Origin of the sequence: Psychrobacter sp. ANT_H59, assembly GCF_008369225.1 — a bacterium.
Taxonomy (GTDB): domain Bacteria; phylum Pseudomonadota; class Gammaproteobacteria; order Pseudomonadales; family Moraxellaceae; genus Psychrobacter; species Psychrobacter cryohalolentis.
This window is the reverse complement of record NZ_VOBE01000001.1, coordinates 634,386-692,056: the sequence shown is the minus strand read 5'-3', so window position 1 is coordinate 692,056 and position 57,671 is coordinate 634,386. Positions and strand designations below refer to the sequence as shown.

49 protein-coding genes (1 of these 49 only partly in view) are annotated in these 57,671 nt (G+C 43.6%); 36 read left to right on the top strand and 13 right to left on the bottom strand.

What is annotated here, in order from left to right:
• Positions 1–119: 119 nt before the first annotated feature.
• The 3 genes from FQ083_RS02730 (at position 120) to FQ083_RS02720 (ending at position 5,109) form a co-directional block, all read left to right on the top strand.
• Positions 120–1,343 (top strand): PQQ-dependent sugar dehydrogenase, encoded by a 1,224-nt coding sequence (locus FQ083_RS02730; protein WP_149408738.1) that lies wholly within the window; start codon positions 120–122, stop codon positions 1,341–1,343.
• Positions 1,344–1,510: 167 nt separating this feature from the next.
• On the top strand, positions 1,511–3,154 hold the full coding sequence (locus tag FQ083_RS02725; protein WP_149408737.1) for a BCCT family transporter: 1,644 nt from the start codon (positions 1,511–1,513) through the stop codon (positions 3,152–3,154).
• 299 nt (positions 3,155–3,453) lie between these two features.
• Positions 3,454–5,109: a BCCT family transporter gene (locus tag FQ083_RS02720; RefSeq protein ID WP_149408736.1), complete on the top strand. Its 1,656-nt coding sequence runs from the start codon at positions 3,454–3,456 to the stop codon at positions 5,107–5,109.
• Between the two features lie 294 nt (positions 5,110–5,403).
• Here the strand turns inward: FQ083_RS02720 and FQ083_RS02715 are convergent, their stop codons facing one another.
• The 8 genes from FQ083_RS02715 to dnaQ all read right to left on the bottom strand — a co-directional run bounded on the left by FQ083_RS02715 (position 5,404) and on the right by dnaQ (position 14,534).
• Positions 5,404–5,748: a hypothetical protein gene (locus FQ083_RS02715; RefSeq protein WP_020443128.1), complete on the bottom strand. Its 345-nt coding sequence runs from the start codon at positions 5,746–5,748 to the stop codon at positions 5,404–5,406.
• A gap of 516 nt (positions 5,749–6,264) precedes the next feature.
• On the bottom strand, positions 6,265–6,621 hold the full coding sequence (locus FQ083_RS02710; protein WP_149408735.1) for a DUF3144 domain-containing protein: 357 nt from the start codon (positions 6,619–6,621) through the stop codon (positions 6,265–6,267).
• Positions 6,622–6,717: 96 nt separating this feature from the next.
• Positions 6,718–7,884 (bottom strand): methionine adenosyltransferase, encoded by a 1,167-nt coding sequence (gene metK, locus FQ083_RS02705; protein ID WP_133105351.1) that lies wholly within the window; start codon positions 7,882–7,884, stop codon positions 6,718–6,720.
• A 464-nt stretch (positions 7,885–8,348) separates the two neighbouring features.
• Positions 8,349–9,044 (bottom strand): endonuclease III, encoded by a 696-nt coding sequence (nth, locus tag FQ083_RS02700; RefSeq protein ID WP_149408734.1) that lies wholly within the window; start codon positions 9,042–9,044, stop codon positions 8,349–8,351.
• A gap of 52 nt (positions 9,045–9,096) precedes the next feature.
• A complete protein-coding gene (locus FQ083_RS02695; RefSeq protein ID WP_149408733.1) occupies positions 9,097–9,939 on the bottom strand; it encodes an RnfABCDGE type electron transport complex subunit B in 843 nt (280 codons plus the stop codon).
• 99 nt (positions 9,940–10,038) lie between these two features.
• Positions 10,039–11,034 carry an NAD(+) diphosphatase gene (gene nudC, locus FQ083_RS02690; protein WP_149408732.1) on the bottom strand — a complete coding sequence of 332 codons (996 nt, stop codon included), beginning with the start codon at positions 11,032–11,034 and terminating at the stop codon, positions 10,039–10,041.
• A 68-nt stretch (positions 11,035–11,102) separates the two neighbouring features.
• Positions 11,103–12,785, bottom strand: a complete 1,683-nt coding sequence (locus FQ083_RS02685) for a hypothetical protein (protein WP_262880822.1) — start codon at positions 12,783–12,785, stop codon at positions 11,103–11,105.
• Positions 12,786–12,935: 150 nt separating this feature from the next.
• Complete coding sequence (dnaQ, locus tag FQ083_RS02680; protein ID WP_149408730.1) at positions 12,936–14,534, bottom strand: DNA polymerase III subunit epsilon; 1,599 nt, start codon at positions 14,532–14,534, stop codon at positions 12,936–12,938.
• 278 nt (positions 14,535–14,812) lie between these two features.
• Here dnaQ and FQ083_RS02675 point away from each other — a divergent pair, with 278 nt between their 5' ends.
• Complete coding sequence (locus FQ083_RS02675; protein ID WP_149408729.1) at positions 14,813–15,370, top strand: hypothetical protein; 558 nt, start codon at positions 14,813–14,815, stop codon at positions 15,368–15,370.
• Positions 15,371–15,475: 105 nt separating this feature from the next.
• Complete coding sequence (locus FQ083_RS02670; RefSeq protein WP_149408728.1) at positions 15,476–15,781, top strand: hypothetical protein; 306 nt, start codon at positions 15,476–15,478, stop codon at positions 15,779–15,781.
• A 146-nt stretch (positions 15,782–15,927) separates the two neighbouring features.
• Here FQ083_RS02670 and FQ083_RS02665 read toward each other — a convergent pair whose 3' ends face one another.
• Complete coding sequence (locus FQ083_RS02665; protein WP_149408727.1) at positions 15,928–16,413, bottom strand: YkvA family protein; 486 nt, start codon at positions 16,411–16,413, stop codon at positions 15,928–15,930.
• A 302-nt stretch (positions 16,414–16,715) separates the two neighbouring features.
• On the opposite strand from FQ083_RS02665, the gene FQ083_RS02660 reads away from it, so the two are divergent.
• Complete coding sequence (locus FQ083_RS02660; RefSeq protein ID WP_149408726.1) at positions 16,716–17,933, top strand: LD-carboxypeptidase; 1,218 nt, start codon at positions 16,716–16,718, stop codon at positions 17,931–17,933.
• Positions 17,934–18,154: 221 nt separating this feature from the next.
• Here FQ083_RS02660 and FQ083_RS02655 read toward each other — a convergent pair whose 3' ends face one another.
• Positions 18,155–19,213, bottom strand: coding sequence for a GlxA family transcriptional regulator (locus FQ083_RS02655; protein WP_149408725.1), 1,059 nt, complete (start codon positions 19,211–19,213; stop codon positions 18,155–18,157).
• 199 nt (positions 19,214–19,412) lie between these two features.
• On the opposite strand from FQ083_RS02655, the gene FQ083_RS02650 reads away from it, so the two are divergent.
• The 5 genes from FQ083_RS02650 to FQ083_RS02630 all read left to right on the top strand — a co-directional run bounded on the left by FQ083_RS02650 (position 19,413) and on the right by FQ083_RS02630 (position 25,168).
• A complete protein-coding gene (locus FQ083_RS02650) occupies positions 19,413–21,218 on the top strand; it encodes an acyl-CoA dehydrogenase (RefSeq protein WP_149408724.1) in 1,806 nt (601 codons plus the stop codon).
• Positions 21,219–21,439: 221 nt separating this feature from the next.
• Entirely contained in the window at positions 21,440–22,447 is a 1,008-nt protein-coding gene (locus FQ083_RS02645; protein WP_149408723.1) for an NADP-dependent oxidoreductase, read from the top strand.
• 3 nt (positions 22,448–22,450) lie between these two features.
• The gene (locus FQ083_RS02640; RefSeq protein ID WP_149408722.1) at positions 22,451–23,233 is read left to right on the top strand and encodes an SDR family NAD(P)-dependent oxidoreductase; all 783 of its coding nucleotides are present in this window, start codon (positions 22,451–22,453) and stop codon (positions 23,231–23,233) included.
• A gap of 181 nt (positions 23,234–23,414) precedes the next feature.
• On the top strand, positions 23,415–24,176 hold the full coding sequence (locus FQ083_RS02635) for an SDR family oxidoreductase (RefSeq protein WP_020443142.1): 762 nt from the start codon (positions 23,415–23,417) through the stop codon (positions 24,174–24,176).
• Positions 24,177–24,334: 158 nt separating this feature from the next.
• A complete protein-coding gene (locus tag FQ083_RS02630; protein ID WP_149408721.1) occupies positions 24,335–25,168 on the top strand; it encodes an HpcH/HpaI aldolase/citrate lyase family protein in 834 nt (277 codons plus the stop codon).
• A gap of 31 nt (positions 25,169–25,199) precedes the next feature.
• Here the strand turns inward: FQ083_RS02630 and uvrA are convergent, their stop codons facing one another.
• On the bottom strand, positions 25,200–27,761 hold the full coding sequence (gene uvrA, locus FQ083_RS02625) for an excinuclease ABC subunit UvrA (RefSeq protein ID WP_149408720.1): 2,562 nt from the start codon (positions 27,759–27,761) through the stop codon (positions 25,200–25,202).
• Positions 27,762–28,140: 379 nt separating this feature from the next.
• Between uvrA and arfB the strand changes: the two genes are divergently transcribed.
• Positions 28,141–28,554 (top strand): alternative ribosome rescue aminoacyl-tRNA hydrolase ArfB, encoded by a 414-nt coding sequence (arfB, locus tag FQ083_RS02620; protein ID WP_149408798.1) that lies wholly within the window; start codon positions 28,141–28,143, stop codon positions 28,552–28,554.
• Positions 28,555–28,668: 114 nt separating this feature from the next.
• Here the strand turns inward: arfB and FQ083_RS02615 are convergent, their stop codons facing one another.
• Positions 28,669–29,868 carry a sugar transporter gene (locus FQ083_RS02615; RefSeq protein WP_149408719.1) on the bottom strand — a complete coding sequence of 400 codons (1,200 nt, stop codon included), beginning with the start codon at positions 29,866–29,868 and terminating at the stop codon, positions 28,669–28,671.
• A gap of 249 nt (positions 29,869–30,117) precedes the next feature.
• On the opposite strand from FQ083_RS02615, the gene FQ083_RS02610 reads away from it, so the two are divergent.
• The 8 genes from FQ083_RS02610 (at position 30,118) to FQ083_RS02575 (ending at position 40,059) form a co-directional block, all read left to right on the top strand.
• Positions 30,118–30,795: a cupin domain-containing protein gene (locus tag FQ083_RS02610; RefSeq protein ID WP_149408718.1), complete on the top strand. Its 678-nt coding sequence runs from the start codon at positions 30,118–30,120 to the stop codon at positions 30,793–30,795.
• A gap of 28 nt (positions 30,796–30,823) precedes the next feature.
• Positions 30,824–31,930 carry a flavin monoamine oxidase family protein gene (locus tag FQ083_RS02605; protein ID WP_188004051.1) on the top strand — a complete coding sequence of 369 codons (1,107 nt, stop codon included), beginning with the start codon at positions 30,824–30,826 and terminating at the stop codon, positions 31,928–31,930.
• A 320-nt stretch (positions 31,931–32,250) separates the two neighbouring features.
• The gene (locus tag FQ083_RS02600) at positions 32,251–32,595 is read left to right on the top strand and encodes a DMT family transporter (RefSeq protein ID WP_011513213.1); all 345 of its coding nucleotides are present in this window, start codon (positions 32,251–32,253) and stop codon (positions 32,593–32,595) included.
• A 20-nt stretch (positions 32,596–32,615) separates the two neighbouring features.
• Positions 32,616–33,188, top strand: a complete 573-nt coding sequence (locus tag FQ083_RS02595; RefSeq protein WP_149408716.1) for a TetR/AcrR family transcriptional regulator — start codon at positions 32,616–32,618, stop codon at positions 33,186–33,188.
• Positions 33,189–33,363: 175 nt separating this feature from the next.
• Positions 33,364–34,878, top strand: coding sequence for a betaine-aldehyde dehydrogenase (gene betB, locus FQ083_RS02590; protein WP_149408715.1), 1,515 nt, complete (start codon positions 33,364–33,366; stop codon positions 34,876–34,878).
• Positions 34,879–34,995: 117 nt separating this feature from the next.
• Positions 34,996–36,696, top strand: a complete 1,701-nt coding sequence (gene betA, locus FQ083_RS02585; RefSeq protein WP_149408714.1) for a choline dehydrogenase — start codon at positions 34,996–34,998, stop codon at positions 36,694–36,696.
• A gap of 283 nt (positions 36,697–36,979) precedes the next feature.
• Positions 36,980–39,025: a choline BCCT transporter BetT gene (gene betT / locus FQ083_RS02580; RefSeq protein ID WP_011513217.1), complete on the top strand. Its 2,046-nt coding sequence runs from the start codon at positions 36,980–36,982 to the stop codon at positions 39,023–39,025.
• Positions 39,026–39,426: 401 nt separating this feature from the next.
• Positions 39,427–40,059, top strand: a complete 633-nt coding sequence (locus tag FQ083_RS02575; RefSeq protein ID WP_149408713.1) for a hypothetical protein — start codon at positions 39,427–39,429, stop codon at positions 40,057–40,059.
• 152 nt (positions 40,060–40,211) lie between these two features.
• Here FQ083_RS02575 and FQ083_RS02570 read toward each other — a convergent pair whose 3' ends face one another.
• Positions 40,212–42,098 (bottom strand): autotransporter domain-containing protein, encoded by a 1,887-nt coding sequence (locus FQ083_RS02570; protein ID WP_149408712.1) that lies wholly within the window; start codon positions 42,096–42,098, stop codon positions 40,212–40,214.
• A gap of 328 nt (positions 42,099–42,426) precedes the next feature.
• Between FQ083_RS02570 and FQ083_RS02565 the strand changes: the two genes are divergently transcribed.
• The 16 genes from FQ083_RS02565 to FQ083_RS02490 all read left to right on the top strand — a co-directional run.
• Entirely contained in the window at positions 42,427–43,071 is a 645-nt protein-coding gene (locus FQ083_RS02565; protein ID WP_188004050.1) for a glutathione S-transferase, read from the top strand.
• 520 nt (positions 43,072–43,591) lie between these two features.
• Positions 43,592–44,500, top strand: coding sequence for an urease accessory protein UreD (locus FQ083_RS02560; protein WP_149408710.1), 909 nt, complete (start codon positions 43,592–43,594; stop codon positions 44,498–44,500).
• A gap of 96 nt (positions 44,501–44,596) precedes the next feature.
• On the top strand, positions 44,597–44,899 hold the full coding sequence (ureA, locus tag FQ083_RS02555) for an urease subunit gamma (protein ID WP_011513222.1): 303 nt from the start codon (positions 44,597–44,599) through the stop codon (positions 44,897–44,899).
• A gap of 28 nt (positions 44,900–44,927) precedes the next feature.
• Positions 44,928–45,263, top strand: a complete 336-nt coding sequence (locus FQ083_RS02550; protein WP_149408709.1) for an urease subunit beta — start codon at positions 44,928–44,930, stop codon at positions 45,261–45,263.
• The gene (gene ureC, locus FQ083_RS02545) at positions 45,260–46,963 is read left to right on the top strand and encodes an urease subunit alpha (protein WP_149408708.1); all 1,704 of its coding nucleotides are present in this window, start codon (positions 45,260–45,262) and stop codon (positions 46,961–46,963) included. Before FQ083_RS02550 ends, ureC begins: the two co-directional genes overlap by 4 nt.
• Before the next feature lie 35 nt (positions 46,964–46,998).
• Entirely contained in the window at positions 46,999–47,541 is a 543-nt protein-coding gene (ureE, locus tag FQ083_RS02540; protein ID WP_149408707.1) for an urease accessory protein UreE, read from the top strand.
• A complete protein-coding gene (locus FQ083_RS02535; protein ID WP_149408706.1) occupies positions 47,531–48,238 on the top strand; it encodes an urease accessory protein UreF in 708 nt (235 codons plus the stop codon). Before ureE ends, FQ083_RS02535 begins: the two co-directional genes overlap by 11 nt.
• A gap of 35 nt (positions 48,239–48,273) precedes the next feature.
• A complete protein-coding gene (gene ureG / locus FQ083_RS02530; RefSeq protein WP_149408705.1) occupies positions 48,274–48,912 on the top strand; it encodes an urease accessory protein UreG in 639 nt (212 codons plus the stop codon).
• A gap of 247 nt (positions 48,913–49,159) precedes the next feature.
• On the top strand, positions 49,160–49,744 hold the full coding sequence (locus FQ083_RS02525) for a HupE/UreJ family protein (protein ID WP_149408704.1): 585 nt from the start codon (positions 49,160–49,162) through the stop codon (positions 49,742–49,744).
• A gap of 174 nt (positions 49,745–49,918) precedes the next feature.
• Positions 49,919–51,184, top strand: coding sequence for a RidA family protein (locus tag FQ083_RS02520; protein ID WP_149408703.1), 1,266 nt, complete (start codon positions 49,919–49,921; stop codon positions 51,182–51,184).
• 284 nt (positions 51,185–51,468) lie between these two features.
• Positions 51,469–52,788 (top strand): short-chain fatty acid transporter, encoded by a 1,320-nt coding sequence (locus tag FQ083_RS02515; RefSeq protein ID WP_149408702.1) that lies wholly within the window; start codon positions 51,469–51,471, stop codon positions 52,786–52,788.
• Between the two features lie 243 nt (positions 52,789–53,031).
• Positions 53,032–53,721, top strand: a complete 690-nt coding sequence (locus FQ083_RS02510) for a hypothetical protein (RefSeq protein ID WP_149408701.1) — start codon at positions 53,032–53,034, stop codon at positions 53,719–53,721.
• An 89-nt stretch (positions 53,722–53,810) separates the two neighbouring features.
• Positions 53,811–55,019, top strand: coding sequence for a chromate efflux transporter (gene chrA, locus FQ083_RS02505; protein ID WP_149408700.1), 1,209 nt, complete (start codon positions 53,811–53,813; stop codon positions 55,017–55,019).
• A gap of 364 nt (positions 55,020–55,383) precedes the next feature.
• Positions 55,384–56,097, top strand: coding sequence for a DUF6977 family protein (locus FQ083_RS02500; protein ID WP_149408699.1), 714 nt, complete (start codon positions 55,384–55,386; stop codon positions 56,095–56,097).
• A 152-nt stretch (positions 56,098–56,249) separates the two neighbouring features.
• A complete protein-coding gene (locus tag FQ083_RS02495) occupies positions 56,250–57,227 on the top strand; it encodes a LysR substrate-binding domain-containing protein (RefSeq protein WP_149408698.1) in 978 nt (325 codons plus the stop codon).
• A gap of 163 nt (positions 57,228–57,390) precedes the next feature.
• Positions 57,391–57,671: the beginning of an aspartate aminotransferase family protein gene (locus FQ083_RS02490; protein ID WP_149408697.1), read on the top strand. Its footprint extends 991 nt past the window's final position; only the first 281 of its 1,272 coding nucleotides appear in the window; it begins with the start codon at positions 57,391–57,393; the stop codon falls past the right edge of the window.

Genomic DNA, 57,671 nt, shown 5'->3' with positions numbered 1-57,671 from the left:
GCGCCATCATTATTTTTACTCTTGCCCTACTTAGATTATGTTATAAATAATCTAAGCTCTAATTATATAAATATAAAATTTATGGAGATAAAAGAATGATAATAATAAATAGGCAGTATATGAGTAAACCATTAACGTTACCGATAATTATCACAGCATTACTGTTTAGTACTTCTGCTTGTTCCAATCAATCTGCCACTGATACCAATGCCGATCTGGCAAAATATCAAGAAGCTGAAACCTCAGTAGCAGATGTTGCAAGTACGGACAAACCTGCCTTTACCACAAAAGACGTTGCCACCTTTGATGAGCCATGGGCAATGACTGCATTACCAAAAGTTGATAATAAACCATTAAGACTACTCGTAACACAAAAGACAGGTGAGTTATTTATAGTCAATGCAGCGACTGGTGCTAAGACAGCCGTCGTGGGCATACCTAAAGTCGCTTATGGCGGGCAAGGCGGTCTTGGCGATATTATTCTTGCACCGGATTTTACCACTTCTAGCTATGTATATATCAGCTACGTAGAGGCAGGCAAAGGGGTTGATAATAATAAATTTGGTGCAAAAGTCATCAAAGCCAAGCTGTCAGGTTTGGATACTGATAAGCCAAGTTTGCGGGAGATTGCTCCAATTTGGCAGCAGATGCCAAAGGTAGACGGGCAAGGGCATTACAGTCATCGCTTAGTATTTTCTCCTGATGGGCAATATTTGTATATTAGCTCAGGCGAACGTCAAGAAAAAACCCCTGCTCAAGACATGACTGTCAATTTGGGCAAAATAATACGGTTAAATACTGACGGCTCGATGCCAATGGACAATCCATTTGTGAGTAATAATGACATCGCTGCTCAATTTTGGAGCATAGGACATCGTAATGTACTCGGGATGGCATTCGATAGTAAAGAGCAGTTGTGGGCGCATGAAATGGGTCCACGAGGTGGTGATGAGTTCAATCTGATTGAAAAAGGTAAGAATTACGGCTGGCCAATCGTATCAAATGGTCGCAATTATTCTGGTGTGGATATTCCTGATCACAGTACGCGTCCTGAGCTTGAAGCACCCAAAATCACATGGACACCAGTCATATCCCCTTCATCAATAAGTATGTATTCGACTGGTAAGCACAATGATTTTCCGGCGTGGCAAGGTAATGCGCTGATCAGTGGTTTATCCTCCAAAGCGCTGATAGTTGTTAATTTCGATGAAAATAATGGTGCGACTGAGCGCTATCGCTATGATATGGGCGAGCGTATTCGTAGTGTACTGGTTGCAGATGGGCAGGTTTGGGCGCTTGAAGATGGTAATGATGGGCGATTACTGAGACTATCGCCTAAGTAGGATCGTGCTAAAGTTGTTTTTATTTGTATAGTTATTTAGTTATTCTAAAAAAAATTATTAATTTATTTAGAAAAAATTAAGGGTTTTATCAAGTTTTAATTTGTAATTGATTGATACTTAAAGCCTATTTTGTTAAGGTGATGTTCCTTAAATTTTGAGACTTGCACATGGAAGAAGTAAAAGTAGGCAGATTAGGCCCTTTTCCACGGGTGAGTAAACCTGTGTTTATTACCTCAACACTGTTGATTGTTGGATTCATTATTTTCGGTGCACTTTTCACTGAAACAGCAGGGGCTCTCTTTAGTTTTTTACAAAATTTTATTACCGATAAATTCGGCTGGCTGTTTATTCTCTTAGTTAATGCGGCGCTTGCACTTTGTATTTACTTAGCAATGAGTCGCTATGGTGACATTCGGCTAGGCAATCAGACGGAGCGACCACAGTACAATCTGTTTTCGTGGATTGGCATGTTGTTTTCCGCAGGTATTGGTATTGGCCTAGTTTATTGGGGCACAGCGGAGCCGTTGTATCATTTCATGGCACCACCAATGAGCGATGCCGAAACGGTTGCAGCAGCAAAGCAAGCGATGAACATCTCATTTATGCATTGGGGTCTACACGCTTGGGCGATCTATACGATTGTGGCGCTATCTTTAGCGTATTTTCATTTCCGCCGCGGTCTGCCCTTATCGATTCGATCAACTCTATACCCTATACTCGGTAAACGAATCTATGGTCGATGGGGACATACTGTCGATATCTTGGCCGTATTTGGTACGATGTTTGGCGTGGTCACCTCACTAGGGCTAGGAGTGCTGCAGATCAACTCCGGACTCGAAAAGCTATTTGGTACACCTAATAGTCTCACTGTACAGTTTGGTTTGATTGCTTTCATCACAGGGCTTGCAGCCATTTCCGTTATGATGGGTTTAGATAAAGGTATTAAGCGACTTAGTGACATTAACATTGGATTCACGATCGTCTTATTGGCGTTTATGGTCATTTTAGGACCGACACTCTTTATCTTTGATAGCTTTATTGAAAACATCGGAAACTATCTGACCGTGATTGTGCCTCTAGGTACATGGGGCGAGTCTTATAGTGGGACAGATTGGCAGAGTAGTTGGACGATATTTTATTGGGCATGGTGGGTCAGTTGGGCACCATTCGTTGGTATCTTTATTGCCCGTATCTCTCGTGGTCGTACCATTCGTGAATTTACGCTTGGGGTATTACTGATCCCAATGCTTATTTTGTTCTTCTGGTTTACGACCTTTGGCGGCGTTGCTGTTCATATGGAACTTGCCTCTGCTGTGTCAGGTATTAGCCCAGGATTGGTTGAAGCGGTACAAGCAGATACCGGTAGTGCGATCTTTAAATTGGTTGAATACTATCCATTGGCAAAACCGATTACGCTACTGATCGTCGTTATGATTATGCTTTGGTTTGTGACGTCATCAGACTCGGCCAGTTTTGTTATCGATATGCTGACAGCTGGTGGTGATACCAATCCACCAAAAATTCAGCGTTTGTTTTGGGCAACTACAGAAGGCGTTATCGCTGCTATACTACTAGCGGCTGGTGGGCTGTCTGCTTTGCAGGCCGCTGCTATCGTAGCAGGACTACCGTTTGCCTTAGTGATTTTTGTCATGATGTACGCGTTGTTACGTGGTCTTAGCCGCGATCGTCTGATTCTATATCGAGCTCAGCAGAATTTTATTACTGATGAATCGGCAGATCACAACTCGGCTAATGAGTTCGTCGACGAGCATTTGTTGAAAGGCCCACCTAAAATTGTAAAGGGTGATTAATCAACGCGATGCTGATTAATAGTCATGAATTAGGGCTTAGATAAGCAACCTGTGATTAAGCGAAGAAAGATCAAGAGTGTGCTGACAGTCGTTTCAATCAATGATTGACAGCTCACTATATCTGTTTTTTATTTATTAAAAAACGATAAAATACTTGTAATATCAAATCCTAAGATGCATGGTTATCTTAGGATTTTTTTATTTGTTGACCAATAGCAAGGTTATAAAGTGTCTGATTCGATTTGATAGTTGTGTAATATCTTGTTAAGGTGAGCCCCTTCAAAAACTGAGACGACTAAATGGATCATGTAAAAGTTGGCCGCTTAGGCCCTTTTCCACGGGTAAGTAAACCTGTGTTCTTAACTTCAGCGCTATTGATTTTGGCATTTATTATATTTGGTACTTTTTTTAATGAGCAAGCTGAACTGGTATTTGGTCATGCCAAAGCATTCGTGTCTTTGCGCTTTGGCTGGTTCTTCATTGTGGTGGTCAATTTAACGCTGGTGATGAGTATTTACATGATATTCAGTCGCTATGGCGATATCAGACTTGGTCATCAGAACGAAAAACCCGAGTATAATATAGTCTCTTGGATTGGTATGCTGTTTTCAGCTGGCATCGGTATTGGACTGCTCTATTGGGGCACCGCTGAACCCTTGTATCATTTTATGGCGCCGCCATTGGGAGAGCCCGAAACGATCGCCGCCGCCAAGCAAGCGATGAATATCTCGTTCCTGCATTATGGCTTACATGTGTGGGCGCTCTACGGCATGGTTGCTTTGTCATTGGCTTATTTTCACTACCGAGTGGGCTTACCACTAGCAATCCGCTCGACACTTTATCCTATATTGGGTAAGAAAATCTATGGCGGTTGGGGTCATACGGTCGATACGCTAGCAGTGTTTGGGACGATGTTTGGGGTAGTGACAACGTTAGGTCTTGGGGTGTTACAGATTAACTCAGGTCTTGAGACGTTATTTGGTATTCCCAATAATATTACAGTGCAAATTATGTTGATTGCCTTTATCACTATGCTGGCAGGACTGTCTCTATTTATGGGACTCGATAAAGGGATTAAGCGCTTAAGCGATACCAATATATTATTTACTGTGATATTACTCAGTTTTGTGATTATTTTAGGACCGACTCAGTTTATCTTTAATAGTTTTGTAGAAAATATCGGTAATTACTTACATGAGATTGTACCACTAGGTCTTTGGACAGAATCTTATAACGGTGAAGAAAATTGGCAAGCCTCATGGACGATTTTCTATTGGGCATGGTGGATAAGTTGGTCGCCTTTTGTTGGGGTGTTCGTGGCTCGTATCTCTCGTGGTCGTACGATTCGTGAATTCATATTGGGAGTGTTGTTGATTCCTATTACCATATTGTTCTTATGGTTTACCGCTTTTGGTGGTTCAGCCGTTAATATGGAGCTAATGGCGGCGGCGGACCCCAATGTTATCAGTCCTGGCTTGATCGAGGCCGTCCAAGCAGATACTGGCAGTGCCATCTTTAAGTTGATGGAGTCTTATCCGCTAACATCGGCTATGAACTTGCTCATCGTGGTAATGATTGTTCTTTGGTTTGTCACGTCATCGGATTCAGCCAGTTTCGTCATTGATATGTTGACCTCAGGTGGCGATGCTAATCCACCGAAAATTCAGCGCTTATTTTGGGCGGGTACCGAAGGTATCATCGCAGCGGTACTATTGGCAGCAGGTGGCTTGAGTGCACTACAAGCGGCTTCCATTGTGTCAGGTTTTCCTTTTGCGATAGTGATAGTCGTAATGATGTATTCGCTACTACGTGGCTTAAGTCGTGACCGTTTGATATTGTATCGCAATCAGCAATGGTTTATCACCGAGGAATCTGCTGAGCACAATTCAGCCAATGAATTTCGTGATGAAGACTTGCTTACAGGTCCGCCTGATATTGAAAAGCCTGAAGGTTAAGAGTTTTTTAGACAATGTTTAAATAATACTTAAGCTGAAAAATAACTCAAAAAGCCCCAGCTTTATTATAAGTTGGGGCTTTTTCATTTCTACGGATATATCTATAGTCAATCCACTATGAATCAAACATAATGCTACTGGGATAAGTTTTGCGTCGCCTCTGTCTGCGCAGGCACAGCAAGCAAGAAAAATTTATACCAGTAGCGCGTTATAATATTTGTACTTATTTTATTTAGGACTGACTATATTATGATGAAAAGTATTTGATTAGAGTTACCAGAGGTAGGATGTAAACTACACACATTGTCCTTTTACATAACCGACTGCAGAGGTAGTACCACATGCTGAACAGGCGTTGCCCGCAGTACGATAACTGACACCTGATTGGTTTTTTACAGTGACACAGACAGGATCATACTGTGCGGTACACATGGTTTGCTCAGGATTAAAGGGTGGGCATTTATTGAAAGGATTGTTAATTGAGCCTTGATTACTGCTAGCACTGTGGTCTTTGTTGTTTTCAGTGCTATGAATAGGCGGCTCAGAATGGGTGCTGATTGGAAGATTATTACAACCAGATAATGTGATGGCTACTGAGAGCCCTAGTATTGACAGCCACGGTTTAGATAAATGATTCATAATAATGTTTCCTTATAAATAGCGCTCGATAACTTCCTGTTATCAACAGTCAACGACAACTATATCAGAAATAGAATGATACAAATGGATAGTAACTTATTTAGGGGAAGTCATCCACCACATCATATGATAAGTACAAAATAAAATCGAGAAAATTATACATGTATATATAGTCAGGGAAAAGTAATATCGATACATCAAGTACTGCTGATATTAATTTTTCTTGCTTGCTGTGCCTACGCAGACAGAGGCTGCAAAAAATTCATACCAGCAGCACTGTAGCGTTTTTGAGATATTTTAACTATAGCTATACTACTGCTATGAATTTTGCTCAATGCGTGAGAAAAGCTGCAAAAACTTCATAGCAATAGCATTGTTGGCTTTAATGGCTTTCTATCATTTACAAGCAAATAAAAACCCCAAGCTTAATAGTAAGCTTAGGGTTTTTATTTGCTCAAAGATAATTTCTGCCACTAAAGATGCTCAGATAAATATCTTTAACCAAGCATAACCGTTTTATTTAGCAGGCTTATCATCTTGATTAAGCTGAATGTATTTATCAAAGTTCTGCGCATAATCAGTCAAGTTGTCGCTCAGCATTTGGCGATATTGTTTGGTATAAAATTCGACAATATCATCCTTTTCTTTGGCAAAATCATCACCCTTTACAAAGCCGATCGAGGCGACCGATGCGCTATAACGTGCTGCGGCATAAAGCAGTGACGCACCTACTTGACCTGAGTGCGCCTCAGGACCTAATTGACTGTTTGCTACACCAATAATGGCATCAGCACGTTGATAAAACGATTGCATTTCAGGGGTGATTTCAAGACTTGCATCAATCTCATTGTTTTGAGCATTCTCTTGAGACATAAACGACTCCTAATAATGGTAGGTAAATTTAAATGTATCACAGCAGTCTAATAACTGGATAAGATAATAGGTACAAAAAGGGTTTTAGCAAAAATTTTATAAGCCAGCATCCGCTTTTAAAATCTCAGCTTTGTCAGTTTTTTCCCACGTAAAGGCGGTTTCAGAACCTTGGCGACCAAAATGTCCAAAACTAGCGGTTTGCTGATACATCGGCTGCAATAAATTCAGCATACGGGTGATACCATACGGACGTAGGTCAAAATGCGTACGAATCAAGCTAATGATTTCATCGTTGCTAATTTTGTTAGTACCAAAAGTGTTAATCGAAATAGAAGTCGGTTCAGCAACGCCAATGGCATAGCTTACTTGTACTTCACAGCGATCGGCAATACCAGCAGCGACGATGTTTTTAGCCACGTAACGCACCGCATAAGCCGCACTGCGATCGACTTTTGAGGGATCTTTACCACTAAATGCGCCGCCACCGTGACGCGCCATACCGCCATAAGTATCAACAATAATCTTACGACCGGTCAGTCCTGCATCACCAACAGGACCACCGATGACGAATTTGCCAGTCGGGTTGATATGATAACGTGTACCAGCATGTAGTAGCTCTGCTGGGAGTACTTGTTTGATAATTGACTCCATGATCGCTTCTTGTAAATCGGCTTGCGAGATACTTGGATCATGCTGCGTAGATAAGACGACCGCGTCAATAGCAACAGGTTTATTGCCATCATATTTAAGCGTGACTTGTGCTTTGGCATCCGGACGTAACCAAGGTAATTCGCCTGCACGGCGCAGCTCCGACTGACGCTCCATCAAGCGATGAGCATACTCGATAGGGGCGGGCATCAATACTTCAGTCTCATTGCTAGCATAACCAAACATCAAACCTTGGTCACCAGCGCCTTGTTCTTCAGGGTCAGCGCGGTCAACACCTTGGGCAATCTCAGGCGATTGTTTACCAAGCATATTAATAACCGCACATGTCTCGCCATCAAAACCCAAGTCTGAATGATGATAACCAATGCCATTAACCGTATCACGCACGATGCGCTCAACGTCGATATTTGCCGTGGTGGTTATTTCACCTGCCAATACGACAGCGCCAGTTTTGACTAGGGTCTCACATGCCACGCGTGCATGTAAATCTTGCCGTAAGATGGCATCAAGGATAGCGTCTGAGATTTGATCAGCCATTTTGTCAGGATGACCTTCGCTCACAGATTCTGAGGTAAATAAGTTGTATTCGCGCATAATAGGATCGCTTAATTGAATCAATAAAGATAGGAAAAAGCATAACGTCAGGGCGCTGCTTTAATTAGTATTGGCCAAACAATGTATTGCTTGGTGTTTAATTGGTACTACTTAATTCACTTATTCATAAATGCATGTGTTATATAAATTTACATAAGGCACAGATTTCTATAAATCATATGGGGTCAGGCTAAGAGAGCGATAGCTTTACGTTGTACTATATCGAATTATTAACTGACAACGTGCTTGAAGCTGTCGCCAATCATACGTCTATCACCTGATTATCAGCAGGATCAAAAATATGACGTACTTGCCTAAAAATACGCTTATTCTAACTCGAAACGCAATAAAACTCTAGTAAGCTGCACTCGTTCTATTATAAGTAATGCTCAATCATGACATTATTATAATTTAGCATAAGTATATTGATCGATAGGCTTTACGATCATTATCATCTGCTCACGTCACAACTCTAAAAATACTGCTTTATCTTTAAACATACATTCGTCATAAACAGGACAAGCGCCGCATTTTGGGGTACGAGCTTGACAAGTATAGCGCCCATGCAAAATCAAGTAATGATGAGCATCAACGATAAAGTCATCGGGGATACGTTCGACCAGTTTGTGCTCAACGATTAAGACGTTTTTGCCAGTGGCAAGTCCCGTACGATTACCCACTCGAAAGATATGGGTATCGACCGCCATCGTCGGCTGTCCAAAGGCTGTATTTAGAACTACATTCGCCGTCTTGCGCCCGACACCCGCTAGAGACTCTAAGTCTTTTCGGTTATCAGGGACGGTGCTATTAAATTTCTCAATCAAGTCACGGCAAGTTTTGATAACGTTTTTAGCTTTGGCATTAAACAAGCCGATATTCTTAATATAGGATTTCAAACCTTCTTCGCCTAAAGCGAGTATTGCCTCAGGCGTATTCGCCACCGGATAGAGCTGATTGGTGGCAATATTGACGCTGACATCAGTCGCCTGTGCTGATAATATGACTGCGATAAGCAGCTCAAAGTTACTCTTATAATTGAGCTCAGTCACTGGCTTATCAATCGTCGCCGCCAATTTCTCAAAAAATGGACGCACATCACGGTTGGGCATGCGCCTCGATGGCGGAGTATCAGCTGTTTTATGTTTGACGGTTTTACTCATGGTATTTTTACCATTATTTTGTTCATTGGTTATTCAAAGTGGATATTGGCTATTAAAGTTGTGCAAGCTCAGCTTTTAATTCATTCAATTCTGCTTGTTTGCTTTCATTGGGACGTACGCTAAGCTGCTTTTCTAACTTCTTAATTTTACTGCGCAGCTTTGCCGCTGCAATAGTGTTTTTTGCTTGAGCTTCACTGATATTTAACGACTGACTGGCGGCATTATTCAGTTTTGCCTCTACCATGCTGACCACGGGTCTACTATTGCTGCTATCCGCAAGTTGCTTGCTGACACGATTTAAATGGGTATGATAACGCTGTCTCAAATCCTCTTGCTCAAGGGTACGCTCAGGTGTCGACAGCGTACGCTCAACCGTGACCAAATCGATACAGTCAACAGGGCAGGGCGCTATACATAATTCACAGCCCGTGCATAAATCCGTAAAAATAGTATGCATATGCTTGCCAGTACCAACGATGGCATCAACAGGGCAGGCGGGAATACATTTGGTACAGCCAATGCAATCATCTTCACGAATAACGGCGCGCACTTCAACAGGCCGCTGAGAAGTACCATCTAGTGGCCATTTTGAAGGTTCAGCGCTTAGTATTGGCATATCAGCATCGATAATCTGCGCGATAGTATCCGCCACTGGCTGACCACCCGGTACACACTTATTATGTGGCTCACCATCCATCACGATAGCAACTGCATAAGGTAAGCAACCATCAGCATGGTCGCATAGACCGCACTGTGTTTGCGGTAGGCTGCCATCAATGCGCGCAATTTTTTCCTGAACATCAGCAGGCAATGTTTCTATCTTCAGCGAATCGAATAAGATTGGCAAATTGGTTAAACGGATATGATTGCTGTTTTTATTCATGGTGCTTTGCATTTAATGTAAAACCTTTATATCAGTGCTAGATGCTGATATTAAAATAAATAGGATAATAGTAATATGGATGAAGGTTGAATGATGCATTGATATGATAGATTAAAGCAAAATACCTTGCTCATTGGCAATTTGTGCAATCAGCTCATAAGCAATGCTACCCTTAAAGGGAATTTTTGGCAGCTTTGATAGATCAAAAAAATCTGCATGTGATAGCTCATCTTCTTGTATAACGATATCGCCATCTGCATAAGATGCTCGAAAGCCCAGCATCAAATTAGACGGAAACGGCCATGGTTGACTGTTCACATAGCGAATATCGGACAAGCTAAGACCCACTTCTTCTGCCACTTCGCGTACCACAGCATGCTCTAGACTTTCACCTACTTCTACAAAGCCTGCAATCAAACCGTATAGTAACGGTTGGGGCGACTGTAATAAATGAGAGGCTGTTTTTTGCTGACCGTAACGATGATGATGAGCCAATAAAATTTGCATTTCACCCGTTTTCGGGTTGGGTCGAGTAATGGCGGTAATGACGCAGGGCTGTACACGCGGATACTGACGCAATCGACAAACGTCACAAACCATGGCACGCTCACCGCATTTGGCAGCTACAGTGCGTGCCGCGCAGCGACTACAAAACTGTGTATCTGCTTGCCAACGAAGTAGTTGTATGGCTTGGCTAAGCTGAGCAGCGAATGCTATGGGCAGGTGCGTGATAAGCTGTCGATAAGGTATAAAAGTGTTAATACTGTTCTCTACATGGCTAATAACGCTGCTATCCAAGTCACTACTTGTTAATTCATCACTGTCTAAAATACTGGGCAAGGCGATATTATGTGCTATTGCATAATCATAAGTGATAGCGCGGCTTGCTTGTACAGTGACAGCATTAGCGTTATCAGTATCATCTACATCACTCGGCAGCCAGCTATTGGGCGCTAAGCTATCAAATAATGTAACCTGTCCTAATTGATAAGCTTGCTCATTACTGATATTAAAGTGTGCTAGCTCAACCTGTAAAGGCCACCAGCCATTAGGCGTTTGACGACATAAGATCGTTTCATCAGATAGGACAAAGGCGCGGATCATCATATAGGTTTCCAAACGGTCAAAGACAAGCTCATATCAGCTTGTCTTTGTATAAAAATTTAAATAAATGATTAAGCGGCAAGCAATTGGCTTAAGCTATGCTGCCCAACATCCAATGCTTGTTTGCTGACAGGGCGATTGTTCTCGAAACCGTCTAGATGATGGTCAACTGCCATGATAACATCAGCAATATAAGATAAGGTGCCATCATCGATACGATTACCACTATTGATACGTTGCTGTAAATAATTTGCCAATTGACTGAGCATACTGGCAGGCGTTGGCAATTGCAAGAAGCGTACCGCACCGCTTACTTGACGTAGCATTTCAGGGGTATTTTGAATATTAAGAATATCGCGCTCAGGCTCCGCAAGGTAGTCATTGATTGCTTGTTCAGCACTGGCAATTGCCGTACGACTCTCTTCTATCAAGGTATCATAAGCGGTATTCAGCTGATGTAGTGAGATATGAGGATTGTTCAACGGCAGATAAATTGCACCTGGAGTATGCATCTCAGCCATGGCGATGGTCGCGTTTTCTGCATGCATGAGTGCCAATAATAAATGATCAAAATCTTCTGGAGTAGGCGAGCGCCATGTGCTGACGGCTTCTGACGCTTTAATCAGGCTATTGGCGGCATTAGATAGACCAAGAAGATGCAACGCAGAGCTTAAAGTAGTGAGTTCTTCAATAATTTGCGAGGTCTGCATATCGACTGGATTGATTGAGTCACCACGGGCATAGCTGTCGACATTTTCTTTAATCGTATTGATTTGAGTCTGGATAATGATATTCAAAGTATCCGTCAGCTCACGGTTTGGACCAAACAAGAAGCGCTCCATCTGCTGGCGCTGTGGATCTTCTAAACGGTTGGCGGCGTATTGATCGCGCAGCATTTTTGCCGCTTCAGTATCACGTTGTCCGGCAAAACTGACCAAATCAGCAAAACGCGTATCCATGACAGGCAAATAGCTTTGGAATTGCTGCTCAACATAAATAAGCGTGTGCTTTTGAGTGACATTAAGCGGCAGTATGGCTGCGATATCAGTGACCGCAGCGGACGCTGCTTGCCAAAATAGACTGCTGGTATTTTTCGCTATCAAAGCACATGCCGCTGACATAGCATCCAATTTTTGCTGATCATCTTGATTGATGTTGCCATCCCGATTGACCAAAGTAACGCCAAGCCCACTACGATAAGCATAGGTCAGTAGCTCTTGATCAAGGTTGAGCTCATTTAGCGGCTGAAAATTCTTTTCAGGATCGGCGATAATGACGCTACTATTACCAAAAGCAGAAAAATAATCAGCAGCAATAGGCGCTATTTGGCTATGAGCATTTAGCTTATTAATAATAGGTAGTAATAAAGTAGGCTCTACCGACTCAGTCAGCAGCACAAATTCAACATAACGATCAAGCGTCATGATCGCTTCGGACAGATCCATGATTAAGTCAATATCACTATTGTCGCCACTGTCATAAAGCTCCTGTAAACCGTGTACAATCGCATTATTGAGTGCCTCTGCACCCACCAAAGATATCAGCTCAAAAATACAAGAAAGCTGTTTTAATACAATAATAGAGTCTAATAATAATGGCGCTTGGCTATTGTCGTCATTAAATTCGCCCAAATGAATCTCAGTATCTTTGAGTATGACCTTGACCTCATCGTGCAATAAGTGCAGCGATGGCAAATTAAAGTCAGTAACACTAAGCGTTGGCGCGGTCAATTTTATTTGCGTAGAGTGGTTCATAATTATTTTTTCCATAAGATACTGACGAAAATAGCAAATAGTTAGAGAGTAAATTAAAAAATAGCGCTAGATAAGGTTTTACTTTTTATCGTTATAATAATCAAGACTATATTCTCTAATCGCCAATATAAGAAGCGATTTTAATGTCTGTTACATTTTGGCTTTCAGCTCAGGATAATCTTCTGCGAGCGATGCATACCAGCTTTTATTGGCGCCCTCATCAGTACTTGACTCAAGCAATAAAGTTGCTAAATTGGCAAAGCTAGCATGGGCTGTGTGTCCGCCATCCGCTTGCGCGTCATCCTCAATGCCTAGCGTTACTTGTCCGCCAGTCATCGCCAAATAGACTTCTGCTAAAATCTCTGAATCTAGTAATGCCCCGTGAAAGGTACGGTCTTGCTTGCCCACGTCTAAACGACGTACGAGAGCATCAAGAGTATTTTTCTGTCCAGGATACTGCTGCTTTGCCATGACCAGTGAGTCGGTCACTTTTACTCGCTCAGCAAAGTCATGCATGCCAACTTTGGCAAACTCCATATTTAAGAAGTTCATATCAAACGAGGCATTATGAGCGATGACTTCTGCACCATCCATAAAGTCATAGAGCGACTGCGCGACTTGGTCAAAGGTTGGTTTGTCCGTTAAAAACGCTTCAGAAATACCGTGAATTCGAATAACTTCTTCATCCATACCGCGCTGTGGGTTGATATAGACGTGGAGCTTTTCGCCGGTGAACTTACGTCCGATCATCTCTACAATACCGACTTCGATAATGCGATCGCCTTTTAGCGGATCAAGACCGGTGGTCTCAGTATCCATAATGAGCTGACGATCAGATTCATGACGATGGATTGGCTTGGGTAGCAGCGGTATAAAATACGGATTGGCACGGCTGGTATCACCATCGAATTTTGGCGTATCTGCTTCAACATTAGTAACCATGTTGGACGCATGGTTATTGATACTTGTGTCAATCAAAGGCGTCTGGGCGTCTGGCATTTCTATAGCACTCATTGAATTGGTGGCATTGTACGGACTAATATTTTCTTCAGCGAAAGCATGAGTATTTATTACATTGTCATTATAACTTTGATTCTCTAGTAGTTCGGCATCAAGCTCATCATCCATCATATCAAAACCTAATGGATCAAAATTTAGCCAATCATCGCTGCTTGATGGCTTTTTATCAGCTGTTATTTGCTCTTTTTTTTTAATGTTATCTTGAGTCTCTATTATCGAATATTCACTACGTGAGGTCACACCTAGGTTCGCAAGCTCATCCGCTTTTTCATTGCCAGCATGTCCAGCATGACCTTTTACCCAATGCCAATCAACATCGCGTCGCTGACAGAGCTCATCGAGTCGCTGCCATAGGTCTTGATTGGCGACGGGTTTTTTACTGGCCGTTTTCCAGCCTCTTTTTTTCCAACCTTCAATCCACTCAGTGATGCCTTTTTTGACATAACTTGAGTCTGTCCAAATCTCGAGTTTTTGCTCATGCGGGCTATAGGTCAATGCTTGTATCGCACCCATCAATTCCATACGATTATTGGTTGTTTCTTTATCACCGCCATAAAAATCCTGCGTCCGTCCGTCGCTAAATATCAGATGAGCGCCCCAGCCACCAGCACCAGGATTGCCTTTACACGCGCCATCTGTGTAAGCAACCGTAGTGTCTGCTTTGGCAGCCAATGGGTTTATGGCATTACTGGTGTTAAATGGCTGCGCTGCGCTGCGATTTTCTGACATAAAAATTTACTGACCTAATAGAGAATAAATACAGGATATAGCGAAGCGATTTCACTGATATATTGGAGGTTAATTCTAGCTACCTATGTTGGAATTGAGTATAACAAATCCAGCGTTAATAGGGGCAATTGCCATGCACAAAAAACCAAAAACAGATATCCTAATAGTAAGCTTATCGTTTTCTGTTAAAATAGAGCGGTTGTAAGGATATGTCTAGCCAGACATTAACTATAATTTGCTTAACTAAAGCTTTCAATGCTCGAATGCAGGATTACCCTATGATGTCCTTAGCCTCAAAACCTTCTTCTAAAAACCTCAGCCATTTGATGATTACGATGGCTGCGAGCAGTATGCTGCTTTTGAGCGCTTGTAATGATAGTAATACCCAAGCGGATACCAAAAAGGTTGAGAAGGTAGCAGATTTATCTATCTTTGAGGGCTGTTATACCGTCAGTCATGATGAGCCGGCGCAAATAAAAGTCAGCCAACAGGGCGGCGCATGGGTCATGCAGATGAAAGAGCCTGCAAGTGCCAAACGTGTTTGGGATGATGCTGAGCCGTTAGAGGTGATTGAAAATAGCGACATACCACAGTTTTTTTCTATTGATCCTGATAATGTCGATGCGGTGATTGGTCGTCCGGATAGAGTGTTGGTATTAGCTCATGTTAAGCCTGTTTATGCCAATATCGATCCGCTACTTGATAGTGAGTACTTGTCTTATATCTATAAAGGGGCAAACACTATTTATCGAGTCGAATGTGATGACGTTAATACTGATATTTTGGCCAATCCTCATGCCAATATTGTCATTGATAATGTTAAAGAGACTATTTAGTTAGGTATTATCAGTCAATATTACATATCTGTTATTTATGATAAAAAGTGCTTTTTTATCAATACAATTTTGTTATAAACCGTCGTATCATTAGAGTTAGGCAATATGAATTTTTTTAGTTATGTGGTGTTGGGTGGGTTTTCGTATGCGGCTGGTTGGGCGATACGAACCTATGTATTAAACAAAAAACCTGAACCTGAGCAGAATTATAATCTAAAGCATCCAGCTATCTTGGCGTATTTGGGCGGGTTCTTTATTATTATGTTGATTGTCTCATGGCTCATCGGTCGCTACGTGCTTGGGCACGCCAGCATTGATGTGCCATTTATTATCATAAACAGTCTGGTTGCAACCTTTGTCTATTCGTTCGGTCTCAATCCAGAAAAAGCCCGTTATGATGTGCCGGATTAATGGCTTTTTGCACAAGTAAAATTAATAGAGATATTGTTATTCTCATAAAAAGACACGGTCGATGAATACCTCATTGAACGTGTCTTTATAGCAAATACTATAGGAAGTTATGTTGGCTATGTTGCTTAACAAAGACTGCTAGGCAGCTATAACGACTTTTTAGTATCTACCTTATCATCTTCCGCTTTAGACTCTTCGTCTTTATCTGATTTTTCCGTACTTTTATCTTTGAGCTTTTTATTAGTAGGCTTTGAGTCTTTATCTTCAGATGTGCTTTGTTGATCTTTCCAAGTTTTGTACTTCCGCAAATCTTTTTCCATGAGCTTGAGACAAAATTTCAGTACCAAAGCATCATCGATTCGACCGATAAAAGGGATAAAGTCTGGAATAAGATCAATAGGGTTTATAACATAGAGCAGACCAACCACTGCCGCTGAAATAGTTTTATAAGGGATATTACGATAGTTACCTTGGTAGTAGTCTTTTACCAAGCTCATGAGCAATAGTAAATCCTTGGTATAACGCTCAAGACCGCGACCGTTTTCAAGTTGGTCTTTTATTTTGTCTTCTTTACCCAAGATGAGTCTAATGCTATCCATTAGGCTTTTATTGTCTTTCTCTTTGTCAGCCATACTTATATTCCTTATTTTTTGTTAAAGACTATTGAACGCCCTTTACTATAACAAGAGTCGTCACTTCATCCAAATAAGGCTGTGAGTGATTCTGTAGCGTTTTGTTGACTAGCATAACAATGGGTTGAGCTGCCCTAGACAATCTTAAACCAAATTGCCGTCCCAACTTCCGTTATAATGCAATGTTTCAAAGATAAAGGCTTAGCGCATATTAAATGAAATCGCGTGCATTTAAAGCATCAATGCTAAAGAAGTATCCTTGTTAAACAAGCATTAACTGAATAGTACAAAAAGGTAAAATAATGACCAAGATATCTTCTGGACTTAATCGTCGCCAATTTTTATGTCAAGTCGGAATCAGTGCAGGGGCAGGATTATTAGTAACCCAAAGCATGACTCAGGCGCTAGCCGCCAATGCTATTCAGCAAGATAAAAGTACGCAGCTTACCAAAGATGACCTGCCAACGGCGTTAACATCACAAGAAGCAGCGCCCGAAACATTGCAGGCGCAAACGAGTTGTATCACGCCGAATATTGAGACGCGGCTTTTTGCCAGCTCTAATGTCGGTGGTAGTGACGAGCGCAATCAATTGGCGTTAGATCGCATGGCTTGTGCAGGTTTTAAAGTCGATAATCCTACGATTACCACTCGGCAGTATTTGCGCTTTGCAGGTACGGATTCGCAAAGAGCAAGTGATCTGCAAAATATCGCCACGGGTGCGATCAAAGCGCCAAAGCTGCTACTTGGTGTACGCGGTGGCTATGGTGCTGTGCGTCTATTGCCGATGGTGGATTGGTCAACGCTGGGACGCATTATGAAGGAGCGTGGCACGATACTCGCAGGCTTTAGTGATGTAACCGCTATTCAGTGCGCACTATTGGCAAAAGGAGGCATGAGCTCGCTTGCCGCCCCGATGCTTTACAGTGAGTTTGGCAAAACCAAACCCGACCAAGTCAGCTGTCGACAATTTGCGGAAGCATTAACCAATCCTAATCTGGCTGTCAACATACCAGATGCCTCTTTAACCAGTCCAAATTTACCGAGCATCTTGGCAAGCTCTGAGCCGAAAACGATAACGGGCACTATTTGGGGTGGCAATCTGAGCGTGGTGTCAGCGCTGGCAGGCAGTGAGTATGTGCCACGAATTGCTGGCGGTATCGTATTTTTAGAAGATGTCGGCGAGCAAGCCTATCGTATTGAGCGCATGCTGTATGATTTGTATTTGGCAGGTGTGTTTAAAGATCAGCAAGCCATCGTGTTTGGCGCGTTATCAGGTGCAGGTGAGGACAGCTATGACAAGCGTTATGATGTCGCCACCGTGATTCGTCAATTGCATAAGCTGACAGGATTGACGATTTATAGCGGCATGCGCTTTGGTCATATTGGTCAGAAACACAGTTTTCCACTGGGGGCGACGTGCCAGCTTAGCGCCAATACAGTCGGTGGCTATCAATTGGCATTTAGCGATTATCCCACTATTAAGTCGGACGCCATTCATGTCGAAGGCTTGTGGCAATAAAATTTAGGTCTATAGTCGAATCCAAATAAATCAGTTACATGGCTATCAAGTTGCTCAATGAAAAGTTGTTTTTCTTGCGTGCTGTGCCTACGCCGATAGATGCTGCGCAAAACAACTTTTCGTCTCGCTGTATCGTTTTTATATCGAATTAACTACATAAAATTTTTGCTGTGATAAATTTGCTTCAGCAACGTATTACTTTGAAAAAATACACTATAAAGTTAAATCGCCAGTCTCGAAAATTTCTCCTGATATTCTTTCGGGGTCAGTTCAGTAGCGCGTTTAAAAAGCCTAGTGAATGAGGAAATATCATCGTAACCAACTTGCTCCGCTAACGATTTTATCGTCACATCGCCCAATTCCAGTAAGCGCTTTGCCTGCTCAATTCTGACTGCTTGAATATACTCAATCGGGCGCATCGCAACGCAGGATTGAAAGCGTCTATTTAACGTGCGTGGGGTGATATTTACCATAGCTGCCAAGCCGCTAACTTGAATAGATTGCTTGAAGTTTTCCTCGATAAACTCTTGTACTTGTTTAACCAGTTGATCTGAATGTGGTTTATGCAACGTCACATTGGTATAGCTGTTTTGATTGCCTCTTTTACTATCAATAATCTGGGTTTTTGCCACTTGGGTAGAAATCTCACGCCCACAATAACGCTCTATCAATAGCAATCCCAAGTCATAAAAGGCGCTACCACCTGCCGCACAAAATATATTGCCTGATTGGTGTGCTGAATCACTTTTTGGCTGGCTTTTTGATTGGTTCTTTGATGGATTCTTTGATTGAGTGACAAATTGATTCTCTTGCAAATCAACCAGTGGAAAATCTGCCTTAAACTTACTGGCATAGCCCCAATGAGTAGTCGCTACTTTGCCATCGAGCAAGCCTGCTTTTGCCAAAAAGAAAGCCCCGCTACAATTACTAGCGATATCCGCTTTGGTATTCGCCAGTCGCTTGATGTGCGGAATTAAATCGCTATTTTGGCTCAATACTTTATCGATTGAATCGCCAATGGTTGGAATTAATAGTAAGTCGCACTCTGCGACTTCCTGAATATCGCAATGCGCGCGCATGATTAAACGGTTGCTGCATCTAATATCCGCGCCACCTAAGCTTGCAATCTGCACGTCAAACCTTGGTTCTACTGCCTCATCCAAAAACCGTTGCCAGCTGACGCCAGTAAACGAAAATAAATCTAACGCCCCAGCGAGCACACTGCCGAGCACGCCATCGAAGCCAACGATAATCACTTTAAACGGTTTGAAGTAGGGCAAAATTTGGCTTCCTTTAAGTGTATGCAAATTTATGGCTGATATTCATCAGCCGCACGATACGTAATTTGAAATTCACTCACCATAGGTTAGAGAGAATGTCTTATTTGACCATAATTATGTCATAAATGACAATACGGCAAGGCGTTAAATTAGATTAATATCAATGAATCACCAAATTTAATGAGTTAATGAGAATACTATGGCAGCAGATACGCTTATCAATGACTTTGAGTTACCGTTCCAACTATATGATGTATTGGGTACTGAACATTTAACCGAGCATCCGAAGTTTGCAGAACACAGCCGCGAAACCTTCGATGCAGTATTAGACACTGCCAATAAAATCGCGACCAATTTATTCTTGCCCCATAACCATGTGGCAGATAAAAACGAGCCACAGTTCGATGGCAAAAAAGTCAGCATGATAAGTGACGTAAAAGTCGCCTTTGATGCGTTTCGTGAGTCGGGCTTCATCGCTGGTCGTTATAGCTTTGACGATGGCGGCATGCAATTACCCGAAACGGTTATGACCGCAGTGGCAGGCTATTTTATGGCGGCCAACCCATCAACGACGGCTTATCCATTTTTGACCACGGCGGCGATTAATGTCATCTCACATTTCGCCAGTGATGAGATTAAAAATGCCTTTATGCCGCGTATGCTAACGGGTGAATTTACCGGCACGATGGCATTAACTGAGCCACATGCTGGCTCATCGCTTGCCGATATCAAAACTACCGCCGTTAAACAAGACGACGGCAGCTATCGCGTCAAAGGCAGCAAGATTTATATCTCAGCAGGCGATCACGAATTGTCTGACAATATCGTGCATTTGGTATTAGCCAAAGTGCCGGGCGGTCCTGGTGGTGTCAAAGGTATCTCTTTATTTGCCGTACCCAAGTATCGACTCAATGACGATGCATCGGTTGGCGAGCGCAATGACGTGCATTTAACGGGACTTATTCATAAGCTGGGCTATCGAGGTGCGACTTCTACCGCATTAAGCTTTGGCGATGCAGGCGAGTGCTATGGCTATCTTATCGGCGAAGAGCATTTTGGTCTGCGTTACATGTTTAAAATGATGAATGAAGCACGTATCGCGGTTGGTTTTGGCGCGGCGATGATTGGCTATCGTGGTTATCAGTATTCGCTCGATTATGCCAAAGACAGAACGCAGGGCAGAATTGCACCGAATAATAAACCTGAAGATGCAGCAACGGCGATTATCCAGCATGGCGATGTGAAGCGTATGTTGCTTGCGCAAAAAGCCTATAGCGAGGGCGGCATTTCACTGTGTTTATATGGCTCAAACCTGATTGACCGTATCAATACTTGTGAAGATGCAACATTAAAAGCTGAGCTATCAGAACTGCTGGATTTATTAACCCCAGTATTAAAAGCATGGCCATCTGAATATGGGCCCAAAGCCAATGATTTAGGCATTCAAGTATTGGGCGGTGCAGGCTATACGCGCGAGTATCAAGCCGAGCAGTTTTGGCGTGACAATCGTCTCAATCCCATTCATGAAGGCACAAATGGTGTGCAAGCGTTAGATTTATCATTCCGTAAGTTATGGCAAAACAAGGGTCTTGGTATTCAAATTCTAAAACGTGAAATTACCCAAGACTTAGAAAGCATTACCACGCCCGAGACTGCCAAACTTGCCGGTAAATTGATGCCTTATATGGGTCATCTGCATGAAGTATTGGTGCATCTAAGCAAAATCCTGCAAACGGAAAAAGCACTAACGCTGACTGGTAACGCACAAGCATTGATGAATATCTTTGCCTCTATCGTGGTCAGCTGGATTTGGATTCGCCAAGCCAGTAAAGCTGAGCAATTGCTAAGCGAGACAACAGATATTGAAAAGCAGAATTTCTATCAAGGGAAAATACAAGCAGCCAAATACTTTATCGATTGGGAATTGCCGTTAATTAATCGCGACATCGAACTGTTAAATAATGACAATGCGGTATGTACCAATATGCAAGCAGAATGGTTTTAAGTGACTGTTTGGAATGTTTTCAACATAAGAACATGCCTGAACAATACGACTAATGTGATGCTGGGATGAATTTTTCGAAGTCTTTGGAGTGCAAAGCGCACAGCAAGCGAGAAAAATTTATCCCAGAAGAACGCTTTTTAATATATTTGGCTTATTTTTAATAAACTCTTTTTAAGCAAACGATACCAATGGCTTTTTATAAAAATTTAAAGGAATAAATAATGACAACAATGAATAAGCAGTGGCGCTTAAAAGAAAGACCTGTTGGCGCACCGAGTTCGCAGACTTGGGATTATACTGAGTCAGAACTACCGATTATCACAGACGGTCAGTTACTGATAAAAATTGAATATATTTCGATGGATCCAGCGATGCGTGGCTGGTTAAACGATGCCAAATCTTATATCGAACCAGTACAGATTGGTGATGTCATGCGCGCGGGTACCGTGGGCGAAGTCATTGAAAGTAAGCATGAGAAGTTTGCCGTCGGCGATTATGTCTGTGGTCACAATGGCGTGCAGTCATATGCGGTCAGTGATGGTAATGGGTTATACAAAGTCGATCCAAACCTTGCACCCTTATCTTATTACTTAGGCGTGCTCGGTATGCCAGGTATGACTGGCTACTTTGGCTTATTAAAAACTGGTGAGCCAAAAGCTGGCGAGACGGTGGTCGTCTCTGGTGCTGCGGGTGCCGTTGGTGGCTTGGTTGGACAGATTGCCAAACTAAAAGGCTGCCGTGTCGTTGGTATCGCAGGCGGTGCTGAGAAATGTAAATTCTTAGTTGATGAGCTAGGTTTCGATGCTGCAGTAGATTATAAAAATGAGGATGTCAAAAAAGGCTTAAAGCAAGCTTGTCCAAACGGTGTCGATGTCTTCTTTGATAACGTAGGCGGCGATATCTTAAATGACGTCCTCACGCAAATTAATCTGCGCGCGCGTATCGTGATTTGCGGTGCGATTAGCCAATATAACAACACCACAGCGGTAAAAGGGCCGTCAAATTATTTATCCTTATTGGTCAATCGTGCCCGTATGGAAGGCATCGTTGTCTTTGATAATATTAAAGAGTATCCAATCGCGATGAAAGAGATTGCTGGCTGGATTCAGTCAGGTGATATGAAAGTAAAAGATCATATCGTTGAAGGTATCGAGACTTTCCCAGATACCCTGATGATGCTTTTTAAAGGTGAAAACTTCGGCAAACTGGTACTTAAGGTAGAGGGATAGATCATGACACTGAATACAAACGGAATTTCATCAGATGTAACGGGCAAACGAATTTTGATCACGGGCGGTGCGTCTGGCATCGGTGCGGTTAGCGCGTTATTGCTAGCCAGTCGCGGCGCAAAAGTTGTGATCGGTGATATGGCCGAAGAGATGGGCGCTGCGGTTGCTAAGCAAGGTCAAGACGCTGGCAATAGTATCGTCTTTAAAAAGGTCGATGTGACGAGTGGCGACGAAGTACGCGCGTTGTTTGCCTTTGCCATGGAAACGTTGGGTGGTCTTGATGTCGTGGTAAATAATGCGGGCATCGACCATCAGCCTGCACCGATGCATGAGCTAAGCGATGAGGACTTTGACCGTAATATTGCCGTTAATCTAAAAGGCGTCTGGCATTGCATGCGTGCGGCTGTTACTTGTATGGCAGCCAATGGTGGCGGTCACGTGATTAATGTGGCATCCATCGCAGGGCTGCGTTCTGCGCCGTTATTGTCAGCATATAGCGCCGCTAAACATGGCGTGATGGGACTGACCAAGTCTGCTGCTCATGAATATGCGCGCGTCAATATTCGCTTTAACGCCGTCTGTCCAAGCTTTATTGACACCCCTATGGTGCAAAATACCATGGCGAAGATGGGCGAGCGCGCGCAAAAAGCAACAATTAATGCCAGCCCGCTACGTCGTTTAGGGACAGTTGATGAAGTATCCGGCGCGATTGCATGGCTCGCGAGCGATGAAAGCAGCTTTATGAATGGTCATGCGTTTACCCTTGATGGTGGCATGTTGGCTTAGCTGACTTAATGCAATTTCTTAAAACGATTGGTATGAAATTTCTAAGCTAAGTATCTCAGAGCTGGTAAAAATTTTCTTGCTTGCTGTGTGCGTTGCACTCCAGAGGCTGCAAAAATTTCTTCCAGCTCTGCTACACATTTAAAATGTATAAATAATATATTTAAAAATATAAGGAATAATAATGAAAGATTTATTTGATTTAACGGGTAAGATTGCTTTGGTCACAGGTGCTAGTCGTGGTATTGGCGAATCTATTGCACGCTTATTAGCTTCTAGAGGCGCGCACGTCATTGTCTCTAGCCGTAAAATTGATGCTTGCCAAGCGGTCGCTGATAGCATTGTCGCTGATGGTCACAAAGCCAGTGCCTTTGCGTGCCATGTCGGAAATATGGATCAGATTGATGCTATTTTTGAGCACATCAAAAGTGAGTTCGGTCAAATCGATATTTTAGTCAATAATGCCGCTGCAAACCCTTATTATGGTCATATCTTAGATACGGACTTAGCCGCTTTTGATAAGACCGTTGAAGTCAATATTCGTGGTTATTTCTTTATGTCGACAGCTGCTGGTAAGATGATGCGCGAGCAGGGCGGCGGGGTTATCTTAAATACCGCTTCGGTCAATGGCTTAGTCGCAGGTGACAAGCAAGGCATCTATTCAATCACCAAAGCTGCTGTGATTAGCATGACTAAAGCGTTTGCAAAAGAGTGTGGCCCATTGAACATTCGTGTCAACGCGTTGTTGCCTGGTTTAACCGATACTAAGTTTGCCTCAGCGTTAACGACTAATGATAAAGTCTTAAAAATGGCGCTACATGCAATTCCATTAGGACGCGTAGCAGATCCAGATGAGATGGCTGGCACGGTATTATATCTAGTGTCTGATGCGTCAAGCTATACGACGGGCGCAACGATCGTTGTTGATGGTGGGATGTTGGCTTAGTTAGCCGTTCGCCCTCTAAAAGTAGAGCCATTTTTAAAACCGTATGCTGATAAATGGCATACGGTTTTTTATTTGGTTATAGTAAGTACTAATATTTTAAGTAACAGTGTTTGAAATAATAGTGTTTGAAGTAATAATATTTAAGGAAGGAGTAAAGCATGCAAGCATCTATTGTTAAAAAATTTTCCAATATCAAAACATGGTTATTCGTTCCAGCCACTCGCATAGATAGAGTGGAAAAAGCCTTTGCCAGTGGGACAGATGCAGTGATTGTGGATTTAGAAGATGCGGTTGCTACAACGGACAAGGTGCGAGCTCGCAAAGATTTACAAGTCTATTATAATAGTCAGGCTTATCAGCCGATTTGGGTACGCATCAATAAAACAGGTAGTGAGGAGTTTTTCAAAGACGTAGTGCTCTGTCAGAAAATGCCTAATTTGGCTGGCGTGTTACTAGCCAAAGCTGAGCAAGCATCAGATATTGAAAATGCTCATAACATGACTGGACTGCCCGTCATTGCATTAATAGAGACAGCGCTTGGTTTATATCAAATCGATAGTATGGCAAAATCTGCTGGACTGCTTGCATTTAGCTATGGGTTTTTAGATTTATGCAATGATTTACAGGTGCACGTAGGTACAGCGGCAGCAGATGTTATTGCCAATCAAATTCGTTATCAGCTTTTACTCACATCAAAAGCACATCAATTATTAGCGCCTATTGATACAGTTTATACTGATTTTAACGATGGTAAGGGGCTTGGGCAGCGAGTGCAATTATGGTCACAAATGGGCATGTCCGGAATGCTTTGTATCCATCCAAAGCAAGTAGCAACTGTTAAGCAATCTCTGCAACAGACTGACGCCGATATTGAGTTTGCAAGACGTGTGATAGAAGAATACGAGCGGAGCGGGCAAGCGGTATTTAAAATAGCAGGTCAAATGGTCGATGCGCCCGTAATTGAGCGCTGCCGTCAGTTGCTGAGTTCATAAGGTATTTTTTGATAGAATGCGCTCTAATAGACTAAAACAGCAAAAAAGGCGCGGTACGACTGGCTTTTGATTTTGCGACTTCTGCTGGTGTGCCTTCTGCCACAATAAGACCGCCCTCATCACCCGCACCGGGCCCAATATCGATAATCCAATCACTATTACTAGCGACTTGCATGTCGTGTTCGACCATAATCACAGTGTTACCAGCGTCAACGAGTCCGTTCAATTGCGCCATCAATAGCGACACGTCCGAAGGGTGCAGGCCAGTTGTTGGTTCATCAAGGATATAAAGCGTGTCTCCTCGTTGTGTCCGTTGCAGTTCGGTGGCAAGCTTAATGCGCTGTGCTTCACCGCCCGAAAGCTCGGTTGCTGGCTGACCAAGCCTGAGATAACCAAGTCCGACTTTTAGCAACGCGTCTAATGCTCGTAGTATGGGTGCTTCTTCTACAAAGAATTCATAAGCAGATTCGACGGTGAGATTGAGGATTTCAGCGATATTTTTGCCTCGATAAGTGATCTCAAGGGTTTCATTATTGTAGCGTTGCCCATGACACACTTGGCACGGCGAGTAAACACTCGGCAGAAATAGCAGTTCGACGCTGACAAATCCGACACCTTCGCAATTTGGGCAGCGGCCTTTTTTAACGTTAAAGGAGAATCGACCGGCATCGTAACGTCGTGCCTTGGCTTCTGGCGTTGCTGCAAATAATTTGCGCACATGATCGAACAGGCCGGTATAAGTGGCAAGGTTTGAGCGCGGCGTACGACCGATGGCTTTTTGATCGACGGTCACCAATCGACTCACGTGTTCCATACCATCAGCAATCTTACCGCTGGTCTGAGTTTCTAGTTCTTGCTCTAGTAAATCAGCTTCGCCAGTCGGCGCTTCGATGATTGTCTTCTGCCCTAATTCGCTATAAATGAGATCGACCAGCGCCTGACTGACTAGACTTGATTTGCCTGAACCTGATACGCCCGTCACCGTTGTCATCACCCCTAGAGGAAACGCTACATCTAGCCCTTGTAAGTTGTTGCGTTCGATATTGACCAGCTGTAGCGAGGCTTTTGCTTTTCTTGGGGTATGCTCAACCGCCCCGTCAGTCTCAAAAAGATACTGTCCTGTGCGTGATTGTGCAACGTCCCGCAATCCTGCTACAGGGCCACTGTAAATAACTTCGCCGCCATGGGTTCCAGCCTTTGGCCCCACATCGACAATCCAATCGGCGTGCCGAATCACGCTGACATCATGCTCAACAATAAATAACGAGTTACCAGCCGCTGTTAGTTCATCCAATGCGCCCAATAGCGCTTGAGTATCGGCAGGATGTAATCCAGCAGACGGCTCGTCAAGCACATAGACCACACCAAACAGTTTAGAGCGAATCTGGGTGGCGAGCCTTAAGCGTTGTAGTTCACCCGGAGACAAGGTAGGTGTAGTGCGTTCAAGTGAAAGATACCCTAAGCCCAGTGTGGTTAACGCCTCAACTCGAGACAGAATGTCACTGGCAATACGTTGAGCAACGATGGCCTTTTCTCGGTTTGGCATGTTGTCAGTCGGTTTAGTCTTGGCAGCATCCTGAAGTTTGAGCGCCATTTCGGTTAGGGTTAATTGGGACAATTCACCAATATCAAGACCCGCGAACTTCACCGATAGCGATTCTTTTTTGAGTTTTTTGCCATGGCATTCTGGACATTCAGAAATTTGCATAAACTGGGAAACGCGCTTTTTGGTACGCGGACTTTGAGTGCTAGCAAAAGAGTGCAAGACGAAATTCTTTGCACTGGTAAACGTCCCTTTATAATTGGGCTTTTCGCCTTTTTTAATCGCCTCGCGTACTTGTTCAATGTTGTACTCTGGATAGACAGGGACTTCTGGAGTGTCGTCGGTAAAGAGAATCCAATCGCGGGTTTTTTGGGGCAGGGTATTCCACGGCTTATCGATATCGTAGCCAAGTGTGGTCAGGATGCGGCTTAGGTTTTGACCTTGCCACGCAGGCGGCCAAGCGGCAATCGCACGTTCACGAATGGTTTTGGTATTGTCAGGAACTAGCAATTCTTCTGTCACCTCAAACACGCGGCCAATACCGGAGCAAGTAGGGCAAGCGCCATCTGGCGTATTTGGAGAGAACGCGTCAGCGTAGAGTATACCTTGACCAGCAGGGTATTCCCCCGCTCGTGAGTAGAGCATGCGTAAGCCATTTGAAATCGTCGTTACGCTACCGACCGATGAACGTACAGACGGCGTACCTCGTTGTTGTTGCAGGGCAACAGCGGGCGGCAAGCCTTCTATTGAATCGACATCAGGCTGATCCACTTGATCGATCAAGCGTCTGGCATAAGGCGATACTGAGTCAAGATAGCGGTGTTGTGACTCAGCAAAAAGGGTGCCAAATGCCAGCGAGGATTTGCCTGACCCTGATATACCCGTGAATACCACAAGGGCATTACGCGGCAAATCAACATCGACGTTTTTTAGATTGTGAACTCTTGCGCCTCTGACTTGGATACTATGAGCAGGGTCGCAAGCGATATTTTTAGTGGCATTGTCATCAACTTTTGCACTGGATTTTACTTTTTTATTTTTAGTGGTCATAAAACAGTTATTCCTATCAAATCGTATTTTTAGCTTTAGTGTGCAGAAGGCGGGTAAAGTTTTGGCTAAGAAACTGCTTGTTAAATAATTAGCTAATTAAGCAATGTCTTGGCTTAAGCAATGTCTTGGCAATCTAAAACCATCCTAGCATGTCAATATCGAATCCTTAGATAGGTTTACGCTTTACAGACAGAGGACAGACATAGCAATGCCAGACAATAACATTTATAAGGTTTCATCTCTGAATTTCAGCTTATAAGTCTTGAAAAACTGCTTTTAAGACATGCGGATTTTTGAAGTGGGTGAGCTGGCAAGTGGCGAGGTAGCTGATAATGGTTTATCATTAATCATATTTATTCATGATTTAAAAAAGAGTTCTATGATTTTTATCAGCAATACCATTAGTCTAAATGACAGTGACGTAGAGATTAGTGCCATACGTGCGCAAGGCGCAGGCGGGCAAAACGTCAATAAAGTCTCTTCTGCGATTCATTTGCGTTTTGATATCCATGCCTCAAGCTTGAGTGATGTAAATAAGCAGCGTTTGCTTGATAGTAAAGACAGCCGAATTACCAAAGAAGGTGTGCTCATTATTAAGGCGCAGCAATTTCGTACCCAAGAACGTAATAAAATTGATGCGTTTGAGCGCTTACAAAGCTTTATCACCAAAGCTACTTATATCAATAAGACGCGAAGACCTACCAAGCCAAGCAGAAATGCTAAGCGTAAACGTGTCGATCAAAAAACTCAGCGTGGTAAAACAAAAGTATTACGCGGTAAGGTGGATTTTTAGATAGACTGATTTGAAGGTGGATTTTCACAATTGACCAAAAAGCAAAATGCCAGCCCATCTAAGTGGCTGGCATTTTTTTGTGCGCTGAATGAACTTTGGTTAATCTGCCCTTAGCTAACCAAGCCTTTTACTTAACTCAGGAAAGCGCTTTATCATAAATAGCATCAGTAGCAATGCCATAACCGCGATAGCCGCCCCAACATAGCCCACGCTCGATAGTGAAATATGTGTCACTGCATAGCCTCCGAACAGCGCGCCCGTCCCAATGCCTAAATTGATAATCCCTGAAAACATCGACATCAGCATGTCTTGTGCATTGACATCGACCATGATGACCTTGGCTTGCATGGAGATAATCAGCAGCATGAGCGCCGCGCCCCAGAGTAGGGCAATCAAGCTGAGCGCCCATATTGAGGTTACCGCAAATAACAGCATGAGCATAGACAATAGTATCAGTATCGTCGATATCAGCATTAATCTGGTATTGAATTTATCACCCCAACGACTGAAAATTACACTACCCGCAATCCCTGCGACACCGAACAATAGCAGCACAACCGTTGCAGCGTTTTCACTGATTGCCCCAACCTGCCGCATAAAAGGTTCGATATAAGAGTAGGCGGTATAGTGTGCGGTAAAGACAAGCAAAATAAGTACATATAGGCTGACCAATAAAGGGTTTTTAAGCAACTCTGGAATCTTTCTAAACGAGCCCTCAAACATACTTGGCAGGGTGGGTAATAGCCTTGCTTGCAAAATAAATACTACCAAAGCAACTACGCCGATTCCGCCAAATGTCGCCCGCCAGCCAAACCATTGACCGACCACGCGTCCTAGAGGCACACCCAACACCATCGCTAATGACGTACCGGTCGCAAGCACGCTAAGTGCCAAATCCTTTTTGCCTTCCGGTGCCACGCGTATCGCAATCGCTGCGGTGATTGACCAAAATATCGCATGCGTGAGCGCAATGCCAACTCGGCTGATGAGCAGTACTTCAAAGCTCCACGCAAATACTGACAACACATGGCTGGCAATAAACACCGCAAACAAGGCCAACAGCAAACGCTTGCGCTCAAAGCGACTGGTCAGCAGCATCAATGGCAATGACATGGCCGCGACAATCCATGCATACAGTGTCAACATCCAGCCCGTCTCTGCCGTGGTGATAGAGAAATCTTGGGCGATGTCGCTTAATAGGGCAACAGGGACAAATTCGGTGGTATTCATGATAAAGGCGCTGACGCCCATTAGGAATACTTGAAAATACTGAGTCCGGCGAGCATTTGCGCTCACCTCAATGTTAGGTTTCATAAGATCCAACGGTCAGAAAGAATGCTAAAAAATTAGCGTAAAAACGGGGCAGGAAGTGAGATGTTCACAGAAAAGCTAAGCAAGATAGCAAGTCAATGGGTTTAGTTAAAGGGGTTTTTTGCTAATGTCATTAATGCTTAGCCTTTTAATGATAAATACTGACTTCGACAATAGGTTTATCTGGTTTGTCAAAATAGATAAATCAGAGGATAATTCCAAATAATATCATACTTATTTAGAAGTTATATTATGCTCATCAATGCAGATTTTTCATGCCGTGCTGCCTTAGCACCTGAACACTATCAGTGGGTCCAATCACCACAAAACGGCGTCGAGCGCGTGATGCTTGACCGTGTTGGTGCCGAAAAAGCACGTGCTACCAGTATCGTACGCTATGCCCCTGAGTCAAATTTTCCGCATCATCTGCACCCAGGAGGTGAAGAGATTTTGGTATTGTCAGGCACTTTTTCTGCGGATAACAACGATTATCTTGCTGGCTGGTATCTACGCAATCCACCGACTTCAGGGCATCAGCCTTATAGTCATGAGGGGGCTGTTATTTTTGTCAAACTTTGGCAGATGACAGTCGATGAGACCCGTCATGTCGCTATCGATACCAACGATGCTGACAACTGGCAAGAACAAGGCGGCCGTGAGGTTTGCCATTTATACTCGGATGCAAAAGAGCAGGTGAGCTTGCAATGTATAGATGCAGGTGAGGCATTGTTTACAGGTGTCATCGTAGGAGGTGCTGAGCTATTGGTGCTAGAGGGTACTTTGATAGAAGCGGGACAGAGTTATCAGCGCGGTGGTTGGATACGTCTGCCTGTCGATGCGATATCGCAAATAACAGCAGGAGAGAGTGGCGCCACGGTTTATCTAAAAACTGGACATTTATCACAAATAGTCGGTATGGATGTTCACTGAGTTTATAAGTACTGTTGAGAAAAATAATATGAAGAAAGCATCGGTAGCGATTATTGGCGGCGGTCTAAGCGGCTTGTATGCGGCTTATTTATTAGAGAAAAAAGGCATCGATTATGTGCTGTTAGAGGCGCGTCCGACGCTAGGTGGTCGTATCGTTACTGCGAAATTTTCGAGAGATAATAAAAATATAAATAGTTTTGATTTGGGACCTTCTTGGTTTTGGCCAAACTATCAGCAGCAGTTGGCGCATCTAATTGCAGAACTGCAATTAGAGACCGTAATGCAGTTTGAAGACGGCGATATGATGGTCGAGCGCACGCCTGATATGCCTGCTATTCGTACCCACGGATATAAAAGCGAGCCACCATCCATGCGACTTAAAGGCGGTATGGCAGCATTGATAGAGGCTCTGTATCTTCGCTTAGATGCATCACGTATTTTGACTGGTCAAATCGTATATCAACTTAATCATGTTGGTCAATACATTGAGATTGCTAGTAAAGATATATCTGAGCAAGTAATGACTTGGCAAGCGCAATATATACTGCTTGCACTACCGCCACGTTTGGTACAAGAAAGCATCACGTTTCAACCTGCTTTACCTTCCAATCTAGCTGCGCAGTGGCAGCAGACAGCCACTTGGATGGCGCCACATGCAAAATATGTGGCGGTTTATGACACGCCTTTTTGGCAAAAACAGGGTCTTTCTGGAGCGGCGAGAAGCGCCCAAGGTCCTATGGTTGAGATTCATGATGCTTCGGTGACAGACGGTAGTGGTGCGCTGTTTGGTTTTATAGGTGTACCTGCAGAAATACGTCAAAATATTTCTGAAGCCCAATTAAAAATCCATTGCCGTGCACAGTTGGTAAGACTGTTTGGTGTAGAGGCAGAGAACCCTAAAAGAGAATATCTTAAAGACTGGGCGCAAGAACCGTTTACAGCGACTGCTACTGACTCGAGTGGCAATGGTCAACATACGTCAGCACCTGTGTCTAAAGCAACATCCGGCGTATGGGAAAATTGTCTGACGGGTATTGGCAGCGAATGGTCAACACAATTCCCAGGTTACCTCGCTGGGGCGATTGATGCCGCTAGCATAGGGATGCTAAACCTTCCTGAGTCAGTCTTGACTTAATTAATCCTGCTTATACCAATATAAAGAACCGCCTCTAAACAGTCGTTTTTGGATCAGCTCTTTCCTAGCTATACGGGCGTTTCAATCTTTATAGTAAGGAGAGGTTTGAGCTCAATGCAAAGTGCGGTGCGTCAAGTAAAGCCATATTGTCAGTCCGCCTTGCCCCCATAATTCCATCTAGCCTTATCTCATCTAAAATAAACAAAATACATATTAACCCTTCACATTGCTAGATTATTTCTATAAAATACCGACCGTGTGGTTTCTTTAATATATATACATTATTAATATGTGCTCAATTTGAGACAGGTATCCTAATTATGAGTCCTACCACGATTGCTTACGGTTACCTTGCCATTGCTATCATTTGTGAAGTCATTGGCACCACCTTTTTAGCTAAGTCAGAGCAGTTTACGCGTTTGGTGCCGACAGTGATTATGGGTGTGCTCTACGCCATCTCGTTTTACTTATTGACACAGACTATCAAGACCATACCGCTTGGTATCGCTTATGCGTTATGGGCTGGACTTGGGATTGTACTAACCTCATTGGTAGGCTTGGTGTTTTTTAAGCAAACACTGGATACAGCAGCGGTGGTTGGTATTGCGATGATTGTGGGCGGTGTCGTCGTGATGAATTTACTATCTAATTCTGTCGGGCATTAATTGTGTATCTGGAGATAAAAATGGAAGCTGAAAACGCGCATAAGCGCAAAAAACAACCAGAAGTAGTACGTCGGGCATTACTTGACCAAGCGGCACGCATTACTTTAGAGCAAGGTTTGGCCAAGGTGACCTTCCAAGCGGTTGCTGATGCAGTTGGGGTAACCAAAGGTGGCGTGATGCATCATTTCACCACCAAAAACGCCTTGGTGATGGAAGTATTTCATGACGCTATGAAAAAGTTTGAGCTAGAGGTTGACGCGGCTATGGCAAAAGACCCAGTGCGTTTTGGCTCCTTTACCCGTGCTTATATCAATGCCACGATTAGCTTGGGCGAAAAAGGGCAGCATGAGTTCAATAGCCAAGCGACACTATATGCATTGATGCTAGGCGATAGTGAGCTACGTGACTTATGGGCAGAGTGGGCAAATTCACAATTAAAGAAACATGAAGAAACCGACAATACCGAAACATTATGTATGGTGCGTTTAGTCGCTGATGGTATTTGGCTCTCTGATTTTTCAGGAATTAATATCTCAGATAAAACATCCATTCATAAACGCTTGATAAGCATGACGCAATCTGAGAAAGAGTAAGACGCTGCTCTCAACTGATTTATCGAAGAAGCGTTTTTTATTATAGAAGCATTGAAAGAAAATCCTGTAGAAATAGACGCTATAAATTTATTTTAAATACTTAACCCATGACGAGATTATTTGGTATTAACTTTTTTATAAAGCTTTTGCCAGTCGTCGTAAGGAGAAAGAACACATGACAGATTCAAAAACAGTGCTAAATAACTTAACAGACATTATCGACTTAGAACAAATACAAACTGCTTATATTAACGGCTGTTATTTGGCAGTAGATGAAACGCTGACGACTTTTGAAGACATCAATCCAGCGACGGGTGAAGTGCTGGCGACGATTCAGCAAACGACCAATGAGCAAATTGATGAGGCTGTTAAAGCGGCACAAAAAGGTCAAAAAGTTTGGGCAGCACTGACAGCAGTTGAGCGTGGTCGAATCCTATCAAAGGCCGTTGAGATATTACGCGAGCGCAATGACGTACTGGCATTACTCGAAACGAAAGACACGGGTAAAGCTTACTCTGAAACCAAGTATGTCGATATCGTCACTGGTGCGGATGTCGTTGAATATTATGCGGGTCTGGCACCGATGATTGAAGGTCGTCAGATTCCACTACGTGATACCAGCTTTGTCTATACTCGCCGTGAGCCACTTGGCGTGGTTGCTGGTATTGGTGCATGGAACTATCCGATTCAAATCGCGATGTGGAAAGCAGCACCAGCCTTAGCCGCTGGTAATGCGATGATCTTTAAGCCATCAGAAGTGACACCATTGACTGCATTGAAACTGGCAGAAATCTTGACAGAAGCGGGCTTACCAGATGGCGTATTTAACGTCGTCCAAGGCAATTATAAAGTGGGTGAGGCCTTAACTCAGCATCCTGATATCGCCAAAGTATCGTTTACCGGTGGCGTACCGACGGGCAAAAAAGTCATGTCGAGCGCGGCATCATCGTCTCTTAAAGACGTGACATTAGAGCTGGGTGGTAAGTCACCACTAATTATCTTTGATGATGCGGACATCGATACAGCTGCGGACATCGCAATGATGGCGAACTTCTATAGCAGTGGTCAGGTATGTACTAATGGTACGCGCGTGTTTGTTCCTAAAGCCGTGCAAGCTAAGTTTGAGCAGGCTATCTTAACGCGTGTTGAGCGTATTAAGCTCGGCGATCCAATGGATGAAAACATCAATATGGGCCCACTAGTCAGCTTCCCGCATATGGAAAGAGTGCTTGGTTATATCGAGCAAGGTAAAGCCAGTGGCGCACGCTTGCTAACAGGTGGTGACCGTGTGATGACAGGCGAATTGGCAAATGGCGCATTCGTCGCCCCGACGGTATTCACTGATTGCACCGATGAAATGACTATCGTACGTGAAGAAATCTTTGGCCCAGTGATGTCGATATTGACTTATGAGACCGAAGAAGAAGTTATTCGCCGTGCCAACGATACCGAATATGGATTGGCAGCTGGGGTCGTGACTGCTGACTTGACCCGAGCACATCGAGTTATCGCTCAAATTGAAGCGGGTATCTGCTGGTTAAATACATGGGGTGAGTCCGCAGCGCAGATGCCAGTTGGTGGTTATAAGCATTCGGGTATTGGCCGCGAAAACGGCATTGAAGCCCTTGAATACTATACTCAGACCAAATCTATCCAAGTAGAGTTGGGTAAGTTTGAATCTGTATTTTAATCATTTGTATTGAGAAAATTCTTAATCAGTAAAGTGGTTCAGTAGTAGAGCTAATTTGTTCTTTGTTCGAATTTACTGATAGCAAATGATTTATTTTTCAATATTATGGAGCGTTTTATGACATCAACCACACCTGAGTATGACTATATCATCGTTGGCGCAGGATCGGCAGGCAATGTGCTGGCCACACGTTTGACCGAAGATGCCAACATTAAGGTATTGCTGTTAGAAGCGGGTCGTCCAGACCATCGCTTAGACTTTCGCACGCAGATGCCAGCAGCGCTCGCCATGCCGTTGCAAGGAACGACTTATAACTGGGGTTATAAAACCGATCCTGAGCCGAATATGAACAACCGCGTGATGGACTGCGGTCGCGGTAAAGGACTTGGCGGCTCGTCATTGATTAACGGTATGTGTTATATCCGTGGTAATGCACTAGATTTTGATGATTGGTCTGAGATTAAAGGCTTAGAAGATTGGACGTATCTTGATTGCCTGCCTTATTTTAAAAAGTTAGAAAACCGTGATGCTGGCGAGAATGACTATCATGGTGTGGGTGGTCCTGTTGAGATGACCACCTCAAAACCAGGGGTCAATCCACTGTTTCAGGCGATGATTGAAGCAGGCGTGCAAGCTGGCTATCCAAGTACTGACGATTTAAACGGTTATCAGCAAGAAGGCTTTGGGCCAATGGATCGTTTCGTGACGCCTAATGGTCGCCGTGCTTCAACGTCCCGTGGCTATCTGGACCGTGCTAAACCGCGCAGCAATATTACGATTTTGACGGGTGCATTGACCGATGTAATCTTGTTTGATGGTAAGCGTGCCATCGGTGTCAAAGTCGAGCATCAAGGTCAAACCAAGAACTTTCATGCCTCTCGTGAAGTGATTGTCTCATCAGGTGCAATTGCTTCGCCACAATTATTGCAGCGTTCTGGTATTGGCCCTGGTCAATGGTTAAAAGATCTAGGTGTTAATGAGATTATAGATTTGCCAGGCGTCGGTAATAACCTGCAAGATCATTTAGAGCTGTATATGCAGTATGAATGTAAGCTGCCAGTGTCGATTGCACCTGCCAATAAATGGTGGAACAAGCCCGCCATCGGTGCTGAGTGGTTATTCAATGGTACGGGTCTTGGCGCGTCAAACCAGTTCGAAGGTGGCGGTTTTATTCGTACCGATGAAAAATTCACCCATCCTAATATTCAGTACCATTTCTTACCATTAGCGGTACGTTATGATGGTCGAAGTGCGGTTAAATCGCATAGTTTCCAAGCACACGTGGGCTCATTACGCTCGCCAAGTCGTGGTCGTGTCAAGCTGACCTCAAAAGATCCAAGTGCTCATCCGAGTATCTTGTTTAACTATATGTCTCATGATCAAGACTGGCAGGAGTTCCGTGCTGCTATGCGTATCACGCGTGAGATCATGCATCAGCCAGCACTTGATCCTTATCGTGGCCGCTCGATTGCACCAACGGATGATTTAGTGACTGATGCGCAGTTGGACGAGTATGTCCGTAACCACAGTGAGACGGCTTATCATCCATCTTGTACCTGTGCGATGGGCGAAGACAATGATTCGGTCGTAAATGGCGAAGGGCTGGTACATGGTATCGATGGCTTGCGCGTCGTTGATGCGTCAATTATGCCAAATATCATCAGTGGTAATCTAAACGCGACCACCATTATGCTGGCAGAAAAAATCGTCGATAAAATGCGCGGTGTGCAGTTGCCACGTTCGACGGTAGATTATTATGTCGCTAATGGTGCACCGCTCAGAGCAGAGCCGATGCGGAGTTATAGTTCTATGGTATAAGCGGTTGAATCATCAATCATATAAGACAGTTTTAATAAGAAGGCCTTTTACAGTAAAGGTCTTTTTTATCAGCGCTAAAGTTTAAGAAGATGAGTGCCGTTATGGCTGCCTCTGTTTATCGTTTGCTTTGCTATTTTTTCACATTGTTGATTTAGCAAATTTCATTTATTGGTACTGCTTTGTGCGTCATGCAGTTATTTGTATGTCATGCGGTTATCAGTCATAAGATTATGACGGACAAAGCAATATCAGACCCTGTTTAATTTACCTATTGAGGTCTTTTATGTACAGCTCGCCATCAAAAGATGCGACGAAACCCCTGACTCTAAATAAGACGGTTTTTTTAGGCTCAGCTATTATTTCTATTTTATTGATAATCTGGACGATTGCGTTTCCAGATTATAGTGAGGCATTATTAAGTTCAAGTATGGCATGGGTATCAGAGAGTTTTGGCTGGTATTACATGCTGGTGGTTGCCGCGTATAGTATATTCGCCTTGTTTGTTGGCTTTTCTAAGTATGGCGATATTAAGCTTGGTCAAGATCATGAAAAGGCGCAATTTCCTTTCCTAGCATGGGCCGCGATGCTGTTCTCTGCGGGTATCGGTATTGATTTATTGTTCTTTGGTGCGTCTGAGCCGTTGATGCATTATCTGACGCCGCATACGGGGCTCGAGCCTGCCAGTGAGGCGGCCATGCGTGAAGCACTTGCACAGACCTTTTTACATTGGGGTCTACATGGCTGGGGCATTTATGCTTTAATCGGGATGGCATTGGCGTACTTTGCTTATCGTAAAAACATGCCACTTGCGTTACGTTCGCCACTGACGCCTATCTTTGGCGAGCGTTTAATCAAAGGCTGGCTTGGTGATGGTATTGATACCTTTGGTGTGGTTTGTACCTTGATGGGTATCGCGACCAGTTTGGGTATTGGTGTATTGCAAGCCAATGCTGGTTTGACTCATGTTTTTGGGATTGAATCCAGCAAAATGGTTCAAACCTTTATCATCATAGGTGTTGTCGCTGCCGCGGCGATCTCTGCGATGACTGGTGTAGAAAGAGGCGTCCGCCGTTTATCCGAATTTAATATGCTATCTTCGATATTGCTATTAATCGCGATATTGGTGATGGGTAATACGGTTTATTTGCTGAATACCTTTACCCAAAATATTGGTCAATACTTCCAAACCATCGTTTTCAAAACTTTTGATGTTTATGCTTATGATGGTCAAGCTGGCGCTGACTGGAAATCAGGCTGGACGATATTTTTCTGGGCATGGTGGGTCGCTTGGGCACCGTTTGTAGGCCTATTTATTGCGCGTATTAGCCGTGGTCGTACCCTGCGTGAGTTCGTATTTGGTGTGATGTTTATCCCACTTGGATTCATCTTTGCTTGGTTCTCTATCTTTGGTAACTCAGCGATAGATTTGGTTGCCAATGGTGCCACTGAACTTGGTGAAATCGCAGTCAATGATGCGGCAATGGGCATGTTTGCCTTGTTTGAGTATTTTCCTTACAGCGAAGTGCTATCATTTGCAGGTGTTGTGATTGGGCTAGTATTCTTTGTGACTTCAGCTGACTCAGGCGCGTTAGTATTAGCAAACTTGAGCTCACGCGGCATGACCAATGATACGGATGCACCTGTTTGGTTACGCTTATTTTGGGCAGCAGCGACCGGTCTTATTACCTTAGGATTATTGTTTGCTGGTGGTTTTGCCTCATTACAGTCCGTATCCGTCATTGCAGGCTTACCGTTCTCTCTTATCCTTGTACTCTATATGATGTCGATGTGGAAGTCGCTCAAAGAGGAAGGTAATAAGCGTAAAGCCAGTACGATTGGTACGGCTAATGTGCTTGATAGTGGTAAAAGCTGGAAAGCACGCTTGCAACGTATTGTGAGTTTCCCAAGCCATGCACAAGTTGAACGGTTTTTACAAAATGTGGTCAGACCTGCCATGACGGAAGTTGAAAAAGAGTTTGCCGCAGGCGGTCTAAAGACGTCTTTGGATATCCGTAACCCTGAACATATCGGACAAGATATAGATGAAGGTATGGATGAGAGTAGCGGTCAAATAGATGGTCTGAAATTACGGGTTGGACACGGTGATGAAGACGACTTTATTTATGAAGTTAATTTGATCAAAGCGGAGCGTCCTAACTTTACATTGAGCACATCAACTAAGAATGCAGAGTACTATTATCGTGCGGAAGTGTTCTTGAGTGAAGGCTCGCAAGAGTATGACTTGGTAGGTTACTCTAAAGAGCAAGTATTGGTCGATATCTTAAACCAGTACGAGCGCCATTTGCAGTATTTACATTTAGAGCGTTAATAGCTAAGTAATATACTCGATTTTACACTGACCCCATAAGTTGGATTCAACTTATGGGGTTTTTTAAATGTCAGTGTTATAGTCGATTCACTCTAAAAGGAATAGGATATATACTGCTACGTTTTATAATGAAGATTAACAGTATTACCATTATCTGATGTGCTATCATTATTAAAAATGGTCATTCAGACCTATCGTGGGTTTAATGGTTTCGTAGCTTTCACTTGCCATTGTGAATCAATCAATGACAGCGCTACAAGCCTTGCAACTTCCAGCACGATATAAAATAACTCTGGTAAAGCGCATGAGCCTTTTCTCCGACAAAGTCATCCATGCCTTATTTGATTTGCCGAATTTGGCTTATTATTATACTTTTATTGTCGGAGTTATAGGAGTCTCACTTGTTTAATCTTCCTGCTACTCATTCCAAATATACCCGCTATTATAGACCGCAGCATTCTTTGGCGCGCCGTATCATTACTCAAATCGATACGTGTGAGCGCCGTCCCCAAGATATTACCAAAGCCATGGGCTATCCGCTTAAGCATACTATTCCTGCCTGTGATCGCCTGCGTCACGTATTGTCTAGCGAAAAATTGGGCTTGGATGGCAGTTATATCGATGCTTATTTTACTCCTGAGCAATTCTTAGAAAAGCTGGTTTCAGTACTTGATATGCAGGATGAGACGTTTGAAGAAGACATCGCTCAAATCAAGTATGATTTGGCGCATTATGCGTATCCTTTGCCTAAATATCGGTTAAGAGCAGATGTTGATTTTGAGTTTACTGCCGGCGCAAATTGGATGTCCCGTGGCGGCGCGGCTCAATTGGCTTATGCTCACTTGCCTGAAAATATTGCTCGAACGACTGAGACAGAACGTGAGGTCATCGTACAAAAGTGTATGGATGAGCATTACAAAAACTACAATGGCAATTTGCCATATGGCGGCGTGATTAAAGGCTACTGGCTAACGATTGAGCAGCATGGTGAGGTTATTAGCAAAGTGGAATACGGACTGCCAGTTAAATCATGATAGTACTCACCATGACAAGACGTAAGAAAAAAGCTTAAAAAGCCTATTTAAAAACCCTCTCAATAGAAAACCGCCAAGCACTTTTTAGCATTTGGCGGTTTTTTTGAGCTTCAATATATAAACTATCAGCGACTAAGCTTGATTCAAACCGTTTAGTAAGTGCTGCTAAGACCAACAAACAAATTCGTTGATTTGTCATCATCACCTTGCGAGTACGTAACACCAGCATTGGCATTTAATTGACCAAAGCTTTTAGATACGCCAAGTGTCATGCCAAAATTATCATCGTCGGTCTGTACCATTGGCGTATCAAAGCTGATATTTGCTATGGTGTTAAGACGCGCAGAAGCTGCTTCACGATTGTCACTCAACTGCTTTTGATAATGAATATCACCGAATACATTAAGTGAATCGCCTAGATTATGGTTGGCTTTCACGCCAAGTTTGCCATAAGTGGTAGTATATTTTTGCTCATCAAACTGCATGGCGATACCAGACATTTCTTGCTCTTTTAGCGCGTCCAATCTTACACGGCTAGCCGTTGCACCGATATATGGCGTGATAGCAAGGCTGCTGAACTGCATCGGATATCCTGCCTGCAAGTTAGCATAGTAACGTTTACCATCAGCATTAGAGTTAAACTCTTGCTTATTACCGCCAAGTGTGACCGCTCGTGTGACATCAACGTCTAGATTACCAAAGCCAACGGCACCATTGATTTGCACACCGCCAAGCGTATCTAAGATATTGCTGTGATAGACACCAAAGCCAACTTCTTCTAGATCGATATTGCTTAAGCCAGTACGAACTCCCGAATTCTCAAAATCCTTTTGAGTGATATTGCCATATAAGCCTGTTACTGCATGTGCGGAATTGGGATGAGCAAAGTCTACGCCTAATAATACTTGGGTATTACTATCGCCTTCAAACCCTGTAATGTCTTGATTTTCGAACTCACCAGTTGCCCACAAGGTACGGGCAGTTTTTTGTTCACTACTTTGGAATTGATTGATGTGAGATTGTAAGCGCTCACTAGTTGCCAGTCCTGCTGTCGTCGCAATGTGCGGCAGTACGCCAATAAGGCTAGGCGCGGTTACGACGGCATTGGCATAATCGGCAATCATTTGATGCGCACGTCCCGACGGATGGATACCATCAGCAAAGAAATAGCTTTCATTGGCACCTGGCACGACTAAATTACTTGATCCACATAAAAGCGAGCTTGAGGTGTTACAAGCTTTTTGAGTCATATTAGTAAAGCCATAAGCCGTAGGATTGGCAGCGACTTGTTGTAATAAGCTAAAAGTATCGAGCGGTATGATATTAGCACCCGTAGCGACCGCACCACTATACATAGTTTGATTATATAAATTTGCTAACATCGTACCAGACGATTGAAACCCTGCTCCTGCAGCGATAGCAGTAGGTGTTAGACCTATATCAGGGATATTAGGTACTAAAATATAGTTCGCACCACTATCTTTGAGCGCTTTAATAGCGGCGACTTGGCTGCCAGCCGCTGATGAAATCGTATTTATCGCATTAGCAGGATTTGCAGCTGCCGCAAGTAAATCGTTTGCGCCTCCCCACACCACATACATACCATTAGGATCAACTTTTTTATTAGCCAGATAACCATTAACTTGAGTGTTCACAGACGCAACAGGAACGTTAACGCCAAAGTCCGTATTAACGATATCCTTGCCTGCTCTTGCACCACCAATAGCATAGTTATTACCAGCTTGATTTCCAAGATAAACGATGGGAGCAGCTGTTGTACCAAGTTGCTCAGCAAATGAGGTCGCCCATACATTATCAGGGTTGGTTGTAAATTGACCTGACTCTTTAATACCGAGCTTGCCTTGGGTAATGGGACTAAAATAACCGCCATCAGTCAAGCTATCACCAAAAAATGTCACGCTGCTATAAAGCTCAGCATGCGCTAGACCTGCCATTGATAGCGAGATGGCAAGCATACTTTTGGTCAATGTTTTAAGGGTGGTAGGGTTAATAATAGCGTGAGAGATATTACGAGGCATATCGACTTCCTTGTCGTGAATGTAGCGGTTTATTAAGGAAGTGTAACTGCTTTAGAAAATCCTATCAATCGAATTTATCGTAAATCCCAATATAAGTTGAATAAGCTAACAAGTATAAAACTTTTAACCATGGTGCTGTAAATATCGTTCTAACCTAGTGCTCTATCTTCTAAATTATCCAGACCATCGTTGAATGCAATTACTTGCATTGTTATGATGTGTAAATGAAGGTATCGTCCCTAGCATTTTTAAAATGATGACACGCCCTAGTAATAATCAACCTCCGCGTCTAAACTTATTAATCTCAATTCAACTACGAACCCTACCTATGACTTCCTCTTATCATTGCCTGTATTCTTTTCGTCGCTGCCCTTATGCCATGCGCGCCCGTCTCGGCATACTGTTTGCTGAGCTACAGGTAGAGCTGCGCGAAATAACACTGAAAAATAAGCCGTCTCAGATGCTAGCCATTAGCCCAAAAGGTACGGTACCTGTTTTACAACTTGTAGATAGGACGGTGATTGAAGAGAGTAGAGAGATAATGATATGGGCGCTTGAGCAGCAAGATCCGCAAGGGCTTTTGGATGCAGAGGTTTTGCAGCAGGCAAATGCTTTGATTGATAAAAACGACAACGAATTTAAATATTGGCTCGATCGCTATAAATATGCCGATCGTCATATAGACATGACCCAGACAGAGTATCAACAGAAGGGTGAAATATTTTTACAAGTGTTAGAGGAGTTGCTGACTAAAAATCCTTATTTGCTAGGGAAAACTGTAACGATTGCCGATATTGGTATTATGCCTTTTGTCCGTCAATTCGCTCATGTCGATCGCGATGTTTTTTATAGCCTCCCTTATCCAAATCTACAGCGATGGTTACAAGATTGGCTGCAGCATCCGTTTTTTTTGCAAACGATGACCAAATTTCAGCCGTGGCAGGATGGGGATGAAGCAGTAATTTTTTGCTGAGACTTCCTCCAAAATATTTAATAAGTGTTAATACTTTGAAATTTTCGTCTCATGTTTGCTAGGGTTACTATCTTCTAGCTATCTATCTTATTGAATTACTACAAGATTCACAGTACAGATTAACTAAAAATAGGATTAAGCTGCCATAATTTTTACCAATGTGTAAAGAAATAATTTGACAATTATGTACGGTTGGCTTATAAGAGATAAACAGTATGGCTGTTTGCCCATAAGTGCTTTTTTAGAGCGCCTATTTGCATTGATTAAGCTCATACACATATCAAGGGAAGCATCTTCTACCCTGATGGTACATCGCAATTTATCTGCACTACTCGTTTTATGGTTTTTAGGCAATCATTGCCCAACTGATGACATTCGCTGACAGCTACTAGGCTGCCACTGTCACTCTAACCTCACCCGCGCACGTGAATGTATTTTCTCATTTTGCTATTGTCAGCCAATTTGCTGACGATTCAGCGATGTATGTCGCGCTGGGCCTATAAAAAAGGTTTCCAATCGCATGACGATTTTATTTTCTATGCCTGTGCATCCGCAGCCAATCATAGATTCTGGGCATCGTTTTGATGCCAGCCGCCATTGGCCAGCCTCATTAACTTTAGGGTTTGCAGCTTATCCTGAAGCGGACACTCGCATTACTCGCATGAATGTCGCACGTCACTATGGTCCACTGCGGGTACAGCGCGCTTTTTACCCTGAAGGTCGTGATGGCTGCTGTCATGTGTATCTTCTGCATCCGCCCGGCGGTATTGCCAGCGGTGATTCTTTAACCATCGATGTTACGGTGTCTGAAAACGCCCACGCTTTATTAACCACCCCAGCTGCCAACAAACTGTATCGAGCCGATAGCAATAATGTCGCTTGGACACAGCATACTCATCTTAAAATCGAAGACGGTGCCACGCTTGAATGGCTGCCACAAGAAACGCTGGCTTTTGATGGGTCACGCGGTGAGCAAACGGTGATTATTGATTTGGCTGAAACGGCTAAATGCTTGGGCTGGGAAATTATTGGCCTTGGTCGCCCAGCCAGCGACTTACCTTATGTCAGCGGCATCATTGAACAGCGTTTTCAGCTTAGCCGAAAAGGTCAGCCACTATGGTTAGAGCGCCAAGCCATTGACCCAACACATCCTCGCTTTTTAGGTAAATGGGGACAAGGCGGTGCTACGGTTCACGCTACCCTTTGGGCTGTCGGACTGAGTGACCCTGCTGACACCATTACCGAACTACGCGACAAAATACCTGCCAACCACAATTGGGCGGTGACTTATCGCCGCGGTGTGCTCTTACTTCGCTATTTGGGCATGGAGCGCAATGAAGCATGGGATTTATTGCAACAAGCGAGGGAAATTCTGCGTCCTAGATTAACCGGTCATAAAGCCGTCATACCGCGCATTTGGTTAACCTAATAATTCTTTTGCGTATTTTTTTTCGATTACGCATAAAAGCAAGCCGCAAATCAATCGGTTTTCAGCACAACAATATCAATAATAATGGAGAAAATAATGGAACTAACCCCTAGAGACAAAGACAAATTAATGCTTTTTACTGCTGGGCTTTTGGCTGAGCGCCGTAAGGCAAAAGGGCTGAAGCTTAATTATCCAGAAGCGATTGCTCTGATAAGTTGTGAGATTATGGAAGGCGCACGAGAAGGGCGCACTGTGGCAGAAATGATGGGCGCCGGTCGCGAAATTTTAACTCGTGATGATGTGATGGAAGGTGTACCTGAGATGATTGAAAGTATTCAGGTCGAAGCGACTTTCCCTGATGGCACCAAACTGGTGACTGTTCACAGTCCTATTATCTAATAAGAGCATAAAGCTTAAGGAGAGCATGATGATTCCGGGTGAATATCAATTAAAGAAAGGTGATATTGAACTGTGCGTAGGTCGCGACAGCTTTGTGATTGAAGTGGCCAATACCGGTGATCGCCCTATACAAGTGGGCTCTCACTATCACTTTGCTGAAACCAACAGCGCACTGAGCTTTGATCGTAAAAAAGCCTATGGTCATCGCCTAGCGATACCTGCTGGCACCGCTACGCGCTTTGAGTCAGGTCAAAAACGTGAGGTGTCGTTACTGCCTTATGCAGGATTGCGCCGCATCTTTGGCTTTAGAGGTGAGGTGATGGGTGCGCTAGATGACAATTCAGATTCAGGAGAAACACGATGAAAATATCTCGCGACGCCTATGCCAATATGTATGGTCCGACCGTTGGCGACCGCATCCGTTTAGGCGATACTGAGCTTTGGATCGAGATTGAAAAAGACCATACTCATTATGGTGAAGAGGTAGTATTTGGTGGCGGTAAAGTGATTCGTGATGGTATGGGTCAAAGCCAATTGTGCTCAGACTCAGTGATGGATACTGTGATTACCAACGTGATTATTATCGATTGGTGGGGCATCGTAAAAGCCGATGTTGGCTTAAAAGATGGCCGCGTTGCAGCTATCGGTAAAGCCGGCAACCCAGATACGCAGCCAGATATTGATATTATTATTGGCGCAGGTACTGAGATTATCGCTGGTGAAAACCAAATCTTGACTGCAGGCGCAGTAGACACACACGTGCACTATATCTGCCCGCAGCAAGTAGATGAGGCGTTAATGAGCGGTCTTACCACTATGATTGGTGGCGGTACTGGCCCTGCAACTGGCTCAGTCGCTACCACCAACACGCCTGGACCGTGGCACATTGGCAAAATGATGCAAGCCGTGGATGACCTGCCTATTAACATCGGATTTTTGGGTAAAGGCAGTGCCAGTACGCCTGCAGCACTTGAAGAGCAAGTCAAAGCTGGCGTTATGAGTTTAAAAGTTCATGAAGATTGGGCGGCAACGCCAGCAACGATTAGTAATGCGCTTGATGTTGCTGACCGTTACGATATTCAGGTAGCGCTACATGCTGATAGTTTAAATGAGTCAGGATTTGTCAAAGATACGCTAGAGGCCTTTAAAGACCGCTGTATCCATTCGTATCATACTGAAGGTGCGGGTGGTGGTCACGCGCCAGATATTATTGTCGCTTGTGGTCAGCCAAACGTTTTACCGTCATCGACCAATCCAACACGCCCGTACACCATCAACACTGTTGACGAGCATCTCGACATGCTGATGGAGTGTCATCACTTAGACCCAAATATTCCTGAAGATGTGGCCTTTGCTGACTCGCGTATCCGCCGTGAGACCATTGCTGCAGAGGATATCTTGCACGATCTTGGTGCGATTTCGATGATTTCATCGGACTCGCAAGCCATGGGCCGTATTGGTGAAGTGGTCTGCCGTACATGGCAAACCGCGCACAAAATGCGCCTGCAACGTGGTCTGCTACCAGAAGATCAAGAGCGCGGTACTGATAACTTCCGAGTCAAACGTTATATTGCCAAATATACCATCAATCCTGCCATCACCCATGGTGTATCACATGAAGTGGGCTCGATAGAGATTGGAAAAATGGCAGACTTGGTACTATGGCGTCCTAAGTTTTTTGGTGTTAAGCCCTCCATTATCTTAAAAGGCGGCATGATTGCTGGTGCTGCAATGGGTGATCCTAACGCCGCAATTTCGACCCCGCAGCCAGTGCATTACCGCCGTATGTTTGGCGCGCTAGGACGTGCAGTTTCTGCCACACGTGTTACTTTCGTTAGCCAAGCTGCGATGAACACGGGTCTTGAAGAAAAACTGGGTCTAAGAAGCCGATTGGTCGCGTGTAAAAACGTTCGTAGCATGCGCAAAAAAGACATGAAGCTGAACGATTACTGCCCGAACATTACGGTAGATCCAGAAACTTATGAAGTTCGTGTAGACGGTGTGCTTTTAACGTGTGAGCCGCTCTCTGAATTACCATTGGCGCAGCTTTATCATCTGTTCTAGACCAGTTGTTTTAAATCGTTTGTAAGGATAATAATATGCTTGAATTAATAAAAAGAATGGACGGCAATACTTCGGTCGACATTTATGACACCTTGACTTTGCCTTATGAGCTACGTATTCGTGGCCGTCTAAAGGCAGTTAGTGATAACGAACGTGATGTGGGTCTGTTTCTTGACCGAGGTCCTGTGCTTCGTCATGGTGATTTGCTACAAGCCAATAGTGGTGAGGTGATTCAAGTGCTTGCAGCTGATGAGCCAGTGGCTACTGCTTATATCGAAAGCGGTTTACCACTAGCCAGACTGTGTTATCACTTAGGTAATCGACATGTGTCACTCGCCCTTGGTAGCGATGAAGATGGGCGTCATTGGGTGCGTTTTCCTCCAGATCATGTGCTTGAGGAGCTAGCAGTACTATTGGGAGCAGAGTTGGTGCATCACGACGCACCATTTGATCCTGAATCTGGTGCTTATGCGCAGGCTGGTCGCGAGCACTCGCACTCAAATAGTCATGCGCATTCTCACTCTCATTCTCATGACCACGATCATTCTGAACACGACGGTCATAACCATGCGCATTGATGAGCCGTCAAATGCTGTGAGCGATCTGGCATTGTTAGGTTTGATGCAATTAATTAGCCCAGCATTACCTATTGGTGCTTTTGCTTGGTCACAAGGTTTGGAAAGTGCGTTTGAGCTGGGTTGGGTCAATAATGAAGCTCAACTGGGCGAATGGTTGGAAGGCGTTTTAGGTGACGGTTTGACGCATTGTGAACTGCCTGTCTTAGCACGTTTACAGAGATGTTGGGCAAATAACGACGGTGATGGTCTGGCCTTTTGGAATGATTGGCTACATGCCAATCGGGAAACCGCTGAGCTGAGCGATGAAGACACACGTTTAGGTCAAGCATTGATGCGCTTGCTCAACAGTTTAGAGTTGCAGCCACAGCCAGCGTTAGGTCATGCCGAGCTACCAAAGGAACCGGGCTATGTCACCGTCTTTGCGTGGACTGCCCATCAAAGGCAGGTGCCTGTACGTCAAGCTCTACTGGGATTTGCTTGGGGCTGGCTAGAAAATCAGCTGGCGGCTGCTTGCAAAGCAATGCCACTCGGTCATACCGCTGCACAACGTTTGAACGAGACCTTGCGTCCACAACTGGTGGCGGCAGTTGATAAGGCTTTAACCTTAACTGATGAGCAGTTGGGTCCGATTTTACCCGGCTTAGCACTGGGTAGTGCTCAACATGAAACTCAATATTCACGATTATTTCGAAGCTAAATTAATGCTTCGTTATTAGATAAGGAAAAATATACATGAAACATTGTTTAAGAGTAGGCGTTGGTGGTCCGGTTGGTTCTGGAAAAACAGCTCTATTACGTCAGTTATGTAGCGCACTAAAAGATCACTATGATATCGCTGTGGTTACTAACGACATCTATACGCGTGAAGATGCCGATTTTTTATTAAAGCATGATGCCTTGCCTGCCGATCGTATTTTGGGCGTAGAAACGGGCGGCTGTCCGCATACCGCTATCCGCGAAGATGCCTCGATGAATTTAGCTGCTATTGATGATTTGCAAACGCGCCATCCTAACCTAGAGCTGGTGTTAGTAGAGTCTGGCGGCGATAACCTTGCGGCTACCTTTAGCCCAGAGCTTTCTGATTTGACCTTATATGTCATCGATGTCGCTGCTGGTGACAAAATCCCTCGTAAAGGTGGACCAGGTATCACTAAGTCTGATTTGTTAATTATTAATAAAATTGACATCGCCAAATACGTACATGCTTCGCTAGATATCATGGAGCGTGATTCAAAGAAAATGCGCGGCGAGCGTCCTTTTATCTTCACAAATTTATATGACGGTGTAGGTGTAGAAGAAATCATTCGCTTTATCTTAAAGCAAGGTATGTTACCTGAGCGTCGTCCTGGAAAGCTAAGCGCCAATGCTTAATGCTTAATTGCTCGCACTTAATAATTATAGTCAGTCCTAAATAAAAAAATGCAAATATTATCAATCACTACTGGGGTTAATTTTTCTTGCTTGCTGTGGCTACGCAGACAGAGGCTGCGAATAATCAACCCCAGTAGTTCTGTACTCTTTTAAAAGTGGATCAACTATAAGTACGCGGACAGTACTTCAAAGTATTAACTAGACCAATCAATCAGACAACAGAAAACAAAAAAAATAGGAGAGAAAGATGAATAAAATGACTAAATTGCTGCTGATAGCAGGGTTGATGATGACTGCCACTTTGGCGATGGCCCACCCTGGCCATGGCGAGCAGGTGAGCAATGGTTTCCTTAGCGGCTTACTGCATCCGATGATGGGCCTTGACCACTTATTGGCTATGGGCGCGATTGGTTTTTGGAGTATCCGCCAAAACACTACGATGAAACGTGGCACGCCGTTATTTGTCGTAGGCGGCATGATAGCTGGCGCAGGCCTTGCTTGGGCGGGTATCAGTTTGGCTGGGGTAGAGACTGGTATCGCCATGTCAGTATTGCTAGTCGGTGTACTAATCGCCACGTTAGCAAAACTACCGACTGCTGTTGGTGGAACATTGGTTGCCCTGTTTATGGTCGCCCACGGTTATGCTCATGGTACTGAAATGACACAAGGTTCAAGCTTATTGCTTTATATGGCTGGCTTCGTTGTCGCCACCTTAGCTATTACCTTTATCGGTCGTAGTCTGGGTACCATGATGCTCAAAGCCGATAACCGTATTACCCGTGCATTAGGCGGCGTGGTTGCTATTATTGGTGGGGTATTGGCTGCGGGCTAATATGTATTAATCAAAAAAAATCTCGTTTCGCATCAAGCTAAGAAGCCGTAGGGACTTCCTACGGTTTTTTAGTTTCTCATATTCCTTTTCGCATCTGCTAAAGATCTTAAAGCGACGACAGTGGGCTAGATGCCTGCTGCATTAATAAATATATCAAATAGGGATTATCACGATATGAATGATACCATCATAAAATTATCTAGAAACACGAACCGTGCGCCGATTAGCGCAACCTCAACTCAGAGCGTTGCTTTTTCTCATTACAATAACATCTCAGCGCAGTTATCAATCGATCCTAAGACTGGAGCATTAGCCTCTGCTGACATCTCAGCACAAGCCAAACAGTGCTTAGATAATATCAAGGCAATTGTAGAAAGTACCGATCATCTCATGGATGATGTGATTAAAATCACTGTATTTTTAAAAGATATTGCAGATATGCAGGCAGTAGATGCTGTCTACCGCACGTTCTTTAGCAACTATTTGCCGACACGTAACGTAGTGATGGTTGCAGAGCTACCTATAAGCGGTGCTTTAGTACAAATGGATGCACTACTTTCAAATGGCGAAGGTACGCATCCGCAAGCCCCTTGCGAGCTCGTGAAAGTGGCAAAAAACACTGATAATGCGCCAATTGACTCTCTATCTACCCAAACCGTTGCTTTTTCTCATTATAATAACGTTTCAGCACAATTACCAATCGATCCTATTTCAGGGCAACTAGTAGCAGGCGGTATAGCAGCGCAGACGGCGCAATGCCTAACCAATATCAAGTCGATTTTGAATAGTATCGATGTCGGTATTGATGACATTGTCAAAATAAATATTGGGATAACTAACCTTGCTGATAACGCAGCCGTCGATGACGTTTATAGCACTTTTTTCCCAGACACGGCTATTGCGAGAGCCGTCAATTATCTACCAGCGCGCACAGTGACTATGGTTTCAGGGCTACCTATGGCTGCTTTGGTACAAGTTGAAGCCGTAGTATCACATGGAGATGGCACACCGCCACAAGCCGTTGAAGATCGACATGGCATTGTGATCAAAGCCAATAATACTGAGCAAGCGCCAAAGCACTCGTTAAGCACGCAGACAGTTGCTTTTTCTCACTATAATCACCTTTCGGGTCAATTGCCTATCAATTCTGAAACAGGCCAGCTCATCGACGGTGATATAAAAGCGCAGACTAAGCAGTGTTTAGAGAATATCAAAGCCATTGCTGAGAGTATCGATCATAAAATGGATGACATCGTTAAAGTAACTGTCCAACTCAAAGACATTAGCGATATTGACACGGTCAATGATGTTTACGCCACGTTTTTTGACGGTGAGCTGCCTGCCAGAACAGTGTTTGGGGTATCAGCAATCCCTATGGATGCCTTGATACAAATCGATGCAGTGCTCTCTAATGCTGAAGGGACGCCACCTGTAAGATAGTAGTTATTCAGATTTTGTCATAACAATTGGTTTGACGCGCGTTTTCTAGAGCGTCATAATCAATTTATGATTCATCACTTAAATAAAATAAAAAGGCTTTCAACTATTTGGAAGCCTTTTTATATGTGGAAGATATAACTAAACAGGTAAAAGTAGACAGGAACAGTAAGGTCTAAATAAAAAAGAGTCATTCATAGCAGTACCGTAGTGTTTTTAGAGTATTTTGACTATAGTTAGCTAATAATAGCACTCAAGGAAAATTTATATAAAAAGGAAGTTATAAAATGAAAGGGATTACCCGTTTTTCGAATAGCTTAATGGAGAAGTATTTACCGGATCCATTTTTGTTCGTTATTATCTTAACAGTGGTTATTTTTGTACTGGGTTTAGGATTAACTGACTCTTCACCGGTACAGATGGTGGCGTTTTGGGGTGAAGGGTTTTGGGCATTACTCGCATTCTCAATGCAGATGGTGTTGGTATTAGTCACAGGTTTTGTATTGGCAAGCAGTCCGATATTTAAAAAAGGTTTAGGAAAGCTTGCAAGTTTAGCAAAATCGCCGGGCAGTGCCATAATCTTGGTAACTTTAGTATCCCTTGCGGCAAGCTGGATCAACTGGGGATTTGGGTTGGTGATTGGAGCATTATTCGCCAAAGAATTGGCAAAGCGTGTTGAACATGTCGATTACCGTTTATTGATTGCCAGTGCTTATTCTGGTTTTATTATTTGGCATGCTGGGTTTTCGGGCTCCATTCCGTTATCCATTGCGACAGCGGGTCATCCGTTCGCTGATAAGATTGGTGTTATTCCAACCAGTGAAACGATTTTTGCCAGTTATAACTTAGTTATAGTCGTGGCATTGATTATCATCGTTCCTTTACTAAATCGTCTGATGATGCCCAAAAAAGAAGATACGGTGACGGTAGATCCGAGACTTCTGGTTGAACCAATTGATGAAGTGCTGCCAGCAAAATCGGACATGACACCAGCAGAGCGTTTGGAAAATAGCTGGATTTTATCCATGATCATTGGCGCATTAGGTATTGCTTTTATCGTCTATTATTTTGTACAAAATGGCTTTGCCTTGACGCTTGATTTGGTCAACTTTATGTTTTTGTTCCTTGGGATTATCTTTCACGGAACGCCTCGTAAGTATTTGATTGCCGTTCAAGAAGCGGTCAAAGGTGCTGGTGCTATTATTGTCCAGTTTCCGTTTTATGCAGGAATCATGGGTATGATGACAGCGTCAGGCTTGGCAGGCGTGATGTCAGAAGCATTCGTCAATATCTCGTCAGCTGAGACATTGCCACTTTTTGCCTTCTTAAGTGCAGGACTCGTCAATTTCTTTGTCCCTTCAGGTGGTGGACAATGGGCGGTACAAGCACCCATTATGTTAGAGGCGGCAGAGATGCTGGGCAGTGACCCTGCAAAGGTTGCTATGGCAGTTGCATGGGGTGACGCATGGACAAATATGATTCAGCCGTTTTGGGCATTGCCAGCCTTGGCAATTGCGGGACTCAAAGCCAAAGATATCATGGGTTTTTGTGTCATCGTCCTGATTGTTAGTGGTGTTGTGATTGGTTTAGGGCTATTGTTTTTATAATTAAAACCTAGCGTTTTTGGTACGACTTAGCGTTTAGACCTTGCCTATTTGATGGGTAAGGTCTTTTTTTATGAGAATAATTCAAGGGGTATGTCTAGCTGTCTATCTAAAATTGTCCAAATAAGCGACAATACCCGCATAAATTTTAAGCGTATATTAAGAGTGATATATGCGCTTAGAGACTCTCATTTTTTTTGATAGCAGACATTTATTAAATCTAACATATATAAAAGGCCGTCCCAAATGACCAATGATAACCCGTATAATTTTTTACCATTACAGCCTACCGGTAGAAACGAGACTGATACTGCCAATACTTACGCGCCCGAAGACATGATCAAGATATACGAGCAGCAATTTCTCATACCAGTCCCTGAAGAGCAGCTAACTGAATTTTTACCTGCTTTAAAGAGCTTCTATGATATTGATAATCACACTCTAGATGTTAGCGCCATTATCTTCGAAGCAATCGCGGATGCGAGTATTATTTACAATCACAAAATAAAAGCAGGGCGCTACCAACTCCTAGAAGGCTTGGTAAAAGAAGTGCTTGAACGTGGCGAAGACGACAAAAATGACTCAGGCGTTGACAGCAACGACAGTGAAGAAGCACAAGCCTATACCCTAGAGTGTAAGCGTACTTTTTTTATTAATGATATAGAGATGCCTTATTATTTTAATTTATTTATTCAGGGCGATAGCTATTCAACATTAACCAAACAAGACACCTTGCTAGAGCAGATGTATTGGTTCGTAAGTGATGGCGACGATGACAACGAGCGCTTAGGGACTATCAATGCGCAGTTAGCTAGCTTAGATATTCGCGCAATGGATCTGGCGACGCTCTATCAGATAGTGGATTATATAGAAGACCACATCATAGATGACCCCATGATAGAAACCCTTAATAAATTATTAGATGATGCTGAGTAGTAAATAACACCAAATAGTTAATCAAACTCTGTATGTGACTTTAAGTTATAACACTTTCTCTTTATACGGTCTGCCAAGGAGAGTGACACGTGGTACATCATAATAACGCCAATATTGAAAGCAAATCAGCATGGGCTGTTTTTCTTATCTTCCTTAGATTGGGATTGACCTCATTTGGTGGCCCTGTCGCTCATTTGGGCTATTTCCGTGATGAGTTTGTAATACGCCGCAAGTGGCTGACTGAGAACAGCTATGCCGATTTAATCGCGCTCTGTCAGTTTTTACCAGGACCTGCCAGCAGCCAAGTTGGCATTGCTATCGGGTTATCTCGAGCAGGATATACTGGCGCGCTGGCTGCTTGGACGGGTTTTACCTTACCCTCTGCCATAGTGCTTATGTTGTTTGCCATAGGTATTAGCAGTTATGGGGATATTGTTCCACTTGGTGTATTGCATGGTTTAAAGGTCGCGGCAGTGGCTGTGGTTGCACAAGCGGTATGGGGTATGGGGAAAAATCTCTGTACCGATGTTGCGCGAATCTCTATCATGGCGCTGGCTGCTTGTTTTGTACTTTTGGTGCCTTCTGCATTAGCTCAAGTAAGCGTTATTGCGATTGCCGCCATTATTGGGCTGCTATGGTTCCAGCCTGAAAAAGTGATTGCTCATGACCCGCTTCCTATTACTGTGAGACGTCGGACTGGACTTGTTTGGTTGTTCTTGTTTTTTTCCTTGCTCATTGGCTTACCGCTGCTGACTGCATTGTATCCAAGCCAAACCCTATCTATGGTAGATACCTTTTTTCGTGCAGGATCACTTGTATTTGGTGGCGGACACGTAGTATTGCCATTATTACAGGCTGAGATTGTTCCCGCAGGCTGGATAAGTAATGATACTTTTTTAGCAGGTTACGGAGCTACGCAAGCAGTGCCAGGACCTTTATTTACCTTCGCAGCATTTCTAGGTAGCTCGATGAATCAAGCTCCTAGTGGCTGGCTAGGAGGGATGATTTGCTTGATAGCAATCTTTGCGCCGTCATTTTTATTGGTTATGGGCGCACTGCCATTTTGGGAGAGTCTACGCCAAAATCTGCGCACAAGAGCCGCACTATCTGGTATTAATGCAGCGGTCGTTGGTTTGTTATTGGCAGCGCTTTATCAGCCTGTATGGACAAGCGCTATCATTGAAGCAAAAGATTTTGGTCTGGCATTGGTCGCTCTCATTGCTTTGATGTTCTGGAAATTCCCTGCTTGGCTGGTAGTGATTGGCTGCGGAGCCGCTGGATGGTTACTAACACTATAAAGTGGCAACTACCTGTATAGTAATCAGATACATTCAGAAATTGCTAATTTTAAAAATTGCGTATTATTAAGTAGTTTTTTCTAATTTTGGAAGGTTTAACTCTCTCAAGAGTCACCACATCAAGTTACGTTTCAACATCCACCTCAAACGGTAAAGCTGAAATTCACCAAATTTATCTTTACCGTTTATGCAGCATAGCTCAAGGTTATTGATAACGCTAAAATAGAGCAGGATAAATGACCCATAATAAGATAAACTGCCCCGCGAGCGCTGATTGGATTCGATATATTTCGGACTGGGCAGACGCACTTAATCGGTTATAAAAGAACATTGATAAAAGATTATTGATATAAGGTACATCACGATGGAACAAGCACAAAGCGCGGTAGAAAAAAGACCTGTATTCATGCCTAGAGTGAACAGTGATAATCTGGTAAAAACAGACATGGTTCGCTTTGAGCGCCATGTGGGATTTGCGAGTCGGCAAAAGAAAAAATCTATCAATGATATGCATCAAGTTATTCGCAAAAAATATGGCTTTAATCACGTTTTAGAGCTGTCGAGTAAATCGGGTAATAAGCTGAGTTTTCTGCTGAGCCCTTTGAGCCTAAAGCTGACTGATGAGAATGATGGCGAGCAGTATAGTGTCGAAAACGCCTTTCAAAGCAGTATGGTTTTTGAGGACGGTGGCCCCTATATCGACTTGCTAAGTGCACCGCCCAGACAAGCCAAAAAAGATGAGCGATTAGTCACCTCGGGTGAACTCATTGGCTATAATTATTTCGGTATGGAGTGGAGTGTAGAGCCATTAACGACGTTTTATGATTGGCTATATGTGAATGCATTAAAGCAAAACCCTCAGCTGCATGAAGAGGTCATGCAATATCAAGCCTTTACTGATATGGAGTTTAATCCAAAAAAATCTATCCACTCTGCAGCTTATGCACTAGCGATGTTTGTGGCGCTCCATAAACGAGAGTTGCTGGATAATATTGAAGATCCAGCGGTATTTTTTAACTTATATCATGACTTTAAAGTGAGTAACACCGAAGAGCTTTTGGAAGCGGGCTGGATCTGATCACTAGACCAGCGCTCAATTTAGTATAAGAAACTGGTTAACCAATTTTCTTGCTAGGCTGTAGTGGCATACTAACCTTAGACTGTCCTTAAAAGAAGTGATGTGATACGAAGTACCACATCTATTATCATGGAAGAAAATAAAAACAGACTATGAAAACTGATACCAATCCTTCACTTGCGTTTAGAAGATACCCTTCGACGACTGCGCTGCAATGCTTCGAGACAGCGGCTCGTCACCTAAGCTTTACTAATGCTGCCTTAGAGCTGCATATGACGCAAAGTGCGATAAGCAAGCAAGTGGCGCAGTTAGAAGAGATGCTGAATATCTCTTTGTTTTATCGTACCTCGCAGCGTATTTCGTTAACGCCTGCCGGCAAATCTTACTATATCGATGTACTAAGTATTCTTAAGCATATTGAGACTGCGACGACCAATTTGATGTCGCATAGCAGTAATTTGGAAGTGCTAAAAATGGTCTCGCATCCCACCTTTTGTGCACGTTGGCTGATTCCTGCGCTTCACGGCTTTAGCCAGGAAAATCCTTTAATTAGGCTGGATATTAAAGAGCAGGTAGGTCCATTTTTCTCCGAAGAGCATGATGTTGATATTGCGTTCTTATACGGAGAAGGGACGTGGTCGGGAATGAAAAATGTTAAATTGTTTGATGAGTACTGTGTGGCAGTTTGTCGCCCTGATTATTTGCAAGGTAAAGACTTGCAACCGCAGCAGTCGGACAGCTATGTGCTGCTACAGCTGAGCTCACGGCCTAGCGCATGGTACGAGTACTTTAAGCAGCAGCAGATTAGCTTGGATGGTACGTTTGTAGGTCCACGCTTTGATACGTTTCATGCCTGTATTTCGGCAGCTTTAACCGGTTATGGCGTTGCCTTGGTGCCGTTACGTTTGGTGGCTCCTGAGCTGCAATCAGGTCAGTTGGTTATGGCTTGGCGTTATGCAGCCAAGGGGAGAGGGGCTTACTATATGTCTTATCCTTTATCGCTTGGCAACTCGCACAAAACCAAAGTGATGCAAGAGTGGATTGCACGCTACTTAGAAACCTCTAGTCAGAGTCAAGTAGAGTTAGCCAGTTTGTTGGGTATCACTTGTACGAGTGTCAGCCATGGATAACGACAGTAAGATGATTAACTGCTAAAAGCCAGTGGTGAAAAAAACAATCGCTCCAATCAGCCACGATGACAAAAAGGAATGCCCGCCCAACTATTATTCGTTTGCCCAAATCCTAGGTTTTTGTTGAAATGAGCGTCTAACTCAAGGAAGATGAGAGACGTTCATGGATTCGTTGTATAACGTTACCGATGCATTCACCATGGTGCATCCAGTAACCCTGAGCAAAGGCAAAAATGCGCACGTTTGGGATACGAATGGCAAGCACTATATTGATTTCGTCGGTGGTATCGGCGTATTAAATTTTGGTCATTGCCACCCACATATCGTTGACGCTATCATCGCTCAATCACAAAGCCTCATTCACTACGCCTACAATGCGGCAGGTCACCTGCCTTACCAAAAGCTCATGCCGAGACTTTGCGATTTAGTTCCTATTGCAGGCGA

What these genes read in the sequence shown, in the direction of transcription:
- FQ083_RS02595 (WP_149408716.1), top strand. Translation starts at nt 32,616, where the DNA reads ATGGAAGCTGAAAACGCGCATAAGCGCAAAAAACAACCAGAAGTAGTA.
- FQ083_RS02550 (WP_149408709.1), top strand. Translation starts at nt 44,928, where the DNA reads ATGATTCCGGGTGAATATCAATTAAAGAAAGGTGATATTGAACTGTGC.
- FQ083_RS02495 (WP_149408698.1), top strand. Translation starts at nt 56,250, where the DNA reads ATGAAAACTGATACCAATCCTTCACTTGCGTTTAGAAGATACCCTTCG.
- FQ083_RS02675 (WP_149408729.1), top strand. Translation starts at nt 14,813, where the DNA reads ATGATGTCCTTAGCCTCAAAACCTTCTTCTAAAAACCTCAGCCATTTG.
- ureG (WP_149408705.1), top strand. Translation starts at nt 48,274, where the DNA reads ATGAAACATTGTTTAAGAGTAGGCGTTGGTGGTCCGGTTGGTTCTGGA.
- betB (WP_149408715.1), top strand. Translation starts at nt 33,364, where the DNA reads ATGACAGATTCAAAAACAGTGCTAAATAACTTAACAGACATTATCGAC.
- FQ083_RS02720 (WP_149408736.1), top strand. Translation starts at nt 3,454, where the DNA reads ATGGATCATGTAAAAGTTGGCCGCTTAGGCCCTTTTCCACGGGTAAGT.
- arfB (WP_149408798.1), top strand. Translation starts at nt 28,141, where the DNA reads ATGATTTTTATCAGCAATACCATTAGTCTAAATGACAGTGACGTAGAG.
- FQ083_RS02500 (WP_149408699.1), top strand. Translation starts at nt 55,384, where the DNA reads ATGGAACAAGCACAAAGCGCGGTAGAAAAAAGACCTGTATTCATGCCT.
- FQ083_RS02685 (WP_262880822.1), bottom strand. Translation starts at nt 12,785, where the DNA reads ATGAACCACTCTACGCAAATAAAATTGACCGCGCCAACGCTTAGTGTT.
- FQ083_RS02670 (WP_149408728.1), top strand. Translation starts at nt 15,476, where the DNA reads ATGAATTTTTTTAGTTATGTGGTGTTGGGTGGGTTTTCGTATGCGGCT.
- FQ083_RS02640 (WP_149408722.1), top strand. Translation starts at nt 22,451, where the DNA reads ATGACACTGAATACAAACGGAATTTCATCAGATGTAACGGGCAAACGA.
- dnaQ (WP_149408730.1), bottom strand. Translation starts at nt 14,534, where the DNA reads ATGTCAGAAAATCGCAGCGCAGCGCAGCCATTTAACACCAGTAATGCC.
- FQ083_RS02660 (WP_149408726.1), top strand. Translation starts at nt 16,716, where the DNA reads ATGACCAAGATATCTTCTGGACTTAATCGTCGCCAATTTTTATGTCAA.
- FQ083_RS02510 (WP_149408701.1), top strand. Translation starts at nt 53,032, where the DNA reads ATGACCAATGATAACCCGTATAATTTTTTACCATTACAGCCTACCGGT.
- betA (WP_149408714.1), top strand. Translation starts at nt 34,996, where the DNA reads ATGACATCAACCACACCTGAGTATGACTATATCATCGTTGGCGCAGGA.
- betT (WP_011513217.1), top strand. Translation starts at nt 36,980, where the DNA reads ATGTACAGCTCGCCATCAAAAGATGCGACGAAACCCCTGACTCTAAAT.
- FQ083_RS02715 (WP_020443128.1), bottom strand. Translation starts at nt 5,748, where the DNA reads ATGAATCATTTATCTAAACCGTGGCTGTCAATACTAGGGCTCTCAGTA.
- FQ083_RS02570 (WP_149408712.1), bottom strand. Translation starts at nt 42,098, where the DNA reads ATGCCTCGTAATATCTCTCACGCTATTATTAACCCTACCACCCTTAAA.
- FQ083_RS02630 (WP_149408721.1), top strand. Translation starts at nt 24,335, where the DNA reads ATGCAAGCATCTATTGTTAAAAAATTTTCCAATATCAAAACATGGTTA.
- nudC (WP_149408732.1), bottom strand. Translation starts at nt 11,034, where the DNA reads ATGATGATCCGCGCCTTTGTCCTATCTGATGAAACGATCTTATGTCGT.
- FQ083_RS02515 (WP_149408702.1), top strand. Translation starts at nt 51,469, where the DNA reads ATGAAAGGGATTACCCGTTTTTCGAATAGCTTAATGGAGAAGTATTTA.
- FQ083_RS02600 (WP_011513213.1), top strand. Translation starts at nt 32,251, where the DNA reads ATGAGTCCTACCACGATTGCTTACGGTTACCTTGCCATTGCTATCATT.
- FQ083_RS02695 (WP_149408733.1), bottom strand. Translation starts at nt 9,939, where the DNA reads ATGCAAAGCACCATGAATAAAAACAGCAATCATATCCGTTTAACCAAT.
- FQ083_RS02730 (WP_149408738.1), top strand. Translation starts at nt 120, where the DNA reads ATGAGTAAACCATTAACGTTACCGATAATTATCACAGCATTACTGTTT.
- nth (WP_149408734.1), bottom strand. Translation starts at nt 9,044, where the DNA reads ATGAGTAAAACCGTCAAACATAAAACAGCTGATACTCCGCCATCGAGG.
- FQ083_RS02535 (WP_149408706.1), top strand. Translation starts at nt 47,531, where the DNA reads ATGCGCATTGATGAGCCGTCAAATGCTGTGAGCGATCTGGCATTGTTA.
- FQ083_RS02615 (WP_149408719.1), bottom strand. Translation starts at nt 29,868, where the DNA reads ATGAAACCTAACATTGAGGTGAGCGCAAATGCTCGCCGGACTCAGTAT.
- FQ083_RS02645 (WP_149408723.1), top strand. Translation starts at nt 21,440, where the DNA reads ATGACAACAATGAATAAGCAGTGGCGCTTAAAAGAAAGACCTGTTGGC.
- FQ083_RS02565 (WP_188004050.1), top strand. Translation starts at nt 42,427, where the DNA reads ATGACTTCCTCTTATCATTGCCTGTATTCTTTTCGTCGCTGCCCTTAT.
- FQ083_RS02725 (WP_149408737.1), top strand. Translation starts at nt 1,511, where the DNA reads ATGGAAGAAGTAAAAGTAGGCAGATTAGGCCCTTTTCCACGGGTGAGT.
- FQ083_RS02520 (WP_149408703.1), top strand. Translation starts at nt 49,919, where the DNA reads ATGAATGATACCATCATAAAATTATCTAGAAACACGAACCGTGCGCCG.
- FQ083_RS02610 (WP_149408718.1), top strand. Translation starts at nt 30,118, where the DNA reads ATGCTCATCAATGCAGATTTTTCATGCCGTGCTGCCTTAGCACCTGAA.
- FQ083_RS02605 (WP_188004051.1), top strand. Translation starts at nt 30,824, where the DNA reads ATGAAGAAAGCATCGGTAGCGATTATTGGCGGCGGTCTAAGCGGCTTG.
- uvrA (WP_149408720.1), bottom strand. Translation starts at nt 27,761, where the DNA reads ATGACCACTAAAAATAAAAAAGTAAAATCCAGTGCAAAAGTTGATGAC.
- ureE (WP_149408707.1), top strand. Translation starts at nt 46,999, where the DNA reads ATGCTTGAATTAATAAAAAGAATGGACGGCAATACTTCGGTCGACATT.
- FQ083_RS02650 (WP_149408724.1), top strand. Translation starts at nt 19,413, where the DNA reads ATGGCAGCAGATACGCTTATCAATGACTTTGAGTTACCGTTCCAACTA.
- FQ083_RS02525 (WP_149408704.1), top strand. Translation starts at nt 49,160, where the DNA reads ATGAATAAAATGACTAAATTGCTGCTGATAGCAGGGTTGATGATGACT.
- FQ083_RS02665 (WP_149408727.1), bottom strand. Translation starts at nt 16,413, where the DNA reads ATGGCTGACAAAGAGAAAGACAATAAAAGCCTAATGGATAGCATTAGA.
- ureA (WP_011513222.1), top strand. Translation starts at nt 44,597, where the DNA reads ATGGAACTAACCCCTAGAGACAAAGACAAATTAATGCTTTTTACTGCT.
- FQ083_RS02560 (WP_149408710.1), top strand. Translation starts at nt 43,592, where the DNA reads ATGACGATTTTATTTTCTATGCCTGTGCATCCGCAGCCAATCATAGAT.
- FQ083_RS02710 (WP_149408735.1), bottom strand. Translation starts at nt 6,621, where the DNA reads ATGTCTCAAGAGAATGCTCAAAACAATGAGATTGATGCAAGTCTTGAA.
- FQ083_RS02635 (WP_020443142.1), top strand. Translation starts at nt 23,415, where the DNA reads ATGAAAGATTTATTTGATTTAACGGGTAAGATTGCTTTGGTCACAGGT.
- metK (WP_133105351.1), bottom strand. Translation starts at nt 7,884, where the DNA reads ATGCGCGAATACAACTTATTTACCTCAGAATCTGTGAGCGAAGGTCAT.
- ureC (WP_149408708.1), top strand. Translation starts at nt 45,260, where the DNA reads ATGAAAATATCTCGCGACGCCTATGCCAATATGTATGGTCCGACCGTT.